This is a genomic window from Sphingobium sp. SA916 (assembly GCF_002894065.1).
GTDB lineage: Bacteria > Pseudomonadota > Alphaproteobacteria > Sphingomonadales > Sphingomonadaceae > Sphingobium > Sphingobium fuliginis.
On the sequence record NZ_LXYF01000033.1, the window covers coordinates 1 to 55,607 of the forward strand.

The 55,607-nt window shown below is 65.3% G+C and carries 57 protein-coding genes, 1 tRNA gene and 1 riboswitch (1 of these 59 running past the window's edge); of the genes, 30 read left to right on the plus strand and 28 right to left on the minus strand.

From position 1 onward, the window contains the following. Positions 1-230: 230 nt before the first annotated feature. On the minus strand, positions 231-1,400 hold the full coding sequence (locus A8G00_RS09595) for a pyridoxal phosphate-dependent aminotransferase (RefSeq protein ID WP_044660047.1): 1,170 nt from the start codon (positions 1,398-1,400) through the stop codon (positions 231-233). 123 nt (positions 1,401-1,523) lie between these two features. Beyond that, positions 1,524-2,681, minus strand: a complete 1,158-nt coding sequence (locus A8G00_RS09600; RefSeq protein ID WP_025549721.1) for a pyridoxal phosphate-dependent aminotransferase — start codon at positions 2,679-2,681, stop codon at positions 1,524-1,526. A gap of 151 nt (positions 2,682-2,832) precedes the next feature. On the opposite strand from A8G00_RS09600, the gene ptsP reads away from it, so the two are divergent. From ptsP to ftsH, 6 genes are all read left to right on the plus strand, one after another. Further along, entirely contained in the window at positions 2,833-5,109 is a 2,277-nt protein-coding gene (ptsP, locus tag A8G00_RS09605; protein ID WP_025549722.1) for a phosphoenolpyruvate--protein phosphotransferase, read from the plus strand. A 102-nt stretch (positions 5,110-5,211) separates the two neighbouring features. After that, positions 5,212-6,120, plus strand: a complete 909-nt coding sequence (locus tag A8G00_RS09610) for a helix-turn-helix domain-containing protein (RefSeq protein WP_103000511.1) — start codon at positions 5,212-5,214, stop codon at positions 6,118-6,120. A 99-nt stretch (positions 6,121-6,219) separates the two neighbouring features. Continuing rightward, positions 6,220-7,131: a tetratricopeptide repeat protein gene (locus A8G00_RS09615; RefSeq protein WP_099186028.1), complete on the plus strand. Its 912-nt coding sequence runs from the start codon at positions 6,220-6,222 to the stop codon at positions 7,129-7,131. 7 nt (positions 7,132-7,138) lie between these two features. Further along, a complete protein-coding gene (tilS, locus tag A8G00_RS09620; protein ID WP_103000513.1) occupies positions 7,139-8,083 on the plus strand; it encodes a tRNA lysidine(34) synthetase TilS in 945 nt (314 codons plus the stop codon). A gap of 128 nt (positions 8,084-8,211) precedes the next feature. Next, positions 8,212-8,403, plus strand: a complete 192-nt coding sequence (locus A8G00_RS09625) for a hypothetical protein (protein WP_025549725.1) — start codon at positions 8,212-8,214, stop codon at positions 8,401-8,403. A gap of 67 nt (positions 8,404-8,470) precedes the next feature. Beyond that, positions 8,471-10,420 carry an ATP-dependent zinc metalloprotease FtsH gene (ftsH, locus tag A8G00_RS09630; RefSeq protein ID WP_103000514.1) on the plus strand — a complete coding sequence of 650 codons (1,950 nt, stop codon included), beginning with the start codon at positions 8,471-8,473 and terminating at the stop codon, positions 10,418-10,420. 238 nt (positions 10,421-10,658) lie between these two features. Here ftsH and A8G00_RS09635 read toward each other — a convergent pair whose 3' ends face one another. The 4 genes from A8G00_RS09635 to A8G00_RS09650 all read right to left on the minus strand — a co-directional run bounded on the left by A8G00_RS09635 (position 10,659) and on the right by A8G00_RS09650 (position 14,846). Next, a complete protein-coding gene (locus A8G00_RS09635; protein ID WP_103000515.1) occupies positions 10,659-12,020 on the minus strand; it encodes an amidohydrolase in 1,362 nt (453 codons plus the stop codon). A gap of 142 nt (positions 12,021-12,162) precedes the next feature. Next, a complete protein-coding gene (locus A8G00_RS09640) occupies positions 12,163-12,717 on the minus strand; it encodes a hypothetical protein (RefSeq protein ID WP_025549728.1) in 555 nt (184 codons plus the stop codon). 159 nt (positions 12,718-12,876) lie between these two features. Further along, on the minus strand, positions 12,877-13,671 hold the full coding sequence (locus A8G00_RS09645; protein WP_025549729.1) for a 3-hydroxybutyrate dehydrogenase: 795 nt from the start codon (positions 13,669-13,671) through the stop codon (positions 12,877-12,879). Beyond that, positions 13,668-14,846, minus strand: coding sequence for a patatin-like phospholipase family protein (locus A8G00_RS09650; RefSeq protein WP_044662741.1), 1,179 nt, complete (start codon positions 14,844-14,846; stop codon positions 13,668-13,670). The genes A8G00_RS09645 and A8G00_RS09650 overlap by 4 nt, the downstream gene beginning before the upstream one ends. Before the next feature lie 158 nt (positions 14,847-15,004). Here A8G00_RS09650 and A8G00_RS09655 point away from each other — a divergent pair, with 158 nt between their 5' ends. Then, complete coding sequence (locus A8G00_RS09655) at positions 15,005-15,874, plus strand: neutral zinc metallopeptidase (protein ID WP_103000516.1); 870 nt, start codon at positions 15,005-15,007, stop codon at positions 15,872-15,874. 9 nt (positions 15,875-15,883) lie between these two features. On the opposite strand, the gene A8G00_RS09660 is transcribed toward A8G00_RS09655, so the two are convergent. Both A8G00_RS09660 and A8G00_RS09665 read right to left on the minus strand, forming a co-directional pair. Next, positions 15,884-16,216, minus strand: coding sequence for a hypothetical protein (locus tag A8G00_RS09660; RefSeq protein ID WP_103000517.1), 333 nt, complete (start codon positions 16,214-16,216; stop codon positions 15,884-15,886). 155 nt (positions 16,217-16,371) lie between these two features. Next, entirely contained in the window at positions 16,372-16,563 is a 192-nt protein-coding gene (locus A8G00_RS09665) for a hypothetical protein (RefSeq protein WP_025549732.1), read from the minus strand. Positions 16,564-16,645: 82 nt separating this feature from the next. On the opposite strand from A8G00_RS09665, the gene A8G00_RS09670 reads away from it, so the two are divergent. From A8G00_RS09670 to A8G00_RS09700, 7 genes are all read left to right on the plus strand, one after another. Further along, entirely contained in the window at positions 16,646-19,333 is a 2,688-nt protein-coding gene (locus A8G00_RS09670) for a bifunctional [glutamine synthetase] adenylyltransferase/[glutamine synthetase]-adenylyl-L-tyrosine phosphorylase (protein ID WP_103000518.1), read from the plus strand. A 2-nt stretch (positions 19,334-19,335) separates the two neighbouring features. Continuing rightward, positions 19,336-19,797, plus strand: a complete 462-nt coding sequence (bcp, locus tag A8G00_RS09675; RefSeq protein WP_103000519.1) for a thioredoxin-dependent thiol peroxidase — start codon at positions 19,336-19,338, stop codon at positions 19,795-19,797. Next, the gene (locus tag A8G00_RS09680) at positions 19,794-20,603 is read left to right on the plus strand and encodes a ferritin-like domain-containing protein (protein ID WP_103000520.1); all 810 of its coding nucleotides are present in this window, start codon (positions 19,794-19,796) and stop codon (positions 20,601-20,603) included. The genes bcp and A8G00_RS09680 overlap by 4 nt, the downstream gene beginning before the upstream one ends. 109 nt (positions 20,604-20,712) lie before the next feature. Beyond that, complete coding sequence (locus A8G00_RS09685; RefSeq protein ID WP_025549735.1) at positions 20,713-21,435, plus strand: peptidoglycan DD-metalloendopeptidase family protein; 723 nt, start codon at positions 20,713-20,715, stop codon at positions 21,433-21,435. A 77-nt stretch (positions 21,436-21,512) separates the two neighbouring features. Beyond that, positions 21,513-21,839 (plus strand): iron-sulfur cluster insertion protein ErpA, encoded by a 327-nt coding sequence (gene erpA, locus A8G00_RS09690; RefSeq protein WP_103000521.1) that lies wholly within the window; start codon positions 21,513-21,515, stop codon positions 21,837-21,839. 109 nt (positions 21,840-21,948) lie between these two features. After that, positions 21,949-22,722 carry an exodeoxyribonuclease III gene (gene xth / locus A8G00_RS09695; protein ID WP_044660035.1) on the plus strand — a complete coding sequence of 258 codons (774 nt, stop codon included), beginning with the start codon at positions 21,949-21,951 and terminating at the stop codon, positions 22,720-22,722. Between the two features lie 67 nt (positions 22,723-22,789). Then, a complete protein-coding gene (locus A8G00_RS09700) occupies positions 22,790-23,323 on the plus strand; it encodes a DUF2239 family protein (protein WP_103000522.1) in 534 nt (177 codons plus the stop codon). An 89-nt stretch (positions 23,324-23,412) separates the two neighbouring features. Here the strand turns inward: A8G00_RS09700 and A8G00_RS09705 are convergent, their stop codons facing one another. Then, a complete protein-coding gene (locus A8G00_RS09705; protein WP_103000523.1) occupies positions 23,413-24,294 on the minus strand; it encodes a metallophosphoesterase in 882 nt (293 codons plus the stop codon). 66 nt (positions 24,295-24,360) lie between these two features. On the opposite strand from A8G00_RS09705, the gene A8G00_RS09710 reads away from it, so the two are divergent. Then, a complete protein-coding gene (locus A8G00_RS09710; protein WP_025549739.1) occupies positions 24,361-25,263 on the plus strand; it encodes a diacylglycerol kinase family protein in 903 nt (300 codons plus the stop codon). A 117-nt stretch (positions 25,264-25,380) separates the two neighbouring features. Here A8G00_RS09710 and A8G00_RS09715 read toward each other — a convergent pair whose 3' ends face one another. Then, positions 25,381-26,538 (minus strand): hypothetical protein, encoded by a 1,158-nt coding sequence (locus A8G00_RS09715; protein WP_044660032.1) that lies wholly within the window; start codon positions 26,536-26,538, stop codon positions 25,381-25,383. A gap of 153 nt (positions 26,539-26,691) precedes the next feature. On the opposite strand from A8G00_RS09715, the gene A8G00_RS09720 reads away from it, so the two are divergent. After that, positions 26,692-27,759 (plus strand): fatty acid desaturase, encoded by a 1,068-nt coding sequence (locus A8G00_RS09720; protein ID WP_103000524.1) that lies wholly within the window; start codon positions 26,692-26,694, stop codon positions 27,757-27,759. A gap of 61 nt (positions 27,760-27,820) precedes the next feature. On the opposite strand, the gene lptG is transcribed toward A8G00_RS09720, so the two are convergent. Next, positions 27,821-28,924, minus strand: coding sequence for an LPS export ABC transporter permease LptG (gene lptG / locus A8G00_RS09725; RefSeq protein WP_025549741.1), 1,104 nt, complete (start codon positions 28,922-28,924; stop codon positions 27,821-27,823). A 3-nt stretch (positions 28,925-28,927) separates the two neighbouring features. Further along, entirely contained in the window at positions 28,928-30,148 is a 1,221-nt protein-coding gene (gene lptF, locus A8G00_RS09730; protein ID WP_025549742.1) for an LPS export ABC transporter permease LptF, read from the minus strand. A 130-nt stretch (positions 30,149-30,278) separates the two neighbouring features. On the opposite strand from lptF, the gene A8G00_RS09735 reads away from it, so the two are divergent. The 3 genes from A8G00_RS09735 to metA all read left to right on the plus strand — a co-directional run bounded on the left by A8G00_RS09735 (position 30,279) and on the right by metA (position 32,964). Then, positions 30,279-30,773 carry a DUF2141 domain-containing protein gene (locus A8G00_RS09735; protein WP_025549743.1) on the plus strand — a complete coding sequence of 165 codons (495 nt, stop codon included), beginning with the start codon at positions 30,279-30,281 and terminating at the stop codon, positions 30,771-30,773. 9 nt (positions 30,774-30,782) lie between these two features. After that, positions 30,783-31,751: a diacylglycerol kinase family protein gene (locus tag A8G00_RS09740; protein ID WP_025549744.1), complete on the plus strand. Its 969-nt coding sequence runs from the start codon at positions 30,783-30,785 to the stop codon at positions 31,749-31,751. A gap of 136 nt (positions 31,752-31,887) precedes the next feature. Beyond that, positions 31,888-31,994, plus strand: a riboswitch (SAM-I-IV-variant riboswitch). A gap of 43 nt (positions 31,995-32,037) precedes the next feature. After that, positions 32,038-32,964: a homoserine O-succinyltransferase gene (gene metA / locus A8G00_RS09745; protein WP_103000525.1), complete on the plus strand. Its 927-nt coding sequence runs from the start codon at positions 32,038-32,040 to the stop codon at positions 32,962-32,964. Positions 32,965-33,260: 296 nt separating this feature from the next. Here metA and A8G00_RS09750 read toward each other — a convergent pair whose 3' ends face one another. Further along, positions 33,261-33,680: a hypothetical protein gene (locus A8G00_RS09750; RefSeq protein WP_048578695.1), complete on the minus strand. Its 420-nt coding sequence runs from the start codon at positions 33,678-33,680 to the stop codon at positions 33,261-33,263. A gap of 107 nt (positions 33,681-33,787) precedes the next feature. Between A8G00_RS09750 and A8G00_RS09755 the strand changes: the two genes are divergently transcribed. Further along, a complete protein-coding gene (locus tag A8G00_RS09755) occupies positions 33,788-34,291 on the plus strand; it encodes a 2'-5' RNA ligase family protein (RefSeq protein WP_172451820.1) in 504 nt (167 codons plus the stop codon). Positions 34,292-34,306: 15 nt separating this feature from the next. Here A8G00_RS09755 and A8G00_RS09760 read toward each other — a convergent pair whose 3' ends face one another. From A8G00_RS09760 to A8G00_RS09780, 6 genes are all read right to left on the minus strand, one after another. Next, positions 34,307-35,545, minus strand: a complete 1,239-nt coding sequence (locus A8G00_RS09760; protein WP_103000526.1) for an NAD(P)/FAD-dependent oxidoreductase — start codon at positions 35,543-35,545, stop codon at positions 34,307-34,309. 129 nt (positions 35,546-35,674) lie between these two features. Next, complete coding sequence (gene htpG / locus A8G00_RS09765) at positions 35,675-37,570, minus strand: molecular chaperone HtpG (RefSeq protein ID WP_048578693.1); 1,896 nt, start codon at positions 37,568-37,570, stop codon at positions 35,675-35,677. 122 nt (positions 37,571-37,692) lie between these two features. Further along, positions 37,693-37,857, minus strand: a complete 165-nt coding sequence (locus tag A8G00_RS25110) for a hypothetical protein (protein ID WP_165363302.1) — start codon at positions 37,855-37,857, stop codon at positions 37,693-37,695. Positions 37,858-38,024: 167 nt separating this feature from the next. Then, positions 38,025-38,537 carry a hemerythrin domain-containing protein gene (locus A8G00_RS09770; RefSeq protein ID WP_103000527.1) on the minus strand — a complete coding sequence of 171 codons (513 nt, stop codon included), beginning with the start codon at positions 38,535-38,537 and terminating at the stop codon, positions 38,025-38,027. Between the two features lie 110 nt (positions 38,538-38,647). Then, complete coding sequence (locus A8G00_RS09775; protein ID WP_103000528.1) at positions 38,648-38,935, minus strand: hypothetical protein; 288 nt, start codon at positions 38,933-38,935, stop codon at positions 38,648-38,650. Between the two features lie 27 nt (positions 38,936-38,962). Continuing rightward, a complete protein-coding gene (locus tag A8G00_RS09780; protein WP_103000529.1) occupies positions 38,963-39,511 on the minus strand; it encodes a hemerythrin domain-containing protein in 549 nt (182 codons plus the stop codon). Between the two features lie 178 nt (positions 39,512-39,689). Between A8G00_RS09780 and A8G00_RS09785 the strand changes: the two genes are divergently transcribed. The 4 genes from A8G00_RS09785 to A8G00_RS09800 are packed head-to-tail and all read left to right on the plus strand — an operon-like array spanning position 39,690 to position 42,464. Further along, a complete protein-coding gene (locus A8G00_RS09785) occupies positions 39,690-40,259 on the plus strand; it encodes an SRPBCC family protein (protein WP_103000530.1) in 570 nt (189 codons plus the stop codon). Further along, the gene (locus A8G00_RS09790) at positions 40,259-41,452 is read left to right on the plus strand and encodes a zinc-dependent alcohol dehydrogenase (protein WP_025547753.1); all 1,194 of its coding nucleotides are present in this window, start codon (positions 40,259-40,261) and stop codon (positions 41,450-41,452) included. Before A8G00_RS09785 ends, A8G00_RS09790 begins: the two co-directional genes overlap by 1 nt. Positions 41,453-41,464: 12 nt before the next feature. Then, a complete protein-coding gene (locus A8G00_RS09795) occupies positions 41,465-42,274 on the plus strand; it encodes an SDR family oxidoreductase (protein WP_061937335.1) in 810 nt (269 codons plus the stop codon). Next, positions 42,261-42,464: a hypothetical protein gene (locus A8G00_RS09800; protein ID WP_025547750.1), complete on the plus strand. Its 204-nt coding sequence runs from the start codon at positions 42,261-42,263 to the stop codon at positions 42,462-42,464. The genes A8G00_RS09795 and A8G00_RS09800 overlap by 14 nt, the downstream gene beginning before the upstream one ends. A gap of 7 nt (positions 42,465-42,471) precedes the next feature. On the opposite strand, the gene A8G00_RS09805 is transcribed toward A8G00_RS09800, so the two are convergent. The 7 genes from A8G00_RS09805 to A8G00_RS09835 all read right to left on the minus strand — a co-directional run bounded on the left by A8G00_RS09805 (position 42,472) and on the right by A8G00_RS09835 (position 51,670). Further along, positions 42,472-44,331: an ABC transporter ATP-binding protein gene (locus A8G00_RS09805; RefSeq protein WP_103000531.1), complete on the minus strand. Its 1,860-nt coding sequence runs from the start codon at positions 44,329-44,331 to the stop codon at positions 42,472-42,474. 5 nt (positions 44,332-44,336) lie between these two features. Beyond that, positions 44,337-46,118 carry an ABC transporter ATP-binding protein gene (locus A8G00_RS09810; RefSeq protein ID WP_103000532.1) on the minus strand — a complete coding sequence of 594 codons (1,782 nt, stop codon included), beginning with the start codon at positions 46,116-46,118 and terminating at the stop codon, positions 44,337-44,339. A gap of 8 nt (positions 46,119-46,126) precedes the next feature. Further along, positions 46,127-47,185: an ABC transporter substrate-binding protein gene (locus tag A8G00_RS09815; RefSeq protein WP_103000533.1), complete on the minus strand. Its 1,059-nt coding sequence runs from the start codon at positions 47,183-47,185 to the stop codon at positions 46,127-46,129. Positions 47,186-47,244: 59 nt separating this feature from the next. Then, on the minus strand, positions 47,245-48,603 hold the full coding sequence (locus A8G00_RS09820) for an LLM class flavin-dependent oxidoreductase (protein WP_048578325.1): 1,359 nt from the start codon (positions 48,601-48,603) through the stop codon (positions 47,245-47,247). Positions 48,604-48,803: 200 nt separating this feature from the next. Next, entirely contained in the window at positions 48,804-49,547 is a 744-nt protein-coding gene (locus tag A8G00_RS09825) for a class II aldolase/adducin family protein (RefSeq protein WP_048578324.1), read from the minus strand. A 12-nt stretch (positions 49,548-49,559) separates the two neighbouring features. Further along, entirely contained in the window at positions 49,560-50,675 is a 1,116-nt protein-coding gene (locus A8G00_RS09830) for an ABC transporter substrate-binding protein (protein ID WP_044660016.1), read from the minus strand. A 146-nt stretch (positions 50,676-50,821) separates the two neighbouring features. Then, positions 50,822-51,670: a class I SAM-dependent methyltransferase gene (locus tag A8G00_RS09835; RefSeq protein WP_103000556.1), complete on the minus strand. Its 849-nt coding sequence runs from the start codon at positions 51,668-51,670 to the stop codon at positions 50,822-50,824. Positions 51,671-51,710: 40 nt separating this feature from the next. Between A8G00_RS09835 and A8G00_RS09840 the strand changes: the two genes are divergently transcribed. The 6 genes from A8G00_RS09840 (at position 51,711) to A8G00_RS09865 (ending at position 54,660) form a co-directional block, all read left to right on the plus strand. Further along, entirely contained in the window at positions 51,711-52,469 is a 759-nt protein-coding gene (locus A8G00_RS09840; RefSeq protein WP_103000534.1) for a ComF family protein, read from the plus strand. Positions 52,470-52,513: 44 nt separating this feature from the next. Beyond that, entirely contained in the window at positions 52,514-52,771 is a 258-nt protein-coding gene (gene grxC, locus A8G00_RS09845) for a glutaredoxin 3 (protein ID WP_025547737.1), read from the plus strand. 5 nt (positions 52,772-52,776) lie between these two features. After that, on the plus strand, positions 52,777-53,607 hold the full coding sequence (locus A8G00_RS09850) for a carbon-nitrogen hydrolase family protein (protein WP_103000535.1): 831 nt from the start codon (positions 52,777-52,779) through the stop codon (positions 53,605-53,607). Beyond that, on the plus strand, positions 53,604-54,086 hold the full coding sequence (locus A8G00_RS09855; RefSeq protein WP_103000536.1) for a DUF1178 family protein: 483 nt from the start codon (positions 53,604-53,606) through the stop codon (positions 54,084-54,086). Before A8G00_RS09850 ends, A8G00_RS09855 begins: the two co-directional genes overlap by 4 nt. A 34-nt stretch (positions 54,087-54,120) precedes the next feature. Further along, positions 54,121-54,197: transfer RNA gene (locus A8G00_RS09860), tRNA-Arg, on the plus strand. Positions 54,198-54,441: 244 nt separating this feature from the next. After that, on the plus strand, positions 54,442-54,660 hold the full coding sequence (locus A8G00_RS09865) for a hypothetical protein (protein ID WP_146032581.1): 219 nt from the start codon (positions 54,442-54,444) through the stop codon (positions 54,658-54,660). Positions 54,661-54,740: 80 nt separating this feature from the next. Here A8G00_RS09865 and A8G00_RS25605 read toward each other — a convergent pair whose 3' ends face one another. Beyond that, positions 54,741-55,565, minus strand: a complete 825-nt coding sequence (locus tag A8G00_RS25605) for a recombinase family protein (protein ID WP_253257954.1) — start codon at positions 55,563-55,565, stop codon at positions 54,741-54,743. After that, on the minus strand, positions 55,562-55,607 hold the 3' end of the coding sequence (locus A8G00_RS09875; protein ID WP_253257955.1) for a DUF2924 domain-containing protein. It continues 320 nt past the right edge of the window; the window shows 46 of its 366 coding nt (coding positions 321-366); its start codon lies off the right edge, out of view; it ends in the stop codon at positions 55,562-55,564. The genes A8G00_RS25605 and A8G00_RS09875 overlap by 4 nt, the downstream gene beginning before the upstream one ends.

Below are 55,607 nucleotides of genomic sequence, written 5' to 3' on the forward strand. Positions count from 1 at the left end.
GCTTTTCCGTGCTTCCGGTGCTCACCTACTTTGAGTAGGCTGCGCTCCGGGTCACGGAAAAACACCATTTTCGGCTCGTCATCTTCTGAATGTCGATTGGCTCTAGGTCGGGCCGCAGAGCGGACATCGCCCTCCCGGCCACGGGAGGAAAATGCTTTGGATTGCCCCAGGATGGAAAGAAGGGTGCCCGGATATACCGGACGCCCTTTGTGCGACCCGGGGGAAGGAAATCAGGCCTTGTACACCTTGTCTACGGCGGCGCGGAACTTCGCCATGTCGTCGGCCGAACCCACTGTCACGCGCGAGACGGTGGGCCAGATCGGCCAGTTGCGCCCGATCTGCACCTTTTCCGGCGTGGCGATCAGGGCGGCCTGCATTTCCTTGGCCGGCTTGGTCTTCCAGTCGACCATGAACATATTGGCCTCGCTGCCGGGGTGCACCTCTATGCCCTTCTTGGTGAGCCAGGCGATGGTTTCCTCGCGGTTCGCGATCATTTCCGCGCGGCGTGCCTTGATGAGGCCGGCTTCGGGATAGACCGCATTGCCGCAGGCCATGGCGGTGATCGACAGACCGCCCGCCGTCGGGCCGAACAGGCTGATGCGCTTCTGCACTTCGGGGTCCGCGAAGGTCAGGCCGAGGCGCACGCCCGCCATGCCGAACAGCTTGGAGAAGGTGCGCATGACGATCAGGTCCTTGCGACCCGCCACCAGCTTCGCGGCGTTCGGGCCGTCGAACCAGTGGATATAGGCTTCGTCGACCAGCAGGAACGAATCCTTGGGCTTGTTCGCCAGCAGCCATTCGATGTCGGCCAGCGGCGTGATGGTGCCGGTCGGATTGTTGGGCGTGCAGATATAATAGAGCCCGGCATTGGGATTGGCGGCCAGCATCGCCTTGACATCGTGCCCCTTGCCGATGGCCTGGGGGGCCTTGGCGATGGGGGCCTTCAGATAATCGGCGGTGCGCCAGGCGGATTCGAAGGTCGGATCGGCGGTGACGAGGCCCTTGGTGGGCGAGCAGAAGGCCGCGACCGTGCTGACCAGCGGCCCGCCCGAACCCGGCCACAGCATGATGTGCGATTCCGGAATCCCCTCCACCTTGGCGATGGTGGCGATCAGGTCGCCCTTGTAATTGTCGGGATCGTACCAGTTGCCGACGGCGGCGGCCCTGGCCGCGGCCTGAACGCCCGGTTCGAACGGACCGGTCCAGCATTCGTTGGCGCCGATGCGCACCGCGCCCTTCACCCCGCGCGCCGCCTGCTGCTGCGCGAGGGCGGGCTGGATCAACAGGTTGCCGGCAGCCGCCCCGGCCGCCATCAGAGCGGAAATCTTGCCGATCGTGCGGCGGGAATAGCCCCGGTCGAGCAGGTCTTCGCGGGCGTCCTTTTCCAACATCATGGTCATGTCGTCTGTTCCCCTAGTTGTTCCATCAACTGCGCATATTCCACCGGGGGAAACGAAGGAGGCGGCGCATTTCCACAATGCGCCGCCTCCGGATTCCTGAAATTTATGAGCCGTTAACCTGGATCAGGCTTTCCAAACCTTGTCGATGGCATCGCAGAAGGCCTTCATCTCATCGGCCGAGCCGACGGAGACGCGCGACACGTTGGGCCAGATCGGCCAGTTGCGCCCGATCTGCACCTTTTCGGCAAGGATAGCGGCCTGCATGGCCTTGGCCGGCTTTCCCCAGTCGACCATGAACATATTGGCCTGGCTGCCGGGGATGACCTTGATCCCCTTCTTCCTGAGGTGGGCGATGGCCATTTCACGATTGGCGACCATTTCCGCGCGGCGGGCCTTGATGAGGTCGGCCTGCGCCACCGACACGGTCCCGCAGGCGACGGCGGTCATCGGCAGCATCGCCGTCACCTGCCCGCCGTCATAGCGCATCATTTTTTCCATGATCGCGGGGCTGGCGAAAGTGAGGCCCAGCCGCATGCCCGCCATGCCGAACAGCTTGGAGAAGGTGCGCAGGATCAGCACGTCGTCGCGGCTGGCCGCCATCTTCGCGGCGTTCGGACCATCGAACCAGTGGATATAGGCTTCGTCGACGACCAGGATCGCGTCCTTCGGCTTGTTGTCGGCCAGCCACTGGATGTCGGCCAGCGGGGTCATCGTGCCGGTCGGATTGTTGGGCGAACAGATATAATAGACGCCCGCATTGGGATCGGCCGCCAGCATCGCCTTCACGTCATGGGCATAATCCTTGGTGAGCGGCACCTTCGTCACCTTCGCGCCCAGCCAGTCGCCGGTGCGCCAGATCGCCTCATAGGCAGGGTTGCCGGTGACGATGCCGCGCGTGGGCGATGCATAGGCGACGGCGACGCGGCTCAGCGGATCGCTGGAGCCCGGCCAGGCGGTGATGCGGTCGGCCGGGATGCCCTCCACGGCGGCGACGGCGGCGAACAGCTTCGCATGTTCGTCATTCGGTTCGTAGCGATTGCCTTCCTGCACCAGCTTGAACGCGGCTTCGGCGGCGACGGGGAAGGGGCCGGTCCAGCATTCATTGGCGCCGATGCGCACCGCGCCTTCCACCGGCTTCGCCGCCTGCTGCGCCATAGCGCCGGTGACGCGCAGGGCGGCCGCGCCCGCGCCCAGCAAGGCCGCGACCTTGCCCATCTGGCGGCGGGAATAGCCGCGGTCGATCAGATCCTGTTCGAAGGCTTTAGTATCGATTTCTGCCATATGCTCGTCTCCCTGACTCGCTGACTTTCGAGATTTTAAGGCTGTAAACGAAAGCCTCGTCCATTTCCGCCATATCCATAGACGGAAAATCCGCTGGAACCGCGCATATTCGCCTTGGAAAGCGGACGCGCGATCTGTTAGCGCTTGGCACATGCCCAGCACGCCCGCCGCCGCCGCCCGCCAGATCCTCATCCGCCTGCAGGAAGTCATGGCCGCGCGCACCAGCGCGCAGGCGAAGCTGAACAAGGTGGTGGAGATCATCGGGGAATCGCTGTCGAGCGAGGTCTGCTCCATCTATCTGGTGCGCGAAGGGCTGCTGGAACTGTTCGCGACGCGGGGCTTGAAGCAGGAGGCCGTCCACGTCACCCGCATGGCGATGGGCGAGGGTCTGGTCGGCATGATCGCCACCAATGTCGAGACGCTCAACCTGGACGAGGCGGCCTCGCACCCCGATTACAGCTATCGCCCGGAAACGGGGGAGGAACTGTTCCACAGCTTCGCCGGCGTGCCGATCGTGCGGCGGGAGCGCGCCATCGGCGTGCTCTGCGTCCAGCATGTCGAGCCGCGCCGTTATGAGGAGGTGGAGATCGAGGCGCTCCAGACCGTGGCGATGGTGTTGTCCGAACTGATCGCCAATGCCGAACTGGCCGACGATGGCCCGACGGACTCGCGCGTGCAGGATACGGGCACGTCGGTCCTGCACGGGTTGCAGCTTGTCATGGGCATGGCGCGCGGCCATGCGGTGTTCCACCAGCCGCGCGTGCATATCGAACATACCGTCGCGGAGGATACGGAGGCCGAGCGTCAGCGCGTGATTTCCGCCTTCACCAAGATGCGCGAGCAGATCGACCGGATGACCGGCACGGCCGAGTTCGGCACGGAGGGCGAGCATCAGGAGGTGCTCGAAACCTACAAGATGTTCGCCTATGACGAGGGTTGGATCAGGCGGATCAACGAGGCGATCGACAGTGGCCTTACCGCGGAGGCCGCCATCGAGCGCGTGCAGCAGCGCACCCGGATGCGCATGCGCCAGATCGACGACCCGCTGCTTCAGGACCGGATGCACGATCTGGAGGATATGGCGAACCGGCTGCTGCGCATCGTGTCGGGGCAGTTGGGAACGGCGGCGCAACTGGGATTGCGGCAGGACGCCATATTGATCGCGCGCAACCTGGGACCGGCGGAACTGCTGGAATATGACCGGCGGCGCCTGAAGGGCGTGATCCTGGAGGAAGGGTCGCTGACCGCCCATGTCACCATCGTGGCCCGGGCCATGGGCGTGCCGGTGCTGGGCCGCGTGCGCGACATCCGCCATCAGGTGAACGAGGGCGACCTGATCCTGATGGATGTGGGCGCCAACGCCCTGCTGATCCGGCCGACGCCCGACATGGACGAGGCGTTCGAGAATAAGCTGCATGTGACGCAGAAGCGCCGGGCCGAATTCGCGGCGATGCGCGACCTGCCCTCCGTCACCGTCGACGGCCAGCGGATCGAACTGATGGTCAATGCCGGGCTGCGTGAGGATGCGCAGGCGCTGGACATCGTGGGGGCGGACGGCATCGGGCTCTTCCGCACCGAATTCCAGTTCCTCGTCTCCGCCACTTTGCCGCAGCGGGAAAAGCAGCAGCGGCTTTATCGAGACGTCCTCGATGCTGCGGGCGACCGGCCGGTGATCTTCCGCACTGTCGACATCGGCGGCGACAAGGCGTTGCCCTACATGTCCCGCGACGATGAGGAGGAGCTGGAGGACAATCCGGCCATGGGCTGGCGCGCCTTGCGGCTGGCGCTGGACCGCGACGGCCTGATGAAGGCGCAGGCCCGCGCGCTGCTGGAGGCGGCGGCGGGCAAGGTGCTGCACGTCATGTTCCCGATGGTGTCGGAGCCCTGGGAATATGAGCAGGCGAAGGCGCTCGTCGAACATCAGCGCGAATGGCTGGTGGCGCAGAAGAAGAAGCTGCCGGTCGCGGTGCGCTATGGCGCGATGCTGGAGGTGCCCGCGCTGGCGGAGGTGCTGGACCTCCTGCTGCCCAGGCTCGATTTCCTTTCCATCGGCACCAACGACCTGACGCAGTTCCTGTTCGCCGCCGACCGCGCGCATCCGCGCCTGGCGGAGCGCTACGATTGGCTGAGCATCGCGATATTGCGCTTCCTGGACCGCGTGGTGCGCGCCTGTGAAACCTATGAGGTGCCGGTCGGCGTCTGCGGCGAAATGGGCGGGCGCACGCTGGAGGCGATGGCGCTGATCGGCCTTGGCGTGCGGCGCCTGTCGATCACCCCGGCATCGGTCGGCCCGGTGAAGGCGATGATCCGGACCATCGATGCTGCGGAACTGCGCCGGTTCATGCGCGATCTGCTGGACAAGGGCGTGACGGATATTCGTTCGGCGCTGGTCGACTGGGCCGGCGAACATGCTATTGAATTGAATTAATGGGGATCGCGGCGATGCATCCCGCCTTTCCGGGGCGGCGCAGCGTTGACAATCCCCGTCCCGCAATGAGACAAGGCCAGCCTTCAAAAGTCGCGGAGCAGCATGGCAGAAGAACCTGAACTGGAACCCGGCGTCGCGGCGCCGGAACGGCAGCCCAATACTCCGGGGGCGCGCCTGCGCGCCGCGCGGGAGGCGCAAGGACTGTCGATACAGGATGTCGCCACGCGGACGCGCATCGCCCAGCGGCAGTTGGAGGCGATAGAGCGCGACGATTATGCCGCCCTGCCCGGCATTCCCTATGCGGTGGGCTTTGCCCGCGCCTATGCCCGCGCCATCGATGTGGACGAGGTGGCGATCGCCGCCGACGTGCGCAACGCGGTGCATAATTCCGACCTTGGCAGCAACCGCTATGAGGCGTTCGAACCGGCCGATCCGGCGCGGGTTCCCTCGCGGGCCCTGGCCTGGACGGCGGCCGCCATCGTCGTGATCCTGGTCGCCGGCTTCGCCGTCTGGCGCACGCAGGTGATGACGCCGCCGACAGGCGAGGAGATCGCCGCGCAGCAAAGTGCCCCCGCGCCCGCGACCGCGAAGCCGGCAGCAGGCGCGCGCCCGGCGGCTCCGGTGGTGCAGACCGTGCTGTTCACCGCCAATGACGATGTCTGGCTGCGCATTTATGACGAGGCGGGAGAGAGGCTGAAGGACGGGCTTATGAAGAAGGGGGAAAGCTTCACCCTTCCCGCCAATGCCCGCAATCCGATGATCCTGACAGGCCGGCCGCAGGCGCTGACCGTGACGGTCGGCGGCAAGCCGATTGCGCCGCTGGGGCCGCCGGACCGGACCATTGCCGATGTGCCGGTCAATGCGGAGGCGCTGCTGGCGCGGGCTGCGCCTGCCGCGGCGCAGGGTCAGGGCCAGGGTCAGGGTCAGGCGGCTCCGGCCTCCACGGCCCCGGTTCCCACGGGTCCGGCCGCCCCGGTGCCCGCCGCACCTGCACCCGCTGCGGCCGACTGATCCGTTCAGGGGCGATTCAGCGGAATTTGGCGCAAAGTCGCGCTTTACCGGGCGGATTATCGCCCTATGGTTAAGACCGGATATAAGTCGGGGATCATCATGCGTAACGCTTTTTTCGCGACGGCTGCACTGGCGCTCATTGCGCTCGCGCCGCCGCTCGCGGCCCAGAATGTCAGCGTCGATGTTCGGGTCGACCGTCTGGAAAAGGAAATGCGCGCGGTCCAGCGCAAGGTGTTCCCGGCCGGCGCGCCGCTGGAGGCGGAGATCACGCGTCCCGCCGCGCCGGCCGTGGTGCCGGGATCGCCTGCCTCCACACCGGTGGCGGATCTGACGGCGCGGGTGAATGCGCTGGAATCGCAACTGGCCTCGATCACCGGGCAGGTGGAGGAAAACAGCTTCAAGCTGAAGCAGTTGGAAGAGGCGTTCAACCGCTACAAGGCGGAACAGGAAAGCCGTGCCGCGCCCGCGGTCGTGCCGCCGGCGGTCGGCCCCTCCGCCTCGGCAGCTCCGGCCTCCACCGCCGCATCGGCGCGGCCAGGTGCGCCGCGCCCGGCCGCCAATGGTGCGAGCGAGGAACGAAAGACCGCCGTCGCCGCGATCGAGCGGCCCTCGACGGGTAATGAGGCCGACGACGCCTACACCTATGGCTTCCGTCTGTGGGACGCGAAATTCTATCCGGAGGCGCAGGCGCAGCTGAAGGCGACCGTGGATAAATATGGCGCCAGTCCCGTCGCCAGCAAGGCGGCGAACCTGCTGGGCCGCGCCTATCTGGACGACGGCAAGCCGGCGCTGGCGTCGGTCGCTTTCTATGAAAATTACCAGAAGCGGCCCAAGGGCGACCGCGCGGCCGACAGCCTGGCCTATCTGGGCGAGGCGCTGATCCAGCTCAAGAAGCCCGCCGACGCCTGCAAGGTCTATGCGGAGCTGGAGCAGGTCTACGGCGCCAGCCTGTCGAACGGCCTGCGCGGCATGATGGACAAGGGCCGGACCAGGGCCAAGTGCACCGCCTGAAGTCCCCATGGCCGAGGGCGATCCCGTCGCGGAACTGAGCCGGGCGATGATGGCGCTGGTCGGGGATGCCGCCGGCGCTCGTTTCGGCGTGGCGGTTTCCGGCGGGCCTGACAGCATGGCGCTGCTCGACCTCGCCGCGCGCGCCTTTCCGGGGCGTGTCGAGGCGGCCACGGTCGATCATGGCTTGCGCGAGGCTTCGGCAGCGGAGGCGGCGATGGTGGCGGACTGGTGCGCAGGCGCCGGGATCGCGCATGCCACCCTGCATCCCACCGGCGCGGTTCGCGGCAATGTTCAGAGCTGGGCGAGAGCGCAACGGTACAGGCTGCTGGAAGGCTGGCGGGCAGCGCGGGGGCTGGATTGGCTGCTGACGGCGCATCATGGGGACGACCAGTTGGAAACGCTGCTGATGCGGCTCAACCGGGGCGCGGGCGTGGGCGGGCTGGCCGGCGTGCGGGCGCGGCAGGGCGTGGTGCTGCGCCCGCTGCTGGGCGTGTGCAAGGCCGACTTGCTCGCCTATGCGCTGGAACGCGGCCTGCCCCATGTCGACGATCCGTCGAACAGCGATGCGCGCTTCGACCGGGCTGCCCTGCGCATGGCGCTGGCCGGTGTCGACTGGATCGACGCCGCGGCGGCGGGACGCAGCGCGGCGGCTCTGGCCGAGGCGGAGGAGGCGCTGGACTGGACGGTCGACGATCTGGAAGCGCGCCATGTGCACGCGGGTGGAGGCGGGCTGACGCTGGACCGGACCGACCTGCCCCGCGAATTGTTGCGCCGCCTGATCCTCCGCATGATCGCGCGATTGCAGCCGGATGCCGCCCCGCCACGCGGGGAAACGGTGGACAGGCTGGTCGCGGCGGCGCGCCGGGGCGAGAAGATGAGCATCGGCCGCCTCATCCTGAAGGGCGGGGCCTGCTGGACTCTGACGCTGGCACCCCAGCGACGCTGGCAATGATCGTTACGGAAAGGTTCCACGGCTTGGCGCATCCGTCGAACAATCCGTCGATTTGATCGGGCGCAATGACCTTTCCTTAACGCCTATGTTGGTTAATGAAGCCAGTTGAGCGTGGGAATTTTCGATTCATGTTTGAATTTGCGGCGGTGACCTATGGCCTGCTGGCCAGCGTCATTCTTTCGGCGGCGCAGCGTAATCACCGGATGGAGCGACCCCATCCGCCTATGCTGCTCTATACCGGCTATATGCTTTGCGGTCTGTCGGCAGGGGTCGCGGTAATCCTGGCCTATATCGCCCTGTCGCAATTTATCGGCGGCTGACCTTAGCAGGCGCGCGCTTGCGATTTTGCTGCGGCATCCTATCTTGCCGGGTGAAAGAGAGTGGTGAATGAACGACGAGAAGGACCCGCAGGGTAATCCCTGGATCAAGAGCGCGATGATATGGGCGGGGGTGATTGTCGCCCTGCTGCTGTTCGTCTCCATGTTCGACAGCCGCACGGCGTCGACCACCGGGACCGGCATCGCCTATTCCGAATTCCGCGCCAAGGTGCAGGAAGGCCAGGTCAAGGATGTCGCCATCGCCACCGACCGGATTTCCGGCACGCTGAGCAGTGGGCAGAAATTCAGCACTGTCCCGGTGAACGACCCCGGCCTGACCGGCCTGCTGGACGACTATAACGTCAAATATTCCGGCCAGGCGGAGGAGCAGCCGAGCTTCTGGATGATCCTGATCTACCAGTCGTTGCCGTTCCTGCTGATCCTGGGCATCGCCTTCTTCGTGCTGCGCCAGATGCAGAAGGGCGGCGGCGCGGGCGGGGCCATGGGCTTCGGCAAGTCGAAGGCCAAGCTGCTGACCGAAAAGCACGGCAAGGTGACGTTCGATGACGTCGCCGGCATCGACGAAGCGCGTGAGGAATTGCAGGAAATCGTCGAGTTCCTGAAGGACCCGAGCAAGTTCGCGCGGCTGGGCGGCAAGATTCCCAAGGGCGCCTTGCTGGTCGGCTCGCCGGGTACAGGCAAGACGCTGCTCGCCCGCGCCATCGCGGGTGAGGCGGGCGTGCCTTTCTTCACCATTTCGGGTTCGGATTTCGTCGAGATGTTCGTCGGCGTGGGCGCGAGTCGCGTCCGCGACATGTTCGAGCAGGCGAAGAAGAATGCGCCCTGCATCGTCTTCATCGACGAAATCGATGCGGTCGGCCGTCATCGCGGCGCGGGCCTCGGCAACGGCAATGACGAGCGCGAGCAGACGCTGAACCAGCTTCTGGTGGAGATGGACGGTTTCGAGGCGAATGAGGGCATCATCATCGTCGCGGCGACCAACCGTCCCGACGTGCTGGACCCCGCGCTGCTGCGTCCGGGCCGTTTCGACCGGCAGGTCGTGGTGCCGCGTCCCGACATCGAGGGGCGCGAGAAGATTCTGGCCGTGCACATGAAGAAGGTGCCGCTGGCGCCGGACGTCAATCCGCGCACGATCGCGCGGGGCACGCCGGGCTTCTCCGGCGCCGATCTGGCGAACCTCGTCAACGAAGCGGCTTTGATGGCTGCCCGCCGCGGCAAGCGTCTGGTCGCCATGGACGAGTTCGAGGCGGCCAAGGACAAGGTCATGATGGGCAGCGAGCGCCGCTCCATGGTGATGACCGACGATGAGAAGAAGATGACCGCCTATCATGAGGCGGGCCATGCCATCGTCGCTGTCCATGAACCGGCCTCGGACCCCATTCACAAGGCGACGATCATTCCGCGCGGCCGCGCGCTGGGCATGGTGATGCGCCTGCCGGAGCGGGACAGCTACAGCTATCACCGCGACAAGATGCACGCGAACATGGCCGTCGCCATGGGTGGCCGCGTGGCCGAGGAGATCATCTTCGGCTATGACAAGGTGTCGTCGGGCGCTTCGGGCGACATTCAATATGCCACCAAGCTCGCGCGCGACATGGTTACGCAATGGGGCATGTCCGACAAGCTCGGCCCCCTGCAATATGAAGAGCAGCAGGGCGAGACATTCCTCGGTTATTCGCAAAGCCAGCGCGTCCATATGTCGGACGAGACGGCCAAGCTGATCGACAAGGAAATCCGCGGGCTGGTCGAGCAGGGCTATGCCCGGGCGCAGGAAATCCTGAAGGGTCATGAGGACCAGCTTCACCTGCTCGCCAATGCGATGCTCGAGTATGAGACGCTGAGCGGCGAGGAGATCAAGACGCTGCTCGACAAGGGCGAGATCACCCGTGACGACGGCACGACGATCAAGCCGTCCGCGATCCCGGCGGCCGGGTCTTCGATCCCGAAGACGCGCCGGCGCAAGGGGCCGTTCGGTGATCCGTCGCCTGCGGGCGCCTGACCGGGTTTATGGATTGAGAAAGGGCGCTGCCGGGAGGTGGCGCCCTTTTTCATGGATTGCGGGGCGGGGTGGCTTTTGGCCAGGCCAAGACATTCCCCCTCCCGCAGGCGGGATGGGTTAGGGGTGGCTGGCGCGACATCTGCGTCGTTTTGCAACCGCTAACCTGGAAGCTCGCTTCGCTCGCGCCCACCCCCTAGGCCCCTCCCGCCTGCGGGAGGGGGAATGAGGGGCTTCAGCCTCAATCCCGCTTCAATATGTGCATCGCCAGCACCGTCATGGCTTCGCTGGCGGTGGCGATCACCTGGTCGGCCTGGGGCGCCCAGAAGGGGCTGTGCAGCGACGGCAGGCTGGCCTCACCGGCCTTCGCCTTCGCCATCTGGTCGGCCGGCACGCCGCCGACCCAGAAGATGAAGCTTTCGATGCTCTTGTCGGCGCGGTAATAGCGGCCGAAATCCTCTCCCGCCATGGAGGGTCTGGTTTCGCTGACGGTGCCCTCGGGGAAATGGGCCTTCAGCACGTCCGCCATCCGGTTGGCGAAGGCGGGCGGATTGTAGGTGGAGGGCGTGAATTCGTCCTTTACGGAGATCACCGGCATCCTGTCGTCCGGCACGCCCGCCGCAATGGCTTCCCCGCGGGCGACGCGTTCTATGCCCCGGATCAGCTTTTCCCGCGTTTCATCGGAATAGCTGCGCACGGTGAGCAGCATCTTCGCGTCGTCGGGAATGACATTATGCTTGGCGCCGCCCATGAAGCTGCCGACGGTGACGACGGCCGGGTCGAACGGGTCCTGTTCCCGGCTGACCAGCGTTTGCAGCGAGGTCACGATCCGCGCGCCGATCACGATCGGGTCGCGCGTCGTCTGCGGATAGGCGCCATGGCCGCCCATGCCCCGCACCAAAAGGTCGACGCTGTCCACATTGGCGAGCGCGAAGCCCGGCGTATAGCCGATTTTCCCCGCCTCCAGATTGGCGGCGTCGTGGAAGGCGATGGCATGGGTCGGGCGCGGAAAGCGGGTGTAGAGCCCATCCTCCAGCATCAGCCGCGCGCCACGGCCCACTTCCTCGGCCGGCTGAAGGATCATTACCAGCGTGCCTTTCCATTCCTCCTTCATCGTGGAGAGCAGCCGCGCGGTTTCGATGAAGGCGGTCATGTGCGTGTCATGGCCGCAGGCGTGCATCACGCCGGTTTCGGCGCCGTCGGCGGTCTTGGCCTTCACCCTGGAGGCGAATTCCAGCCCCGTCTGCTCGGTTACGGGCAGTCCGTCCATGTCCGCGCGGATCAGCAGCACCGGGCCGGAGCCGTTCTTCAGTACCGCGACCACGCCCGTTCCACCGACCTTTTCGGTGACGGTGAATTTCATCGCCTTCAACCGCCGGGCGAGCTTGGCGGCGGTGGCGCTTTCCTGTTCGGACAGTTCGGGATTGGCATGCAGGTCGCGATAGAGGGTCATCAGCCCATCCATGTCCTTCGCGATGGTCGCTGCGATGGCATTGGGCGGCGTCGCGGGCGTCGCCCCATTCACAGGCGCGCCAGGGGACTGGGCATGGGCAATGGAGATAAGGCTGGCGGCGGCCATGACGGCCGTCAACGCATGACGCATCGATGGGTCTCCCTGATGGAAGAAGCAACCATAAGCGGATTTGCCGCGCCTTTTAAGGGGCTTCGGCATGTCCAGCCCGTTTCCCCAAAGCAAAAGCGCCCGCCGTTGCCGACGGGCGCTCCTGCCGATGCCATGGGAGGGATCAGAAGTGGAAGATCACGCCAGCCGTGGGCCGGAAGCTGTCGAAATCATAGGTTTCGGTCTGGAAGCGCAGGCGGATGCCGCTATTGCCCGTGACGCCGCCCAGGCCGATGTCCTTCGGGCCGACCTCGACGCCCAGGCCGTACATCCAGTCCTTGCGGTCCGGCCAGCCGCCCTTGCCGTTGACCCACTGATAGCCGGCCGACGCGAAGATCATGCCGCTTTCACCGGCCCGCGCGCCGAAGCGGCCCTTCACCCCATATTCCCAGTCGATGTCGCTGAAACCCTTGGTCGCATTGCCCTCGACACCCACGAAGACGGGGCCGAGCGGCACGTTGACGCCCGCGACGCCGCTGATGATCGCGCCGTTCATGATCGTCTCGCCGGGCACGCTGCCGAATTCGGTGCCACGGTCAAAGGTGTGATAGCCGCCCAATATGCCGACATAGGGTTCGACGCCGAAGGCCTGGGTGCCGTCGGGCGCCGTTTCCTCCTGCGCGGACGCGACGGAAGGCAGCGCCGCAACAAGTGCGGCCGCAACGAGATATTTCTTCATGAGGAGTCCCTTTTCCAATTTCGCCGCATGGCGTGTCGGAGGGGATAACCTGCGCTGGTCGCATCAGGTTTCCTCAATGAAAACAAATCCTTCCTGCTGTCCCCAATATGACACAATCCATGTTAAGGAATTGCGCGCCGATGACCGGGATGGATATGGCTATTGCGCGGTCCAGCCGCCGTCGATGCTCATATTGGCGCCGGTGATGTTCGCGGCGGCATCGCTGCACAGATAAAGCGCCATGGACGCCACCTGATCGACCGTGACGAACTGTTTGGTCGGCTGCCCCGCCAGCAGCACGTCGTTCATCACCTGCTCCCGCGTCATGCCGCGCGCCTTCATCGTGTCGGGAATCTGGTTCTCCACCAGCGGCGTCCACACATAGCCGGGCGAAATGCAGTTCGCCGTGATGCCGAAGGTCGCCAGCTCCAGCGCCAGCGTCTTGGTGAAACCGGCCAGGCCATGCTTGGCCGTCACATAGGCGCTCTTATAGGGAGAGGCCGTCAGCGAATGCGCCGAAGCCGTCTGGATGATCCGTCCCCATTTCTTCTCCTTCATGAAGGGAATGGCGAGACGGGACGTGTGGAAGGCGCTGTTGAGGTTGAGCGCGATGATGAGGTTCCATTTGTCGACCGGGAAATCCTCGACCGGCGCGACATGCTGCACCCCTGCATTGTTGATGAGGATGTCGACGCCGCCGAATGCGTCGGCCGCCTCCTTCATCATCGCCTCGATCTGCTCGGTTCTGGTGAGGTCATGGCCGCTATAGAGCGCCTTTGCCCCGCTCAACGCCTCCAGCCCGGCGCGTTCCTTCTCGATCGCGTCCGCATCTCCGAAGCCGTTGATGACGACATTCGCGCCTTCCCCGGCCAGCGCCTTGGCATAGGCAAGGCCGATGCCGGAGGTCGATCCGGTGATGAGGGCGGTCTTGCCGGACAGGAATTGGCTGCTCATGCCTGCTTCTCCTTGAGATGGTCGGGGGCGTCGAGGTCGAAGGTGGAGCTTTTCCCGTTGACGATGTTGCGGGCGATGAGGTCGCCCTTGTGCATCACTTCCTCCACCGCGTCGCGGCCCTGCGCCCAGTGGTCGAGCATGGTGGAGCGGGAAAATTCGAAGTCGCGCGCTCCGCTTTCCCACGCGCGGCTGCGGTAGATGAGGTGGACGATGTTGACCGAACCCACGTCCAGCAACTGGCGCAGCCGCTGTGCGTCCGCGTCCTCCTGCAATTCGGGCGGCAGTTTGTCGAGCAGGGCGCGGATCGCCTTATGCTCCTTGCGCAGCCGCAGATACTGGTCCGTCACCTGGCGGGTGCGGCTGGAATATTGAATGTCCTTGGTCCGGGAATAGACATCGGTCATCTGCCGGGGCATCGGCCCTTCGGCGGGGAACAGGTCGACCTGGAACACCAGCATATCCTCGCTCTGATGGTCCAGCACATGGGCGAGCGGGGTGTTGGACACGATGCCGCCGTCCCAATACCAGCGCCCGTCGATCTCGATGGGCGGCAGGCCCGGTGGCAGAGCGCCCGACGCCATGATGTGGCGCGCGTCGATCCGGGTGTTGCCGCCCCGGCCGCGCGTATCCCAATAGGCGAAATTGCCGCTTTCCACATCCACCGCGCCCACCGACAGCCGCACCGGCCCGTCATTCAGCAGATCCCAGTCGATGCAGGCGTCCAGCGTGTCCTTCAGCGGCGCACTGTCGTAGAAGCTGATCGCGCCGGCCGTCCCTTCCGGCATCAGCGGCGCGGGCCAGAGGCGCGGGCGGAACATGCCCGGCACGCCGAAGGTTGCGACCGTGCCCGCCGCCATCAGATGAGCGGCCTCCCGGATATGGTCGATTTCCGGCAGGACGACATTGGGCATGCCGCCGGAGACGGTCAGCCAGAATTTCTTGAGCCGGCTGAGGCGCTTGTGCGGCGGATTGCCGGCGATGATGGCGGCGTTGACCGCGCCGATCGAAATGCCCGCGACCCAACTGACGTCGATTCCCAACTCGTCCAGCCGCTGATAGACGCCCGCCTGGAAGGAGCCGAGCGCTCCGCCGCCCTGCAGCAACAGGGCGACTTCGCGGGGGAGGGGAAGCGGCATATTGGCGCGCCTGCGCGGCTGGGATTCGGTGTCGGCCATGTCGCAGCGCAATATAGAATAGTCTTCCGGCATTCCAACTGAATGTCTCGTTACATTCTCTTCATGGGACGGTGGGCTCGCCGCAACCCGCATTGCATCGGGGACGTTTCCACCGGCGACGGAATGGAATAGGCAGGGCAAGGAAAGAGAGGGACGAGATGCGGCTCGACGACGAACGGGAAAGCACCAATTTCGAGATTCAGGAGGGTCGCGGCGGCTTCGGCGGCGGAATGGGCGGCGGTCTGGGCCTGCTGCTGCCGCTGATCGGCAGCCGTTTCGGCTGCGGCGGGATCGTCGTGGTGCTGATCATTCTGGCGGTCATGGGCGTCAATCCCCTGAGCCTGATGGGGGGTGGCGGCCAGATGCCGCAGGGGAGCGAGGTCAGCCGCGACACGTCCAAACTCAGCGATATACAGCATTGGTCCCTGAAGGTGCTGGGATCGACCGAGCGCGTCTGGGGGCCGCTCTTCCAGCAGGCCGGCCGGCAATATCAGCCGACGGTCCTTTCCTTCTATTCCCAGAGCGGCGTGTCCGGCTGCGGCGCGGCGCAGAGCGCCATGGGACCCTTTTATTGCCCCAATGACCGCAAAGTGTATCTCGACACCGACTTCTTCACCGAACTGCGCCAGCGCTTCGGCGCCCCTGGCGATTTCGCCCAAGCCTATGTGATCGCGCATGAAGTCGGCCATCATGTGCAGGATCTGGAGGGGACTTTGGGCGAGGTGAACCAGCGGCAGCGCGCCGTCAGCGAGGAACAGGGCAATGCGCTGCAGGTGCGGGTCGAATTGCAGGCGGACTGTTATGCGGGCGTCTGGGCCAAGCGCACCGGCCTCATGGAATCGGGCGATCTGGAGGAGGGGATGAAGGCGGCGCAAGCCATAGGCGACGATACGCTGCAAAAGGCGGCCGGCCGCCGTCCCGTGCCGGAAAGCTTCACCCACGGCACCAGCGAACAGCGTATGACCTGGCTGCGCAAGGGACTCGACAGCGGCGATCCCGCGCAATGCGACACCTTCAAGGAAATATGAGGTCCGGCCTTATTCGGGCACCTCGTCGGACGGCTGCACGCCTTCGACCGGCGTCGGGTTCGATACGGGCGCAGCGGGCAGCCCTGCGCCTGGGGCGAGGAAGGGTCTGCCGGCTTCGGGCATGGGCTGGCCGAAGTCCGCAGCGCCCGAATCTTGGGCGCCGCTGTCTTGGGGCGGCGTTGGGGACGGCGCGGCCTGGGCGGGCATCACCACGGGCGCTGAAGCCGGAACAATCGCCGCGGACGGCACGGCCTGACTGGATTGGGGCACGAAGCTTTCCACCGTCAATACGATGATCGGAGCCGCGATCAGGGTCACGGCGGCAAAGGCCTTGTAGATCATGGGGCGCGTCCATTCATGATCGCGTCATCATAGGCGCGGATCGTAAATAAAATGCTGTCGCCCCTTGTGGACGTGGCTAGCCTAGATTGCGGCGGTCCCCCCGACGCCCCACTCCTCCGCAGGAGCGCGGTGGGTCTGGGCCGATCCGACGGAAACTAATGCCGGTCGAGTTTCTCCAGCAGGTCGAGCATGTCGTCCGGAACAGCGCCGCTACCCGCACGGAAGGTCGAACGCAACGCATTGCCGATGCCCTCATAGGGCTGCGGAACGCCGATATTCAGGACGCGGCGGATCGCGCCATCCTGAATCCGGGCCGACCGGCTGAGGGGTTTTCGTTGCATTTCCATGGTAAGATAACTGCCAAGCGGCGCAAAAGTTTCTGGTGTTCGTCGCAATGGCACGCAATATCCGCTCCATTATGGGAGATTCATGGTGACGGACCGTTTGGCGGTCGCGGCAAGGATCAGGGCGCATTCGCCTTTCCTGGCCCGGCAATTGGATCGCTTTCCGGATGTTGCCGATCTGGTGGAGAGCGGAGATTTCGAGGGGGCCTGTGCCGCCGCGCAGCAGGTGGCGGCGCCCGATGACGGCATTGCCCGGTCGCTGAGGCGCAGGCGTGGCGCGGTGGCCCTGGTGACCGCAGCCGCCGATCTGGCGGGCGTCTGGGGACTGGACCGGGTCACGCGCACCCTGTCGGACTTTGCCGACCAGGCGCTGGAGGAGGCGCTGGCCGCCGCCATGGCGGAGCGTTATCCGGACGCGGAGAAGCGGGGTTTCGTGGTGCTGGCGCTCGGCAAGCATGGCAGCCGGGAACTGAACTATTCGTCGGACATCGATCCGATCCTGCTCTACGACCCGAAGACGCTGCCCCATGGCGAGCGGGAAGACCCGGCGGACGCGGCCGTGCGCATCGGCCGGCGGGTCAGCGAACTGCTGAATGCCCGGGACGGCGACGGCTATGTGTTCCGCGTCGACCTTCGCCTGCGCCCCTCTCCGGAGGCGACGCCCATCGCCCTGCCGGTGGAGGCGGCGATCGGCTATTATGAATCGACCGCGCTCGGCTGGGAGCAGGCGGCGTTCATCCGGGCCCGACCGGCGGCGGGCGACCTGCCGCTGGGCGATTATTTCATGCAGGCGATCCGCCCCTTCGTCTGGCGCCGCAGTCTGGATTTCGGGGCCATCGATGCGATCACGGACATCTCCCGCCGAATCCGCGACCATTATTCGCAGGGTCAGGCGTTCGGGCCGGGCTATGACCTCAAGCGCGGGCGCGGCGGGATAAGGGAAGTCGAATTCTTCGCGCAGGTGCACCAGCTCATCCATGGCGGGCGCGATCCTTCCCTGCGGTCGGGCAATACGCGGGAAGCCTTGCGTGCCTTGGCGGCCGCCGGCGTGTTCGAAGCGGAGGTCGCCGCCAGGCTGGACGAGGCCTATGTCCTCTTCCGCACCGTCGAGCACCGGTTGCAGATGGTGGAGGATCGCCAGACCCATGAATTGCCCAAGTCGGCCGAGGCGCTGGATAATGTCGCGCGCCTGCACGGGCTGGAGGATGGCGGAGCGCTGCTCGACCTGCTGCGTCCGCATGTGCAGTGGGTGGGCGGCAATTACGACCGGCTGACCCCAGCGACGCCCGACGAATCCCTGTCGCTGGACGAGGAGAGGCTGAAGGCGCAGCTTGCCGAACTGGGTTTTGCCGATCCGGAAACGCCGCTGGCGCGGATCGCGCGCTGGCGATCGGGCGCGGTCCGCGCATTGCGCAGCGGCGCGTCGCGGGAGGCGCTGGAGCAATTGCTGCCGGGCCTGATGCGGACGCTGGCAGCGGCGCCCGATCCCGCGCGGGCGCTCAACCGGCTGGACGATCTGGTCGGCCGCCTGCCGAGCGCGATCAACTTCTTCAAGCTGCTGGCGGCGCGACCCGGCCTTGTGGAACTGCTGGCCGAACTGCTGAGCCATGCGCCGACGCTGGCCGACGCGCTGGGGCGGCGGGCGGAACTGCTCGACGGGCTGATCGACACCTCCGCCTTCGATCCGCCGCCCCCTGTGGAGATATTGGCCGACCAGTTCGCCCGGCTGGAGGAGGGGGAGGATTATCAGGCGCTGCTCGACCGGGTGCGCCAACGGGTGAACGACCGCCGCTTCGCCCTGGGCGCGCAGATCATTCGCGGCGGCGATCCGCTGGAGGCAGGCCGGGGCTATTCCCGCGTGGCCGAAGCCGCCATCGAGGCGTTGGGCGCCGCCACCGTCGCGGAGTTCGAGCGCGCCCATGGAAAAGTGCCCGGCGGCGAGATGGTGATCCTGGCGCTGGGCCGGCTGGGCGGCGGAGTGCTGACCCATGCGTCCGACCTCGACCTCGTCTATCTCTTCACCGGCAGCTTCGAAACCGAATCCGACGGCGCGAAGCCGCTGGGCGCGACGCAATATTTCAACCGCCTTGGCCAGCGCATCACCAATGCCCTGTCGGTGCACACCGCGGCAGGCCCGTTATATGAGGTGGACACGCGCCTTCGCCCCTCCGGCGCGCAAGGGCTGCTGGCGGTCAGCCTGGACAGCTTCGCCCGCTATCAGCGGGAGGAGGCGTGGACCTGGGAGCATCTCGCGCTCACGCGCGCCCGCCCGGTCTTCGGCTCCGATGCCGCGCGCGCGGCGCTGGGCGCGATCCTGACGGAAACGCTTGAGCGGCAGCGCGATTTCGACGAACTGGCGCGCCACGCGGTGAAGATGCGGGGCGACATCGCGAGGCACAAACCGCCCGCGAGCAATCTGGACGTGAAGCTGGTGCCGGGCGGGCTGGTCGACCTGGAATTCCTGATCCACGTCACCCAGTTCCGCCACAATATGGCGTTCGACCCCGATCTGCGCGCCGCGCTGGAGCAGCTTGCGGCGGCCGGCCACCTGCCGGGCGAATTGATCCCGGCCCATGATCTCATCACCCGCTTTCTCGTCGTTTCCCGCCTCGTTTCGCCGAAATCGACCGAACCTCCGCAAGCCACCCGGCCTCTCGTCGCGCGGGCCTGCGGCGTCGAAAGCTGGGACGCGCTGCTTGAAAGCTACGGTAAGGCCCGGCAAAGGGTCGGTGACGCATGGGCGGCGCTGGCCGCGCCCTTCAAGGAGGAATGACGATGCTGGATGTGGGCGATGCCGTGCCTGAAGTGACGCTGAAGGATGCGGATGGGGTGGATTTCACCCTGGCGCGCTACAGGGGCAAGCCCCTGGTCGTCTATTTCTATCCCAAGGCGGACACGCCCGGCTGCACCAGCGAAGCCAAGGATTTCACCGCGCTCGCCGCCGATTTCGCGGCATTGGGCGTGCCGGTGGTCGGCATATCCAAGGACAAGCCCGCCAAGCTCAAGAAATTCGCCGAAAAATACGGGCTGACCGTCACGCTCGCCTCCGACGAGCCGGGCGAGATGTGCGAGGCTTTCGGCACCTGGGTCGAGAAGTCGCTTTACGGCCGCAAATATATGGGGATCGAGCGGGCGACCTTTTTGGTGGGGGCTGACGGGAAGATCCTGCACGTCTGGCCCAAGGTGAAGGTCAAGGGCCATGCCGCCGAGGTGCTGGAGGCCGGACAAGGCCTTTGACGCTTCCTGTTTCCATCGACAGCGTCGGCGCGGCCTGCGCCCATGTGCTGCTGACCCCCGATCCGTTGGCCAAGCTGATGGCGGCCCGGGCGGTCGCAAGGAACTGGCGGCTTGGGCGGCTGGCGCATCGCTTCGACGCTGCCATGCCGGATCGCCCGGCGCGCCCGGGAAAGCCCGAACTTTTGCCGCCCAACCAGATGCCCAAGCGCGGCAGGATCGGTTCGGAACGGGCGCGGATCGCGATGCTCCATGCGCTTGCCCATATCGAATTCGTGGCCATCGATCTCGCCTTCGACCTGATCGGGCGGTTCGGGGCGGAATTCCCGCCGGAATTCACCGGGGAATGGATGCGGGTGGGCGCCGACGAAGCCATGCATTTCGCGCTGCTCGACCGGCGTCTGCGGCAGTTCGGCAGCTTTTATGGCGCTTTGCCGGCGCATGACGGGCTATGGCAGGCCGCGAGCGAGACGGCGCATGATGCGCTCGCCCGCCTTGCCATCGTGCCGATGGTGCTGGAAGCGCGCGCCCTGGACATCACCCCGGCCACCATCGTCCGCTTCCGGGGAGCGGGCGATGAAATGTCGGCGCGCATGTTGCAGAGGATCATGACAGATGAGATTCGCCACGTCTCCGCCGGGACGACATGGTTCGGCCATGCGACGAAACGACTGGGCGTGAACCCCGCAAAACATTACCAAATCCTTGTGAAACGCCACTTTCGGAGTGCGTTGAAACCTCCGTTCAACGACTCGGCGCGCCGACAAGCCGGTTTAACGCGGGAATTTTACACGCCGCTTGCACAATAAGGCGGGACATGTCCTCTTTGTTCCAGCGGGTGGCGGCATCAGCCGCATTTTGGAAACGTGGGGATTAGGCCGAGAGGCGCAAAGCCTCCGGTCGAGAGTCGGGGTCGGCATGTTGGTTCTTCATTCTGATAATGCGCGCGCTGCGCGATGGTTCCGTTCTGCACTTAAAATCGCTGGAGCGATGGGTATGGCGGGAGCGCTCTGCGCCGCAGTCCCGGCTCAGGCCAAGGCAGATGAAGACGATCCCTATGGCGATGCGTCGGAAATCAACACCAGCACGCTCGGCCCGGCCGATGTCGGCTTCTCCAATCTCTTCTCCAGCCTTCAGCGGCTCGACGGGCAGGCCAAGTCGAGCAACTACATCCCCTCCGGGCGTCCGGTCGAGAAACTCTCCCTGACCTCCAATTTCGGTGTCCGCTCCGACCCGTTCAATGGCGGCGCCCGCATGCACAAGGGCATCGACATCCCCGGCCCGACCGGCACCAAGATCTACGCGACCGCCGACGGCATCGTCAGCCGCGCCGGCTGGGCCAGCGGTTACGGCAATCTGGTCCAGATTTCTCACGGCGGCGGCATGGAAACGCGCTACGGCCACATGTCGAAGCTGCTGGTCGCCGCCAACAGCTATGTCCATCGCGGCCAGTTGATCGGCCTGATGGGTTCGACCGGCCGTTCCACCGGCAGCCATCTGCATTATGAGGTGCGCGTCGACGGCCAGGCGATCAACCCGATCCCCTTCGTGGCCGGACCCGATTATCTGGTGGCGATGAACACCAAGCCGCCGATCGCCATGGGTGGCCCGACGAAGGCCCAGGAAAAGGCTGCGGACTGAGCCGAACTTTTTTCTCTTTCCCAAGGCCCGGCACGCGAAAGCTTGTCGGGCCTTTTGCTTGATCCTATTTAAACGTCATGACCGACATCGATCTTACGCCCTCTGCCGCTGCCCGCGTGGCCGCCATTGCCGCCAAGCAGGGCAAGCCTCCCATCTTGCGTCTGGCAGTGGAGGGCGGGGGCTGTTCCGGCTTCCAATATCGCTTCGGTCTGGCCGAGGCGGTGGAGCCCGACGACATCATGGTCGAGCGCGACGGCGTGACGCTGGTGGTGGATGACGTCAGCATCGATCTGGTGCGCGGTTCGGCGGTCGATTTCGTGTCCGATCTGGGGGGCAAGGCCTTCAAGGTGACGAACCCCAACGCCACCGCCGGCTGCGGTTGCGGCACCAGCTTCTCGGTCTGATAGCGCTCTCTCCCTGTTCGGGCTGAGCTTGTCGAAGCCCTTCATTTCCTTAAAAGGGCACGCGCCGGTTTGATGCGATTCAGGCCGACTGAAAGAAAGACAGGCCCTTATGCGCATCGCCACCTTCAACATCAACGGAATCAAGGCGCGCCTGCCGCGCTTGCTGGAGTGGCTGGACGAGACCCGCCCCGACATCGCCTGTCTTCAGGAAATCAAGACCTCCGACGACACTTTCCCGGTCAAGGACATCGAAGATGTCGGCTATGGCGCGATATGGCACGGGCAGAAGGGGTTCAACGGCGTCGCCATCCTTGCGCGCGGCGAGACGCCGGTGGAGGTCCGCCGCGGCCTGGAAGGGGAGCCGGAGGACGAGCATAGCCGCTATCTGGAAGCCGATGTAAAGGGGCTGCGCGTCGCCAGCATCTACCTGCCCAACGGTAATCCGCAGCCGGGACCGAAATTCGATTACAAGCTGCGCTGGATGAAGCGTCTGCGCCTTCGCGCTGCGGAAATCTGGGCGGAGGAAGTGCCGGCGATCCTGGCGGGCGATTATAATGTCATCCCGCGTGACAGGGACGTCTATTCGGTCAAGGCGATGGCCGACGACGCGCTGATGCAGCCGGAAAGCCGTGCCGCCTATCGTCGCCTGCTGGGGGACGGCTGGACGGATGCCATCGCTTCCCGGCACCCGGCGGGCGGGATATGGACCTATTGGGATTATCAGATGAACGCTTGGCCACGCGACGCGGGGTTCCGGATCGATCATCTGCTGCTCAGTCCCGCCGCCGCCGACCGCCTGATCGACGCGCAGGTCGACAAGGATTTTCGTGGGCGGGAAAAGGCCAGCGATCATGCCCCTGTCTGGGCGGAACTGACCGAATAATTTTACCCGGACGTTATTGACTCTATTTTACCCGGATAATAAATGTTGTGCCGAAGGAGATTTCGGCATGGCGCGCACTTTGACCGCCTTTGCGGGCGACCTCTGGATCGCGACGGGTGATGAGGAAGAGTTGCGGGCAACGCTTCATGCCATGGGGACGGAGGCGCAGTCTCTGCTGCTGTTCGACGACAGCACCGGGCGGCAGGTGGATATCGATCTGCGCAGTCCAGTGCAGGAGATTTCCCGCGGCCGGGGGCGGCCCCGGCTGGGCGTTCAGGCGCGTGAAGTGACTCTGCTCCCCCGGCATTGGGACTGGCTGGCGGCGCAGCCCGGCGGTGCTTCCGTGACGCTGCGGCGCTTGGTCGAGGCGGCGCGCAAGGACGCGGACACAAAGCCATCGCCTCGCGCGGCGATGGACGCGGCTTATCATTTCCTGACGGTGATGGCGGGCGACCGGCCCGGTTATGAGGACGCCATCCGCGCGCTCTATGCAAGGGACAAGGCGGGGTTCGACCTTGCTGCTGCCGACTGGCCCAGCGCCATCCGGGATCACGGCGCGGCCCTTGGCCAGGGAGCATTCGACCAGAGCGCGCCGCGTTAAATCGGACGCTGGGCGTGCGTTCTAATTTTGCGTTGTCGCATCCTTTTCAGCAGACATCGGTTCCCACATCCCCACACAGCCTGCCAGCCTCAGCTTCTCGCCTTTTCCGCTACCTGAATTCCCGGCAGGGCCGCCGGATCGGCCATGTCCTGCCCGATCCACGCGCCGCCCTGTTTGAAATAGCCGATATGGTGGCCTCGTTGGAAACTGGCGCCGTCCCATACCACCACCTGCACTTCTATCTCGTCATGGCGGTGAACGTGCAGCCAGTTGAAGCTTTGCGGCTCGGCATTGCGCAGGCGGGTGGAGGTCGCCGTTCCCGCCTGGATCACCAGCGCGCCGCCCGAATGCGCCACCATCTTCTCCGCCGCCTCCGCATAGGTGCGATGGAAATGGCCGGCCAGCGCGATATGGATGCCTGCTTCCGCCGCCGCGCGTACGGCATCCTCATGCCTTCCGACAGCTTCGCTCAACTCGCCGCCCTTGCCGATCGGCATGGCGAAGAGCGGGTGATGGGTGACGAGGATGCGCGTCTTCTCCGGCGCGACCCGCGCGAATCTTTCGCGAAGCATGTCCATCTGGTCATGGTTGATCCGCCCATCCTTGATCGTTAGCGATCGCGCGGTGTTGAGCCCCAATATCGCGACCGCATCATCCTCGTAAAAAGGGCACAGATCATTGCTGATATAATGTTTGTAGCGGCGCAGCGGCGCCCCGAAGCGGCGCGCCAGATCGTAGAGCGGAATGTCATGATTGCCCGGAACCACCAGCAGCTTCATGCCCGCCGACCGCAGCCGGTTGAGCCAGGCGGCGGCCTGCCGGAACTGTTCGCGCCTCGCGCGCTGGGTGAAATCGCCGCTGATGACCACCAGGTCCGGCTGATGCTGTTGCAGCCAGGCCTCGGTGGCGGTGACGATGCGGGGATCATGGGCGCCGAAATGAATATCCGACAGATGAGCGATGCGGGCCATGAACCATGAACGGGCAAGGCCTTTTATGGTTTCGGACCTTGGAGCGCAGTTGCGTGTTGTCGAGGCATGGAAACGACATCCCCGCCCGTCAGGAACCTGCCGCATGAGGCGGCGCTGATCGTCAATGTGCATTCCCGCCGGGGAGAAGCCCTGTTCAAGGATGCCAAGGCCAGGCTGGAGGAAGCGGGCCTGCGCCTGATCGCAGCCCATGCGGTGAAGGAGCCGGAGCGATTGCAGGAAACGGTGCGCAGGGCCATCGCGGACGGCGCGCCGATGGTGATCGTCGGCGGCGGCGATGGATCGCTGTCCGGCACTGTGGATGAGCTGGTGGGCAAGGACTGCGTCTTCGGCGTGCTGCCGCTGGGCACCGCGAACAGTTTTGCGCGGACGCTGGGCATTCCGCTCGATCTGGAAGGGGCGGTGGCGGTCATATCCGGCGGCCGGCGGCGGCGAATCGACCTGGGCATGATCGACCGGGACTATTTCGTGAATGCGGCCTCGCTGGGGTTGTCCCCCCGGATCGGGGAGACGGTGCCGCACAAGTTGAAGCGTTATCTGGGACGGATCGGCTATCTGCTCTGGGCGGTCAAATGCTCCATAGGCTTTCGCGCCTTCCGGTTGATGCTGGACGATGGGATCAGGCAGCGCAGCATGTGGGCGACGGAAGTACGCATCCTCAACGGCCCCTATCATGGCGGGGTGGAACTGTCCGATCAGGCCGATGTGGACACCGGGGAGATCGTGATCCAGGCGGTGGTGGGGCGCAGCCACGCCCGGCTGGCCTGGGACTGGTACGCCAAATTCTTCAAGCTGCGCGACCGGGACGCGCAGACGGAGGAGTTTCGCGGCAAAGCGTTCCGGATCGAAACGGCGCCGCCGCAGAGCATTTCCATCGACGGCGAAGTGCTGGCGAAGACGCCGGCCATGGTGAAGATCGCGGCCGGCGCGGTGGATGTGGCGGTGCCTTAACCATTCTCCTTGGGCGGGCTTTCAGGCTGAATTCAGCATGGGCGCCAAAGCAGAAGCGTGCTTCTGCTCGCGTCCCTTCATCCCCTCCAACGGGAAGCCTATGGATGCAGGCAGCGCCTAAAGGGGCTTTTCGTACACCTGATAGACCTTGTTCACCTTGCTCTCAATGGCGTCGGCAATGGCGTTCATGCCCTGATTGTCGTCCAGCACCCAGCCGATCTCGCCGCGCGTCGCGCCATAATGCGCGGTCGCGCTGCGGCGGATATATTCGATCATCATGAAGGCAAGCTGGCTCGCCATGCGGGAAGATTGCAACCGCTGCACCACGCCCATCAGCGGCACGCGCATGGTCCGCACCTTCGGCTTCCTCAGCCACCAGAGCAGTTTCGCCCAGCCGAAGGGAAAGAGCGAGCCGTTGAGCGGCGCTATCGCTTCGTTGAGATCGGGCAGCGTCATCATGAAGGCGACAGGCTCACCCTCCAGCTCCGCGATCATGATGAGGTCGTTGAACACAATGGGCTTCAACTGCTTGCCGAAATGGGCGACCTCCTCGTCGGTGATCGGCACAAAGCCCCAATTATTGCCCCAGGCGTCGTTCAGGATGCTGAGGATGATCGCCGCTTCGCTGTCGAATTTCGACTTGTCGACCTTGCGGATGCGGATGCGTTCGTTCTTCTCGCCCGACTGGACGATGCGCTGGATCAGCGGCGGGAATGGCCGGGTGATGTCCAGTTCATAGGTCTTGAGCTGCTTGACCGGCCGATAGCCCGCATCCTCCACCATGGCGCGATATTCCGGCTTCGCATGGCCCATCATCACCGTCGGCCTGTGGTCGAAGCCTTCGATCAGCAGCCCCGGCTCCTCCCAGATCGACAGTGAGATCGGCCCCAGCACGCGGGTCATGCCCTTGGCCCGCAGCCACCCCTCCGCCGTCGCGATCAAGGCTGCGCCAGTTTCGGCATCCTCCGCCTCGAACAGACCGAAATTGCCGGTGCCCGGCCCCATGCCCTGCTCGGCGGGCTGGGCCAGCGCCAGATGATCGAGATGCGCCGACACCCGTCCGACGACCCTGTCGCCGCGGCGGGCCAGGAAATATTGCGCCTCGGCATGGCCGAAAAAGGGGTTCTTGCCCGGCGTGATCAGGCTGTAGACCTCATCCTTCAGCGGCGGCACCCAGTTGGGATCGCCGGCATAGAGCCGCCAGGGCAGATCGACGAAAGCCTTGCGGTCGGCCTTGGAAGTTACGGGGGTAATCACCAGTTCTTGATTGGCCACGGCGCAGGACGCTTTCGCTGGAGAGGTTTGGGCAGAGCAGTTCGGCGCTTGTTCCGGGAATGTCAATCGGGACATGAGCGGATGGGATCATCATGACCAAATCGTCATGTTGCTGCCCCAATTGCAGCGCATTTACCCTTTAGGAACCACGGCATGACTGTGCACGATCCCCTTATTGCAGCCGCGTCGCGGACGAAAAGCGCGATCCCCGACGATGCGGCGATGCTGCGCGCGGCGGCCGACCTGACCCGCGAACTGTCGACGGCCCGGCCCGCCATCTATTGGCCCGACATGCTGGCATCGGCTTTTGTCGGCTATGCCGCGCTGGCCGGGGCGATCCTGACCGGCGATGCCGCTCTCATGCTGGCGTTCGGCCTGGCGGCGATGCTGGCGCTTTATCGCGCGGCCAGTTTTATCCATGAGCTGACCCACATCCGCAAGGGCGCGCTGCCGGGTTTCCGTCTTGGCTGGAACCTGATCGTCGGCATCCCCCTGATGATCCCGTCATTCATGTATGAAGAGGTGCATACGCAGCATCATGCCCGCACCCGCTATGGCACGGCGAATGATCCGGAATATCTGCCGCTGGCGCTGATGAAGCCCTGGTCGCTGCCGCTGTTCATCCTGGTGGCGGCGCTGGCGCCGTTGGGCCTCATCCTGCGTTTCGCCGTGCTGACGCCGCTCAGCCTGATGGTCCCGCCGCTGCGGCGAAGGGTGGTGGCGGAATTTTCCGCGCTCTCGATCAACCCCGCCTATCGCCGCCGCGCGCCGGAGGGAGACTTTGCCCGCCAGTGGACGTGGCAGGAGGCGGGCGCGTGTCTCTTCGCGCTGGCGCTGGTCGGCAGCATCTTCGCCTTCGGATGGAAGCCGCTGCTCACCTATATGGCGGTGCATTCCGGCATGACCGTCATCAACCAGCTCCGCACGCTGGTCGCGCATCTGTGGGAAAATGAGGGCGAGGCGATGACCGTCACCGCGCAATATCTGGACTCGGTGAATGTGCCGCCGCCGTCGCCCTTCGCCGCGATCTGGGCGCCGGTGGGGCTGCGCTACCATGCGCTGCATCATCTGCTGCCGAGCGTGCCCTATCACGCGCTGGGGGAGGCCCATAAGCGGTTGGTGGCGACGCTGGCGAGCGATTCGCCCTATCACAAGGGCAACTATCCCGGCATGTGGCCGCTGATGGGGAAGATCGCGCGCTCGACGATGGGGAAGCGTTAACTCCACCGCCCCCGCTGGTGCTCCCGAGAGGGCAGGAGCATGTCATCTCCGGGGGCGAGGATTATTCCTCCGTCCGGAACAGTACCGTCTCGCCCACCAGCAGGAACAGCAGAAACGGCGCCCAGGCTGCCAGAAAGGGCGGATAGGCCCCGAGGTTCCCCATGGCGAGCGAGAAATTGTCCGCCACGAAATAGGCGAAGCCGAGCGCCATCCCCATCACCGCGCGCACGAACAACTGTCCCGATCGAGCCAGCCCGAAAGCGGCCACGGAACCCAGAATCGGCATCAGCAGCGCCGACAAAGGTCCCGACAGCTTGTGCCAGAGGCTGCCCTCCAGCTCCGCCGTCGGCCGCCCCGCATCATGCAGGTCGCTGATCGCCGCCTGCAACTGGCCGAAGGTCAGCGCATCCGGGTCGACCTTCGCCAAGGTGAACTGATCGGGCCGTATGTCGTGGCCAAAGCGCACCGTGCCGATCTGCCGCTCCGTCCCACGCGCGACGTCGAACTGGCGCGCGTCCTCCAGCACCCAGCTTCTGGCCGAAGCGTCATAATGGCCCCTGGGCGCCTGGACGATGGTGGTCAGCGTGTTGTTGATCCGGTTGAATATCTCCACCTTGCGGAGCTGGACCGCCGTGCCCCGTCCGGCGACGATGGCGGCCGTGACCAGATTGTTGCCGTCGCGCACCCATGGGCTGGTCTTGACCCCGCTGTCGGGGGGCAGGGGGCCATAGTCGACGGCCTGCCAGGCGGAAAGGCGGGCGGTGGACCGCGCCACGATCCGCTCGTTGAAGGCATAGCTGATGAGCGCCACGCCCAGCGCCGCGGCCAGCAGCGGCGCCAATATCTGGTGCGCCGACAGCCCCGCCGCCTTCATCGAGATGATCTCGCTGTTCTGGTTGAGGCTGGCGAGCATGATCAGCGTGCCGAGCAGCACCGAAAAGGGCAGGAAGCGGGCGACGATCTGCGGCGCCCGCAGCGCCACATAATGCCATAATTGCGCATCGCCATTGCCGGCATAGGCAAGGATGTCGCCCGATTCGCCCAGCAGGTCGAGCGTCTGGAGCACCGCGACCAGCATCGCCAGCACCGCGAAGGTCCGGGTCAGGAACAGCCGCGCCATGTACCAGCTAAGCTGGCGCGACGGAAAGAAGTTGAGCTGATGCATGGGTCAGGCGGCTCCTTCCGCCGGGGTTTCCGCCCTTGGCCGCCGCCGGACGAGGCCGATCAGCCGCAGGAACTGCTTGGCGATCTTGGCGAAGGCATATTCCAGCGCGGCGATCGGCTGGCCGCCGGGCCGGTGCGCGATCACATGGTACATCCACAGGATCAGGCCCGCGAACAGCAGGAACGGCCCCCACAGCGCGATGATCGGGTCGATCCTGCCCAGCGATCCCACGCCCTGCCCATATTCGTTGACCTTGTGATAGGTCACAATGAACACGATGGAGAGGAACACGCCGAGCGCCGATGTGGACCGTTTCGGCGGAATCGCGAAGGCGAGCGCGGCCAGCGGCAACAGCAGCATCATCGCCACTTCCACCATGCGGAAATGGAAATTGGCGCGGATCTCGTTGCGCAGCTTGTCGGGCGTGCCGGGATCATGGCCGATCACCACCAGTTCGGGGATGGTCTTCTCCCGGTCGACGTCGCGGCCGCGGAACTTCTCGATCTGCGGCAGGTCGATGGGCAGGTCGTGGCTGGAGAAGGACAGGATTCGCGGCGACTTGTATTTGGGCGCGTCGTTCACCAGCACGCCATCGCGCAGGCGGAAGATGATGGTGTCGGGATCGTCGGTGGCGAGGAAACTGCCCTGCGCCGCCGTCACCGCCACGGTCTGGCCGTCCTTGCCGACGGCGCGCACGAAAATCCCTTGCAGGTTGCGGCCCTCGTCCAGGCTGCGTTCGATCCGCAGGGTCATGCGCTTGCCCAGATTGGTGAATTCGCCCACCTTGATCGACGCCCCCAGCGCGCCCGACCGCAGTTCGAAGCGCAGCGCCTCATAGGCATGGCGGGACAGCGGCTGGACGAAGCCGACAATGCCGAAATTCAGCAGCGCCAGCGCGATCGCAAACATATAGGGCACGCGCAGCAGCCGGCCGTAGGACAGGCCGACGGCCCGCATCACGTCCAGTTCCGACGACAGGGCCAGCTTCCGGAAGGCGAGCAGGATGCCCAGCATCAGGCCGATGGGAATGCCCAGCGACAGATATTCGGGCATCATGTTCGCCAGCATCCGCCACACGACGCTGACCGGCCCGCCCTCCGCCGCGACGAAGTCGAACAGGCTCAGCATCTTGTCGAGCACCAGCAGCATGGCCGAGATCACCAGCGTCCCCAGCATGGGCAGGGCGATCAGGCGGGCGAGGTATCTGTCGGTGGCGGTCAGCATTTCTCTATGTGGTCGTCCCATCACCATGATTTGGCCGCAAACCCCCCCCATATGCGAGTCAGGTAAGTTGCGGGGCGAACAGGGGCTCGCCGTCCGGTGTCACTGGGCGGCTATAGCTTCACGGAGTTGGATGGTCATGTTCAAAGTTGCAGTGGGTCTGATGTCGGTAGGGGCATTGTTCGCCGCCGCCCCGGCCATCGCCCATGGTATGGAGATCGGCAACGACCTGGAACGCTGCTCCACGGACGCCAAGGGCCCGGCGGTTCTGGTCGACGTGCGCGGCTTCGCTGCCTCGACCGGCAAGGTGCGCGTGCAATCCTATCCCGCGACGAAGGCGGCCTGGCTCGCCAAGGGCGAATGGCTGGGCCGTATCGACGTTCCGGTGAAGGCCAGCAACGGCGCAATGCGTTTCTGCATGCCTGTGCCGCAACCCGGCAAATATGGCATCGCCGTGCGCCATGACCGCGACGGCAACGGCAAGACGGACATTTCGCGCGACGGCGGCGGATTTTCGAACAATCCGTCGATCAGCATCTTCAACCTGGGCAAGCCGGGGGTCGAAAAGGCCGCCTTCTATGCAGGGCCGGGCGTGACGAAGATCACCATCAACCTCAAATATATGTGATCCCCGACCATGGTCCGCGTCGCCCTTTTGTCCAACCCCAAATCCACGGGCAACCGGCAGACGCTTCCGCGCGTGCGCAGCTATTGCGCCAGCAATCCAGACATCTTCCATTATGAGGTGGAGCATGTCGACCAGATCGGCCGGGCGCTCCAGACCATCGCCCGCGTCGATCCCGTCGTCATCGTCATCAACGGCGGCGACGGCACGGTGCAGGCGGCGTTGACGGAACTGTATCAGGGCGAGCATTTCAAGGGCCGCGTGCCGCCCATCGCGGTGTTGCCCAACGGCAAGACCAATCTGATCGCGCTGGACCTCGGCATCCATGGCGATCCGATCAAGGCGCTGGAACGGATCGTCCAGATCGCCAAGGCGGGCGTCGACGACCATGTCGTGGCGCGCGAGCTGATCGCCCTGTCGGACGGGCAGGCGGAAAGCCGGCCGGTGCTGGGCATGTTCCTGGGCGGAGCGGGGCTGGCCGACTACATGCTCTATTGCCGCAACCAGATCTATCCGCTGGGCCTGTCCAACGGCCTCAGCCATTTTCTGACCGTGATCGCGGTGCTGGTGTCGCTGATCTTCGGCATCCGCGCCCGATTCCTGCCGCAATCCAGCCGCCCGGTGCGGATTTCCCTGATCCGCGACGGGCAATTGGCGGGGCGTTTCGCCGTGCTGATCGTGACGACATTGGAACGATTGCTGCTTGGCGTGCAGCCGGGGGACAGCCGGCGCGGCAATATGAAGCTGATGGCGGTGGACCAGAGCCTGTCCGCCCTGCTGCGCCTGTTCTGGGCGAGCATCACCAGACGGGTCGGCAAATCGCAGATGCAGGGCATCCATCTGGAACAGGGCGATGTCATCCGCATCGAGGGCGACCATAGCAGCGTCATTCTGGACGGCGAACTGTTCGAGGCGTCGGAAGGCAAGCCCATCGTCCTGCGCTCGACAGAGCCGGTGCCTTTCTTGAGATTGGCGGCCTAGAAGCGGCGTGAAGGCTGGTTGGCCGTCATGGCGCGTCGGGAAGGATTTCCCGCCGAAATTGAACGGCACGCCTCAAAGTTTTCCTTTTCTTCCCGAAAGCAGCGATTGCCAAACGCCTGTCGTCCGCCTATTGAGCGCACAGCATCAAGAGTTGGGACGACGCCCAACGCCAACCTGCCGATCCGGGCAAGGTGGCACTCCGTGAAGGAGGATGTGGCCGATCCGGCAACCAAGCGGACCCAAGCCACATCGTGAAGCGTCGCTCCGGAACAAGGAATGACGTGAAGTGCCGATCAAGATAGCCGACGACCTGCCCGCCCGCCGCACATTGGAGGCCGAGGGCGTGGTCGTCATGCGTGAAGCCGACGCCGTCCGGCAGGACATTCGCCCGCTTCGCATCGCGCTGCTCAACCTCATGCCCGACAAGATCAGCACGGAGACGCAGCTTGCCCGGCTGCTCGGCGCGACGCCGTTGCAGGTCGAACTGACGCTGGTGCGGATCAGCGACCATGTGTCGCGCAACACCTCCGCCGACCATATGGCATCCTTCTACCGCCCATGGAGCGATGTGCGGGACGAGCGGTTCGACGGCTTCATCATCACCGGAGCGCCCGTGGAGCAGCTCCCTTTCGAAGCGGTGAGCTATTGGGACGAATTGCGCGCCATATTCGACTGGACGCAGACCCATGTGCATCGCTCGCTCAGCATCTGCTGGGCGGCGCAGGCGGCGCTGCATCATTTCCATGGCGTGGAGAAACATGGGCTGGAGCGCAAGGCGTTCGGTGTGTTCCGCCATCATGTTCATGTGCCGTCATCGCCCTGGATGCGGGGTTTTTCGGACGATTTCCGCGTTCCCGTGTCGCGCTGGTCGGAGGTGCGGCGGGAGGATATTCCGGAGGGGCGGGGATTGCAGATATTGGCCGAGAGCGACGAATCGGGGCTTTGCCTGATCGGCGATTCGGGGCGCGGCTTCCTGCATATGTTCAACCATCTCGAATATGACACGATGACGCTGGCGGAGGAATATGCGCGCGATGGGGCAAGGCAGTTGCCCGCCCATTATTTCCCTGACGACGATCCCACGCAGGCGCCGCAAAATCACTGGCGCAGCCACGCGCATCTGCTGTTCGGCAACTGGATCGACGAAATGTACCAGACCGTGCCCTTCGATCTGAATGCTGTCGGGCAGGCGCCGGTGTTGTCGGCGGCTTAAGGCGCTCTTCGCGCGAATGGAGCCCGGAGAGGGCGGACCGATACCGCGAGCAGGCTGAACGCTCCACATGCGAGAGCGCGCTGCGTTACATCGGCGCGGGCCGCGCTCTCCAAGTTTCCGTAGGCTCAGGACAGGCTTTTCTGCACGCTACTCTAGGGTGTGTGGGGATTCAGTTCAGGGTGGAGCGAAAATGGTGGATTTCGAGAACCGGCGCGGAGCGTACTCAAAGTACGTGAGCACTGGAAGCGCAGAAAGCCGCCATTTGCAGCCCGCCATGGGCTGAATCCCCATACACCCTAGCGGAGAACGGCCTTTGCAATCAGGTTGCGGGCATAGCGCCATTGGAAGAGGGCGATGATCAGGATTATGGCCGGAAAGATCGCGGCCGTGGGGCCCTTCACCGCCAGCAGGTCGGTGTGGATGAAGCTGTAGCCGAACTGCACGACCACGGCGAGGATCGAGAGCAGGAACAAGGGCGCGGCGGCGGCTTTGCGGAGCAGCAGCAGGATCGCGCCAAGCGTGCCCGCGCCGACCGCGACTGCATAAGCGGTCCAGGCCCAGCCGGGCATGGAGGCGAAGATCCTGGCGCTATAGGGATCGGTCTTCGCCAGTTGGCCGAGGTCCGCGCCATATTGCATGATGAAGGCGGCTACCCCCATCAGGTTCCAGAGCAGCAACAGGATTCCGATGGCTCGAAAGGATCGTGGCGCTGTCATGGCGGTTCCCCCTATATCGGCGGTCTCCCTGTCGGGACCGCCGGGATGGATCATAGCGGCTGACGGGATTTTGCGAAAGGAGATGCCGGATTTTGGCGGATGAGTCCCTGGCGGCGCCGATCGTCGTGACGGCTTTGATGGGCGCGGCGGATTTCGCCTGGGCGGACGGTTTGCGCCGCGCGCATTTCCCGGCGGAACGCAATCTGGTGCCCGCGCATATCACGCTGTTCCATCATCTGCCGCCCTCCGCCCTGGCGGAAGTGGCGCTGCGGCTGAAGCGGCTCTGCGCGGGTCCGCCGCCGGGCGCGAGGCTGACGGAGGTCATGCTGCTGGGGCGGGGGGTCGCCTATAGGGTGGAAAGTCCGGAGCTGCTGGCGATGCGGGAGGAACTGGCGGAAGCCTTCGCAGGATTGTTGTCGTCGCAGGATCGGGGGCGGCCGCGCTTCCACGTCACGGTGCAGAACAAGGCCGAACCGGCCGAGGCAAAGGCGCTGGCCACCGAATTGCGGCGGGGCTTCCACCCAAGGCCGCTTGCCATCGTCGGCCTTGCTGCCTGGCATTATCGCGGCGGACCCTGGGAACTGGCGATGAAGGCCAGCTTTCGGGGCTGACCTTCATCCTTCCGGTCAGGCGAGGCCGACTTCCTTGAGCGGCACGTTGGCATCGGCAAGCTGCGCCTGGTCCAGCACCGCGCCCGAAATGACATGGGCGCGGCCCTGCACATAATCCTTGACCGCATTGACGCAGTCGAGCGCTATCAGCTTGCCGCCCTTCAGATACAGGACGGAGAAGCTGCGGGTCGCCGGATCGCCGCGCAGGATCGTCTGGTCGTGCCCGATCGACAGGCCCACGGTCTGAAGCTTCAGATCATATTGGTTCGACCAGAACCAGGGCACGGCGTGATAGGGTTCTTCCTTGCCCATGATGTGGCTGACCGCCGTCTTCGCCTGATCATTGGCGTTCTGAACCGATTCGAGCCGGATTTGCGCGCCGCGTGCAAAGCCGTTGGCATGGGCGGCGCAATCGCCCACCGCATAGATGTCGGGCAGGCTGGTGCGGCAATATTCGTCCACATCCACGCCATTCCCCCCGACCGCGCCCGCCGCGATCAGCGGGCCCGTTTCGGGGACGATGCCGATGCCGACGATCACCATGTCGGTTTCGATCCGCTCGCCATCCTCCATCAGCACGGCGGTCGCCCGAGGACCATCCTCTGCGTCGGTGACTTCGATGCAGTCCATCCGCGCCCCGGTGCGCAGGTCGACGCCATGGGCGCGATGCTCCGCCTCGTAGAAGCGCGACAATTCCTCTCCCGCCACGCGCGCCAGCACGCGGTCCAGTGCTTCGAGCAGCACCACCTTCTTGCCGAACTTGCTGAGCACGGCCGCTGCTTCCAGCCCGATATAGCCGCCGCCGATCACGGTCACATGATCGGTCCGGTCGAGCTTCGCCATCATCGCGTCGACATCGTCGCGGCGGCGCACGGCATGGACATTGGGCGCGTCGGCCCCGTTGCAGGTCAGCATGCGCGGGGAGCCGCCGGTGCACCAGATCAGCTTGCCATAGCCGATTTCGCGGTCGCCCGCCGTCACGAACTTGCCCGCCGGATCGACAGCCTTCACGCGCAGGCCGAGCAGCATGTCGATCTTGCGTTCTTCCCAGAAGCTGGCCGGGCGGATCAGGATGCGGTCGAAGCTCTTGTCGCCGGCGAAATATTCCTTGGAGAGGGGCGGACGCTCATAGGGCGGGTCCTTTTCATCGCCTATCATCGCGATGGACCCTTCGAAGCCGAGCTGGCGCAGCGAAATGCCCGCCTGCGCCCCGGCATGGCCGGCACCTACGATCAGAACGTCATAATAGCTCATCGACGCGCTATCCCCTCATTTTCCTGTTGCCGCGTGCTTGGCGCGCTTTCGCGGGGCTGGCAAGCGGATTGTCGTTCGATGCCGCCCCGATATGGGGGTGGCCGGGCGCGGTCCCGGCCACCCGTCATCCTATTCGATCGCGCCGCCGATCATGCGGGCGAGGCGGGCGGAAAAGGCGCGCGGATCGGCCGGCAATTCGCCATCCGCGATCCGCGCCTCGTCAAGCAGCAGCCATGCGGCGTCCGCGCGCAGATCGCTGCCGTCGGGCAGCGTGCCGAGTTTGACGATGAGGTCATGGCGGGGATTGATCTCCAGCACCGGCCTGGCCGCATTGTCGATCCGTCCGGCCCCCGCCAGCAGCTTTTCAAGCTGGCGGTCCATCGCATTGTCCGGCGCGACCAGGCAGACGGCGCTTTCCGTCAGCCGTTCCGATGCGCGGACGTCGGAGACCGCCTCGCCCAGCACGTCCCTGGCATAGGCGATGAAGCCGTCCACCTCCGCCGATGCCTCTGCGGCGGGCGTCTCGCCCTCCGCCAGCGGGATCAGGCTGAGGTCGGCCAGGCCCTGCGTCACGGACTTGAACGGCTTGCCCTGATAGTCGACGCCGGCCGTGACCCAGAAGCTGTCGACCTGGTCGGTGAGCAGCAGCACCTCGATCCCGCGGGCGCGGAAGCCTTCGAGCTGGGGAGAGGAGGCGAGCCGGTCGAGATCGGCGCCGGTGGCATAGTAGATCGCGGTCTGATTGTCCTTGATCGCCTCGACATAGTCCTTGAGCGAGCGCCAGCCTTCCCCCGACGCCGTGCTTTTGAAACGGGCGAGGCCGAGCAGCGCCTCCCGCCGGGCGAAATCCTCGTACAGCCCTTCCTTCAGCACCGCGCCGAAATTGTCCCAGAATTTGAGATAGGCTTCACCATCCTTCTGGGCCAGCTTGTCCAGTTCGGAAAGGATGCGGTTCGCGACGCCCTTCTGGACCGCGGCGAGGACCGGGCTTTCCTGGATCATCTCGCGCGAGACGTTGAGCGGCAGGTCGTTGCTGTCGACCAGCCCGCGCACGAAGCGCAGGTAGCGCGGCAATATCTGCGCCTCGTCGGTGATGAAGACCCGGCGGACATAGAGCTTCATCCGCCCGGCGCGGTCCGGATCGAACAGGTCGAAGGGGCGCATGGAGGGGAGAAAGGCGAGAACCGAATATTCGTGCAGCCCCTCCGCGCGATAATGGAGCGTCAGCGCGGGCTCATCGAACTGTCCGGCGGTGCTGCGGTAGAAGTCGGTATATTCCTCCGCCGTGATGTCGGACCTGGGGCGGGTCCAGAGCGCCGCGCCGTCCGCGATCTGCTTTTCCTCCGCATCCGGCTTTTCCTTGAGGAAGATGGGGACGGGGACATGGCCCGACTGCGCGGTGACGATGCGCTGGGTGGTGAATGGCTCGGTATAGCTGGCGGCGTCTTCCTTCAGATGGAGGACGATGCGGGTGCCGCGAGCGGGCGCGTCAGCGATGTCGACAAGCTGGATGGTGTAGCTGCCAAGGCCGTCCGACGCCCAATGCGCGGCGACATCGGCCCCGGCGCGGCGGGAAAAGACATCCACCCTGTCCGCGACCATGAAGGCGGAATAGAAGCCGACGCCGAACTGCCCGATCAGTTGCGCGCCTTCCCCTTCCTTGGCGCCTTCCCTGACCGCCGCGACGCGCTCCATGAAGGCGCGCGTGCCGGATCGGGCGATGGTGCCGAGCGCTTCGGCCAGCTCCACCTCGCTCATGCCGATGCCATTATCCTCGACGATGAGCTGCCGCGCTTCGGGATCGAGCGTGACGGTGATGCGCGGCTGGCCGTCGTCCCCGGCAAGCGCGGGATCGCTCAGCAGTTCGTAGCGCAGCTTTTCGCAGGCGTCGGCCGCGTTCGAGATCAACTCGCGCAGGAAGACGTCCTTGTCCGAATAGACCGAGTGCACCATCATGTGCAGCAGGCGGGCGACGTCGGCCTCGAAGGAACGGGTTTCGGGTGCGGTGCCGGTCGTGGTGGTCATGGCAGTATCGAAATCTCTCCCCAGTGGAATCCGAACCGCCAGATGGCGGGACAGGGGACAGCTTTCAAGGCCTGGCGCCCTGCCTTCCCTATATGCGGGGAAAGCAGGATCGGGGAAATGGATCAGTGGCGTTGCAATTGCAGGGCCTTGGCCTGGTACCGCACGGCCAGTTCGGCATGGACGGCGATCATCACGCCCTTGTCGCCGCGCTGCTTGGCTTCGCTCGCCTTGCGGATTTCTTCTCTGGCCCGGGCTTCGAAATAGGACGCATCATCATGGCGGGACACGGGCTCTCTCCTTGTCATTGCCAGGCGATCATAGCTGGAGCGGGCGGGGCCGCCCATCACTCAGGTTAATCGGAATCGGCGTTTCGAAGCTGGCATGCGCCGTGGACAGGCGCTGCCGGAAACAGGCCGGCCGAAGGGGAGAGGCTTCGGCCGGCGGTCCGCAGCCGTCAGGCCCGCACGGGTTGGATGACGCGCGGCTTGGCCGGCGGAAGGCCGCCATTCCCCGCCTCCTTCAACAATTCTTCCTTGCGCGCCAGCATCGCGTCGCGGAGCTGGATCAGGTCCACATCGGTTTTCCGGCATTGGGCGAACATGCCCTCGCCACGCATTTCCTCCTCATGCACATGATGCTTGATCTCTTCGGACAGCACCTTGACCTTGGCGTCGAAGAAATCGTCGGAAGGATCGCCTTCCTCTATGTCGTTGACGAGCAGCTTGGCTCCGTCATGCTCGACATAGGCCTCGTCCAGCGTATCGTCCTCTATCTTGCCGCGGAAGGCGGGGTAGAAGATTTCCTCCTCGATCAGCGTGTGGATCTTGAGTTCCAGGCAGATCTGCCGCGCCAGCGTCTTCTTGCGCGCGGGCGATCCGGCCTTTTCGAACTGCTCGAACAGATCCTCCACCTTGCGGTGGTCGGCTTTCAGAAGGGCGATCGCGTCGGTGAACTGCTGATTGGCCATGGTCTTCCTCCTCCGTGGGCGTTGCTTCCGGTGGAAGTCGCCAGCCATGCGTCGGTTCCAAGCGAACCGTTCGCAAGAGCGGAATCTGCCCGTCCGGATCGCGAAAAGGGTCAGTCGGAACGTCTGTCGGCCGGTGATCCGCTGCCTTCCTCCCGCCGGCTTTTCGCGCCGGCGTCCTCCCGCCCGGCGCGGCTGTCCTCTTCCTCGCCCCGCCGCGTCATGGTGCGCGGGTCGTAATTGGATGGTATGGCGCCGCCGCTCAGCGGATCGCGATCCGGCTCCCGGTCCAACGTGTCGCTGGGCCGGCGGGCTGCGCCTTCGGGCTGGTTCTCCGTAGAGATGTTCGGATCGCGCGTATGTTCGGTGGGCAGGGAACGCGTCTTTCGGGGCTCGTCCATGATGCTCTCCTTTTCAGGCCAGTTTCCTCAGGCCAGTTTCAGCCCCTCCTGGTTCATCCGCCGGGTCAGGCGGCTCACGGCTTGCGGATCGAGCGCCTGTTTCAGCCGGGGGAAAAGCTCATCCTCCTCCTTGCGCATATGGTCCTGTATGTCGGCGCGGAACGCCGCCAGCTTGCTCCGGAACCCCGCATCATCCTGTACCAGATCGCTCAGGTCGTAGAGATATTGCTTCACATAGCCATGGTCGCCGTTCAGCGCGTCGGCCTCTTCCTTAAGGCCCGCCGCGCGCATGGCGGGATAGACGGCGTTCTCCTCCTCCAGCGCATGCTTGCCGAGCGCATGCTTGAGCTGCATCAACAGCATCCTGCGCTTGCCGCCCGGCTGTGTCTCGCCCAGCTTGTCGAACAGCACGAGCGTCATGGCATGTTCCGCCGCCAGCGCCCGGTCCCAATCGCCGGCCAGCGCTGTCGGAGCCTGAACCGCCAGCTTTCGTCCGACGATGCCGAGCAGCGCCAGGCTGGCGCCGATGCCGGCCCCGATCAATGTCCCGCCGCTTCTGAAATGCGCCTGCTTCATGATCTTCTCCTCCGGGTCTCCTGCCCGTGACAACGAGGGGCCGTCAGCCCCTGTTCCCCGGCCTGCGGCAGGACTTACCCATGTTAGCAAACCGGCGTTTTGCCGCTTTTCGGCTGGGTCGGGCGGAACGGCGGAGCGGATGAACTGGTTGCTGTCTGACCTTTCAAGGAGGGTCAGCATGAGTGATGACGCACCGCTCACCACGGCGAAACAGGATGATGCGGCGGCGCAGGCCGCCGACAGCCTGGTGGAAGCGAAGGGCGACGATCTGATCGGCAAGACGGTGACGATCGACCGGCCGCGGGAGGAGCTATATGCCTTCTGGCGCGACGTCGGCAATCTTCCGCTGTTTCTGGAAAATGTCGTTGCTGTCGAACCTCTGGACGATTGCCGTTCCCGCTGGGTGGTGAAGGCGCCCGCCGGAAGCACCGTCGAATGGGTATCCGCCATTACGGAGGATCGCCCGGGCGAAACCATCGCCTGGGCTTCCGAGGAGGGCGCGGACGTGCCCAATAGCGGCCGCGTGGATTTTCGCGACGCGCCGGGCGGCCGGGGATGCTGGGTGACGGCGACGATCCTCTATGATCCGCCCGGCGGCTTCATCGGCAAGGCCATCGCCAAGATGTTCCAGCGCGAACCGGCCATCCAGGCGCGCCGTGACCTGCGGCGCTTCAAGCAACTGATGGAAACCGGCGAGATCGCGACCAGCGCGCGCAACCGCCGTGAATATGAAGAGGAAGGCACCTGATGCGCGCGCTCACATGGCATGGCAAGCATGACGTCCGGGTCGAAACCGTGGACGATCCCGAAATCGTCAATCCCCGCGACGCGATCATCCGCATCACCTCCACCGCGATCTGCGGATCGGACCTGCATCTCTATGACGGCTATATCCCGACGATGAAGGCGGGGGACATATTGGGCCACGAATTCATGGGCGAAGTGGTGGAGACAGGGCCGGGTTCGACGCTGAAGAAGGGGCAACGGGTGGTCGTGCCCTTCACCATATCCTGCGGAAGCTGCTTCCATTGCGGCAAGCATCAATATTCGGCCTGCGACAACGGCCTGCCCGCCGACAATCAGGACATCGCCCAGGCGATCTACGGACAGCCGATGGCGGGCCTGTTCGGATACAGCCACATGACGGGCGGCTATGCGGGGGGACAGGCGGAATATGTTCGCGTCCCCTTTTCCGATGTCGGTCCCATCGTCGTCCCGGATGGGGTGGACGACGACAAGGTGCTGTTCCTGTCCGACATCTTGCCGACCGGCTGGATGGCCGCCGAAAATGCGCAGATCGAGCCGGGTGACACCGTCGCCGTCTGGGGCTGCGGCCCCGTCGGCCTGTTCGCGGTGCAGTCCGCCTTCCTCATGGGGGCGGAGCGGGTGATCGCCATCGACCATTTCCCCCACCGGCTGGAACTCGCCCGCCGCTTCGGCGCGGAGACGATCAATTATGAGGAAAGCAAGACCTATGAAGCGCTGATGGAGATGACCGGCGGCATCGGCCCCGACGCCTGCATCGATGCCGTCGGGCTGGAGGCGCATGGCTTCTTCGCGGACAATGTCTGGGACCAGATCAAGGTGGCGACCTTCATGGGAACCGACCGCGCCCATTCGATCCGGCAGGCGATCCTCGCCTGCCGCAAGGGCGGGCGGGTTTCCATGCCGGCGGTCTATGGCGGCTTCGTCGACAAATTTCCGCTGGGCGCCTTCATGGAGAAGGGGCTGACGCTGAAGACCGGCCAGACCCATGTGCAGCATTATATGCCGGGCCTGCTGAACGCGATCATGGAGGACAAGATCGATACGACCTTCCTGATCAGCCACCGCCTGCCGCTGGAGCAGGCGGCGGAGGGCTATCGCATGTTCCACGACAGGCAGAACGAAGTGACCAAGATCGTCCTGAAGCCGGGCATGCAGCCCGCCCGGGACGCCTGAAAGGAGAAGCATATGGCTTCGCAGAAATTCGCGATCGTGACCGGTGCGTCGACCGGCATCGGCTTCGAACTTGCGCATCTCGCCGCGCAGGACGGCTATGACCTGCTGGTGGTGGCCGACGAACCGCTGATCCATGCGGCGGCGGACGACTTTCGGCGTCATGGCGTCGACGTGCAGGCGGTGGAGTCCGACCTTTCCACCATGGAAGGGGTGGACCGCCTGATCACCTGTACCGGCGGGCGGCGGGTCGACCTGCTTTGCGCCAATGCGGGGCGGGGTTTGGGCCATGCCTTTCTGGAGCAGGACGTGGCCGACTGGCGCCGGGTGATCGACACCAACATCACGGGCACCGTTTACCTGCTCCAGCAGATATTGCGGCCGATGGTCGCCCGGAATGCGGGCAAGGTGCTGGTCACCGGATCGATCGCCGGCTTCATGCCCGGCTCCTTCCAGGCGGTCTATAATGGCACAAAGGCCTTCATCGACAGTTTCGCCGATGCGGTCCGGAACGAGATCAAGGATGCCGATGGCGTCACCATCACCAACCTGATGCCCGGCCCGACGGAGACCGAGTTCTTCGACCGCGCCGAGATGCTGGACACCAAGGTCGGCGCGGACGAGAAGGACGATCCGGCCAAGGTCGCCAGGGACGGCTGGGACGCGCTGATGGACGGGAAGGCGCATATCGTATCCGGCTGGAAGAACAAGCTGCAGGCCGCCGCCGCGCATGTCACGCCGGCGGGCGTACTGGCGGAGCGGCATCGCAAGATGGCCGAGCCGGGCACTGCCGAAAAAGTGGAGGCGAGCGATGGATCGGAATGACCGCGATCATGCGCCCGAAAAGGCGCGGACGCCCAAGGGACCGCTGGGCGACGCCCTGCCCGGGCGCGAAGAGGAAGACCCCCGGACGACCGGTGGGCAGGATCAGGAACGGGTAGAGGATCGTCCGGTGGTGGGGCAGGTGAAGCCGGAGGATTATCCGGAAAAGGACAGGCGCGATTCCACGCCCTGATCGTGCATCAGGGCAGGGCAGCCGCCATTGGCTGCTCCATCAAGACCGCTGTTTCCTCATGCGCCCGATAGATGGCGGCGTAACGCCCGCCGCTTTCCAGCAGCGAGCGGTGCGATCCGATTTCCCGCACCCCGCCATTTTCGATGACGGCGATGCGGTGCGCCGACCGGATGGTTTCCAGGCGATGGGCGATGACGATGGAGGTTCGCCCCTCGCACAGCACCCGCAAGGCGCGCTGGATGCGCCTTTCGGTGCTGACGTCGATGGCGGAGGTCGCCTCATCCAGGATCAGCACTGATGGATCGGCGAGATAGGCGCGTACAAGGCAAACCAGTTGCCGCTGTCCCTGACTGAGCTGGCTGCCGAGCGGACCGACATGGGTCGCATAGCCGTGGGGCAAAGCATCGAGCACTTCGTCCGCGCCTATGCGCTTCGATGCCGCGATCAGTTCTTCGTCGCTGGCCTCGGGCCTCGCGAGGCGGAGATTTTCCAGCACCGTTCCGCCGAAAAGGACATTGTCCTGAAGCACGACGCCGATATGGCGGCGCAGGCTGCGTTCGGAAACGGCGCGAATATCCTGCCCGTCCAGGAGGATCGACCCTTCGTCCACATCGTAGAAACGGGTCAGTAACTGGACCAGCGTGCTTTTGCCATGGCCGGTCGGACCGACGATCGCCAATAGCTCGCCCGCTTCTATATCCAGGCTGAGGTCGCGAATGACCGGCTGGCCGGGGCGATAGCCGAAACGGACATTGCGGAACTCGATCCGGCCCTCCACCGCGTCGAGGACGGCGGCATCGGTCCGATCCACGATGTCGGGTTGCGTATCGAGCAGCAGGAAGACGCGCTGGGCGCAGGCGGTGCCGTTGGCGAAACGTTCGAAAAGGTCGCTGAATTCCTGCAGGGGCGCAAGGAAGAGGAAAACGTAGAACAGGCTTTGCGTCAGTTCGCCCAGTGTGAGCGTGCCGAGCGCGATGCCGCGTCCGCCAACGATCAGCGTCAGCGCCAGGCCCGCCGTGGTGAGCAGGCCGGTAAAGGGCGCGAACCAGCCCGAGCGGACGGAGCCGTAGATCAGGGAGGAATTGAAGTCCTCCAGCAGCCTTTGATATTTAGCCAGATTTTCCTGCTCGCGGCCCGATTGCTTGATCAGACGGACGGCAGCCACGGTCTCGACCAGATGGGCGGTGAAGCGGCTGCGGTTTTCGGCCACCTTGGCCCAACTGCGCTGCGCCACGCGCTTGAAGAGGAAGGTGGCGGCGATCAGGACAGGCACCACCGCCACCAGCCCCGCGAGCAGCACCGGCGCGATCAGCCACAGCAGGAAGCCGGACAGGCACAGCCGCAACAGGGCGGAGAGGAATTCCGGCGGCCCCTGGATCAGCAGCGGTTCCAGCGTGTCGACGTCGCGGTCTGCGCGGGCGATGATGCGGCCCGCCTTGGTGCGGTCGAAATAGCCGACGCTGAGCGTCTGGACATGGGCGAAGACGCGGGTGCGCAGGTCGTTGAGCAGGCGGATCGCCGCGATCCCGGCGCAATATTGCGACAGGCCGCCCAGCGCGAAACGCACGGCCCAGCTTGCCGCCAGCCCGGCGCAGGCCCAGGCGATCAGCGGCGCGTCGACGCCGCCTCCGGCCTTGGTCTCGGCATGGCGCAGCCCCTGGTCGATGACGAGGCCGATCAGCAGCGGCCGGGCGAAGATCGCCAGCACCTGCACCATCTCTATGCCGATGACGGCCGCGATGGGCCGCCAGATCGGCGCGAGCAGCGGGATCAGCCGTTCGACCACGCTCTGGTTCAGGCTGCGCTGGGAGAATTTCTCCTCCAGCTCGATGTCGGACAGGGCGCTGTCGCCTCTGAATGCGTTCATCTGTCTTACAGTCCCATCAGGTCGCGATAGGCCGCGCTGTCCTGCGACAATTGCTTATGTGTGCCCTCCGCGACGATCCGGCCGCCGCTCAGCACCGCCACCCGGTCGGCGGCGAGCGCGGTCGACAGGCGGCTGGCGACGATCAGCAGAGTGACCGGGCGCTCGGCGCGGAGCTTGCGGATATTGTCGATGGCCCGCCTTTCGGTCTGCGCGTCGAGGGCGCTGGTGGCGTCGTCCAGGACCAATATGTCTGCATCCGCCAGCAATGCGCGGGCCAGGCACACACGCTGGCGCTGGCCGCCCGAAAGGGTCGCGCCCCGGTCGCCCACCCGCGTTTCCAGCCCGTCCTCAAGGCGGGCCAGCAATTCGCCAGCCGCCGCCTTGTCCAGCGCCGCGCGCAACTCGTCGTCGGTCGCATCGGGCGCGCAGAGGCGCAGATTGGCGGCCAGCGTGTCGGAAAAGAGGAAGCTTTCCTGCGGCAGCACATGGACGCGGCGGCGCAACGCATGCAGGTCGCTCGTCCGCACGTCCCGCCAGCCGGCTTCCGCCGACCCCAGTTCGACGCGGCCCTCGTCCACCTCCACCAGCCGGGGGAGCAGGGCGGTGAGAATGCTCTTGCCCGATCCTGTCGCGCCGACCAGCGCCACCACCTCGCCCGGCCGCACGGCAAGGCTGAGGTCGCGCAGCACGGTCGCCCCGTCGCCCAAGGGCGAGGCGGCGACATGCGACAGGCGGAAACCGATGGGGCCTTCGGGCAGCGGCGCATTGCCCGAATTGATGACCGGCTCCGCATCCAGCACTTCCCAGATGCGCGCCGCCGAAGCGCGGGCGTCCGCGATCACCTGCAGCAGGCGGCCGATGCTCTCGATCCGCAGGACCAGCGTGTTGACGACCAGCATCGCCGCCACCAGCGCGCCCAGGCCAAGCGCGCCATGCGCCACCATCCAGGCGCCCAGGCCCAGCACCCAGGCATGGGACAGGGCGATGATCGTCTGGGGCAGGGGAATGCGGCGGCAGGCATGGCGGATCGCCGCCCGCGCCTCCACCCGGAACAGGTCGACATGGCGGCGGAAGCGCTCGGCCCGCGCTTCGCCCAGGGAGAAGGCCTTGATGACGCGGACGCCGTTGACGCCTTCCGACAGGTCCTGCGTCACCGCGTCATAGGCATCCCCGATCCGCCGGTCGAGCGCCACCAGCGTGTCGGCTTCCGACCAGAGCAGGCCGATGCCGATCGCCAGCAGGACCAGCGGCCCCAGAGCGAGCCAGGGCGAATAGAGCGCCAGCAGGCCTAGCGAGATGGTCACAATCAGCCCGGTTTCGAATATCTGCCGCCAGAAATTGATCAGCGCGTCGCGCACCTTGTCGGCGTCGCGGGTCATGCGCGTCACCATCTCGCCCACGCCATGGCGCCAGTGATAGGCAAGGTCGAGGCGCTGTATCTGCGTCAATATCCGCCCGCGCAGGATGGTCAGCAGCCGCTGGCCGATGGAGAGGGAGAGGAGGCCCGCGCCATATTGCACCGCCGCCCGCGCCAGCGAGAGGCCGATCAGCAGCGCGACCCAGAACCAGGCGCGGTCATAATGCAGCACCCCGTCCGGACCGGCAGCGACCAGCCTGCCATGCTGCGCTTCCTGCACGGCATGGCCGACCATCACCTGCTGACCGACCAGCGCGACGTTGACGGCGGCCAGCAGCACCGCGGTCAGCGCAAACCGGCCCGGCATCTCGCCATAGATGGCAAGGCAGCGCAGCAACGGGCTGCGTTGCGGAAATTCTCTCTCCCCCATGGTTCCGTTCAGCTTGCGAGCGCGAGCGACTGCGCCGCTTCCAGCGGACGGGCGTCGATCCAGTCGCGCACGTCGAAGCTTTGCGGAATGAAGTTCCAGCGGTGCAGGAAGTCGGTGAAGTCCTGGATTGCCGTGACCGACTGTTCGGCAAGGTCGGTCTTCAGCTTCGTCTGCGCGTCCTCGCCATAGGCGATGCTGACCCAATATTCGCTGCTGTTGGTTTCGCGGGCGAGATAACGGCGGACGTCGGACGGGTGGGACTGCGCCCAACGTTCGGCGCGCAGCACCTGCTCGACGATGGTGACGGCGGCGTCGAAATGATGGTCGATCAGATGCCCGTCCACCGCCAGCGTGCGCGGCGTGCCATTGTTGGAGCGCACCAGCGGATCGGGATGGATGCCGGTATCGATCACCGTCTTGAGCCCGAATTGATGCGCGATCTGGGCGCCGCTCGCGCCCTTCAGGAAGATCGCGTCGACCTCGCCGCGCAGCAGGGCGATGAGTTCGAGATTATTCGCCCGCGCCCGGCTGGTGCTGCGCCCGTTCCAGGCAAGCGTGCCGCCGACCGTCTGCGCCTGCCCGTCGCTATAATGAGTCTCGATGTCCTGATCGACGATCTCGACGTCAGAGACTTCCAGTCCCTCCAGCCGCAGCGCATTTTCAAGGCCGCGAATGGCCTGGGCGCGGGTGAAGTCGATCTCGACATTCTTCCAGTTGGGCAGGCCGAAGCGGCGGCCCTTCAGGTCGCGCACCGTCTCTATGCCGGACTCCGGGCTGGCCAGGATCAACTGCGTCTCGTCCGCCCAGGACAGGCCGATGACCCGCGTGTCGCGGCCCCGCGCCTTCGCGCTGATCGCCGGGATATTGCCGCCATGGCGCACGCTGTTCTGGACGGTGTGCGAGAAATGCGACTCCCGCTTGGAAAAATCGCTGGATTCGAGCAGCGAGGACAGGCTGGTGCCCTGCGCGCGGAAGGCTTCCTCCAGCCAGCCCTGCTGGATGGCGATGCCAAGGCCGGTCGGCACCGGGCAGCGCGTGTACCAGAGCGTGTCGAGTGTGTTGCTCATTCGGCAATCCTTTCGATGTTGGTAGGATATGCTCCTGCGCCGGCAGGAGCAGGACAGTCCTAGGCGGCGGACTCCAGAACGGCTTCGGCGGGAGCGTGCCGCTCATTCGGATTCTCCGGACGCGGCAGGTTCAGATGCTCGCGCAGCGTCGTGCCCTCATATTCCGTCCGGAACAGTCCGCGCCGCTGGAGTTCCGGCACCACAAGGTCCACGAAATCCTCCAATGAACTCGGCAACAGCGGCGGGATCAGGTTGAAACCGTCGGCGGCGTCGCGCTCGAACCAGTCCTGTATCTGGTCGGCAATGTCGACTGGCGTGCCCAGCACCACCCGATGCCCGCGCACCGCGTTGAAGCGCAGGAAAAGCTGGCGGATGGTGAGATTCTCGCGCCGCGCCAGCGCGGTGAGCTGCCGCCAGCGGCCCTTGCCATTCTCCGGTTCCGGCAGGTCGGGCAGCGGGCCGTCGAGCGGATAGGCGCTGACGTCATGTCCCATCAAATTGAGGTCGCCTGAAAAATCGACCTTCTCCTCCAGCGCGCCGAACTTGTCCTGCGCCTCCTGAAGACTGGAGCCGATGGTGAAGGACAGGCCCGGCATCACCTTCAGCGTATCGGGATCGCGCCCGTAACCGGCGACCCGCGTCTTCACATCCTTGTAGAAGGCCTGCGCATCCTCGATGAACTGGGCGGCGGCATAGATCATCTCGGCATGGCGGGCGGCGAAATCGCGGCCGACCTCCGAATTGCCGGCCTGTGCGAAGACCGGATAGCCCTGGATCGGGCGCGGCATGTCGAGCACGCTGTCGATGCCGTAATAGGGCCCGCGATAATGGACCGGGTGCACGGCGTCGGCATTGAGGTAGATGCCGCTGTCCTTGTCCGCGCCCTCGAAGGCGTCGTCTTCCCAACTGTCCCACAGCGCCTTGGCCAGCTCCACAAAGTCATGGGCGCGGGCATAGCGTTCGGCGTGGCTGGCGGGCTGGTCGATGCCGAAGCTCTTCGCCGCGCCGTCCGCCAGCGAGGACACGATGTTCCAGCCGATCCGCCCGCCGCTGATATGGTCGAGCGAGGCGAAGCGCCGCGCCAGCGCATAGGGCTGTTCGAAATTGGTGTTCACCGTCGCCACCAGCCCGATATGGCTGGTGATGCTGGCCAGCGCCGCCGTTGCGGTCAGCGGTTCGAAATCGAGGAAAGCGTGCCGCCGGGCGATCCCCTTGGTGCTGTCGCCGCTCTGCCCCACGAAATCCGCGAAGAAGGCGGCGTCCAGCTTGCCGCGCTCGGCGGTGCGGACGAGGCCGGCCCAATAGCGGAAATCGGGCTTGCCGGTATCGGCGGTGCCCGGTTGGCGCCAGGCGCCGGGATGATGGCCGTGGCGGGTCAGGAAAACGGCGAGCGCAAGCTGGCGCTTCTTCTGGGACATGGGATCGCTCCGGAAAGCGACGCCGCTGCTGGAGCATGGCGCGGTTGACCGGAACCACCTCACCTCCGTTCGGGCTGAGCTTGTCGAAGCCCTTCACTTCTTCAGGAGAGGAAGGTCCTTCGACAGGTTCAGGGCGAACGGGAGGGGTCTGGTCCGATTAACCGCGCAAATGCGTCAGCAACGGCGCCGGACTGCAAACATCATTCGGCGGCTTGCGCGGTTTCAGGCAGATGGATCGTGCCGTCATCATCGACGCGGGCGTCGGGCGGCACCAGCTTGCCCATCTTCCACTGCTGCTCCAGCACGCCGGGGCCGAAGGGCTTTGACCCGCCGAGCGCCTGCCCCAATATCTGGAACTGCGCGCCTTCCTCCAGCAGCACGATGGTGTTGGTGAGGTCGCGAAGCCCCTTCCAGCTCCAGATGGTCGCGCCGCCATTGGCCTCCACGATGCCGGGGACTTCGCGATCCTGCTCGATCGCTTCCAGGATGAAGTCCGGCTCAGGCTGGCGGCGGTTGATATAGACCGGAAGCTGCGCGGTGAAGCGGAAGCGGCGGTTGGGCACGTACAGCAGCGGCAGTTCCGAATGCGCCTGCGAATAGGCGCCCAGATGCGGCGTGTGGACATGGCTGATCGCCTGGAAGTCCGGATATTTCTTGAAGATCTTGAGGTAGCGCGCCGCCCCGCCCGGCGCATTGCCCCAATGGAGTGTGCCGTCGAAGCCGATGACGCTGGTGACGGCCTGATCGGGATCGTCTTCCCACAGACCGGCATAGTTCAGCGTGATGATCTTGTCTTCGCCGGGGATGCGGACCGCGAAGAACAGGGTGCCGCTGGCCGAGATGGTATGGGTCTCGCGCAGGACGCGGAAGGCGCGGCGGGCGTCCTTCTCCGTCTGCAGCACGAAGCCGATCGTTTCCCTTGAAAGTCCGTTGGTGTCAGACATGCTTATTTCCTTTCAGGCTGGAATGGCGACAGGTTGGGGACGCTGGGCGTTGAGGGCGCGGGCGGCCTCCAGCGGCCGGGGATCGACCCAGTCGGACAGGGCGAAATCCGCATCGAGGAAGCCGTGGGTGAACAGGAACTTCTTCTGAAGGTCGAACAGGGCGAGCCGTTCGTCGTCCAATGTCGGGTGCAGCCCTTCGTGCAGCCGGGCATAGGCCTGGTCGACGGCCTGCGCGCTGCCCTCCGTTTCATATTCGAGGATGTCGCGCAGCCGGTCGGGCTGCTCCGCGACCCAATCGGCTGCGCGCAGGGTGACGGCCAGGAAGCGGACCAGCAGGTCGAAATGATCGTCGATCAGGCTCTGATGGACCGTGATCGGTCGCGGCGTGCCGTTGTTCACGCGAAAGCGTGGGTCGGGCAGGGCGTCGAGATCGATGGCGACGACCAGACCGTTCTCCCGCGCCTGATCCAGCGCAGCGGCGCCCTTCACATAGATGGCGTCGACTTTGCCCTCGACCAGCGCCTCGATCGGCCAGAGGCGGCCTACGCCGCTGCGCTGGCCCGACCCGCGTGGTTGCAGGTCGCGCCCGCTGCCGCCGATATTGCGCAGCCGGTCGGGCGTCTCGATCAGCTCTACATCGTCGAAGCTCAGCCCCGCCGACGCCAGGGCGCCCTTATACCCCGCGAGCGACATGCCGCGCGCGATGCTGGTGCCGCGCACATGGCTGGGGATGTCGTTGTGGCTCCAGCCGGGCAGGGCTAGCCGCTTGCCCTTGAGATCGGCAGCGGAGCGGATGCCGGAATCCGGCCGCGCTAGGATGAGCTGGCTCTCCTCGATCCAGGTGAGGCCGATCAGCTTCGTCGGCTCGCCCTGGGCGCGGGCGGCGATGGCCAGCATGTTGCCGCCCTCGCGGATCAGCGTGGGCAGGCGGTGGTCATAATGATGGCGGCCGAGTTCCGATCCCGACTCCTGCAAGGTGCGCAGCGCAATGCCGTCGCCCTCGAAGCTCTCGGTCAGCCAGCCCAGCTTGTAGGCGATGCCGGTGGCAGTCGGAACGGGGCAGCGGGTGAACCAGATCTCATCGGGCTGCTTGGCCTTTGTGGGGGCGCTGTCGGATAGGGTCGGCACGGCTGGCAAGTCTCCGGTTGTTGCCCGGGGAAAATCGCAAGACGTGTGCCAATCGGTAAAATGGCGGAATTATGGGGGATTTCGGAAAGGGAAGCGGGCATGGGTGCGGCATATTGAACAGTCCCCTTGCTGCATTTTCACCGCCGTCAATGCTTCGGCTTCAGCGCCTCCGCCAGGGAAACGGTCGCGCTGCCCCGTCGCGCGGGCTGCGCCTGGCTGGGATCGGCCTTCCATCCGCTAAGATAGATGACGGCCATCTGCTCCGCCGTCCGCCCATCGACGTCGGCCGCCGCCGCGAAATGCTCCGTGGCCCCGATCAGAACGTCCCGCCGCAACGCGGGCGGCCGCGAAGCCAGCACATTGCCGGCCCCCATGCCCCGCAAGTCGCGCATCAGCCGCAATATATCGCCGTAGCGCACCGTCAGCACTTCGCCGTCCGCGACCGGCATGGTAAAGCCTGCCCGCGCCAGCAGATCACCCGCCGAGCGAACGTCGACCTGCGGATGGATATGCTGCCCCGCCCGGTCCCCTTCGCCCGTCATTAGCGCGGCGCGGAGTAGCGGCAGCGAGCCTGCGCCCGCGAAAGCAGCCAGCATCAGCCCGTCGGGGCGCAATATCCGCCGCATCAGGATCAGCGCGCCGGGCAGGTCGTTGACGCTGTCCAGCGTGCCGCAGGCGATCACCAGGTCGAAACTTTCATCGGCAAAGGGCAGGGCGTCTTCATCGGCCTGCACGCCGCCCTGCGCCTTCGCCGCCGCAAAGCCGGGGTCGGCGCAGACGACGCTCTTGCCCATCGCCTCCAGCGCGGCCCGGGCGCTGCCGTCGGGGCAGCCGATCACCAGCACTTCCTTCAGCTCGCGCTGCACGTCGCCCAGCCGGTCCAGCAGTTCGTCCAGCATCATGCGATAGAGGAAGTCATGCTCGGCAAAGCGCGCCATCATCCGGTCGCGCCTTTTGGCGCGCAGGGCTCGGTCGAAGATGTCGGGATTGGTCATCGGGGCCTTGTGCATGGGCGAAGGAGCGGGAACAAGGGAGATGATGTCCCTTGCCCTGCTTCACAAGAGCGTCCCGCTCCTCAAAACCGCGCTCGGCCCGCTGGTCGATTATGCCCTGCCGCCACGCTGCCCCGGCTGCGGCGAGATCGTGGCTGCGGATGATGCCTTCTGCCTCGCCTGCTGGAGCGGGATGCGGTTCCTGGGCGCGCCCTGCTGCGCCCGCTGCGGGCTTCCCTTCGACTATGACCGCGGGGATGGCGCGGAATGCGGAGCCTGTCTGGCCGATCCGCCGCCCTATGACAGCGCGCGGGCGGTGCTGGCCTATGGCGATGTCGCCCGCACCGTGGCGCTGCGGCTGAAATATGGGCGGCGCATCGGTCTTGCGCGGCTGATTGCGAGGCAGATGGCGCGGCAGGTTCCGGCGGCGCGCGATGCCGTCATCGTGCCGGTGCCGCTGCACCGCTGGCGCTTGTGGTGGCGGGGCTTCAACCAGTCGGCGCTGATCGCCCGCCATCTGGCGCGGCTGACCGGCTTGCCGGTCGACAATCATGCGCTGCTCCGCACCCGCCGGACCCGGCCCCTGCGCGGCATGAGTCCGAAGACGCGGGCGAAGGCGGTGCACGGCGCCTTCGCCCTGGCCCCGGGTCATATGCTCGAGGGACGCGCCGTTCTGCTGATCGACGACGTGCAGACCAGCGGCGCAACGGCGGCCGCCTGCGCCCGGGCGCTGAAACGCGGCGGAGCGGCAAGCGTTCATCTGCTGTGCTGGGCGCGGGTGCTGCCGGACGGCGCCGATTGACAAACAGCCGCCGAACCACAATTTCGACGATCAAGGAGTAAGACATGGCGAAGGTCGAAATCTATACCAAGGCCTGGTGCGGCTATTGCGCCCGGGCGAAGGCGCTGCTGAACGGAAAGGGCGTGGCGTTCGAGGAATATGACATCACCATGGGCGGGCCCAGGCAGCAGGAAATGCTGGACCGCGCCAATGGCGGGACGACCGTGCCCCAGATTTTCATCGACGGCCGGCATATCGGCGGCAGCGACGACATGGCGATGCTTGAGCGGCAGGGCAAGCTCGACGCCCTGCTGGGGGCATAGGCCGGATGCGCGCCGCCATCTTCCAGATGACCAGCGGGATCGATCCCGCCGCCAATGCCACCGCCATCGCGGACATGGCTGCGCGTGCCAAGGGGGAGGGGGCGGATATTCTCTTCACACCCGAAATGGCGGGCTATCTGGACCGCGACCGGCAAAGGGCGGCGGCGACCCTGCATTCGGAGGCGGACGACCCTGTCCTCGCCGCAGTGCGTAATGCGGCGGCGAAGCAGGGGCTGTGGGTGCATCTGGGCTCGACCCCGCTGAAGGATGAGCGGAGCGACGGACGCTGGGCCAATCGCAGCTTCATGATCGACGATAGCGGTGCGATCCGGGCCCGCTACGACAAGATCCATCTGTTCGACGTCGATCTGGCGACGGGCGAAAGCTGGCGCGAATCGTCGGTCTATGGGCCGGGCGAACGGGTCGTGGCGGTCGACACCCCCTGGGCCCGCATGGGATTGTCGGTCTGTTACGACATGCGCTTTCCCGATCTCTACCGGGCGCTCACCAACGCAGGCGCGACGGTGCTGCTGATGCCGGCTGCCTTCACCGTGCCGACGGGGAGGGCGCACTGGCACATATTGCTGCGGGCGCGCGCCATAGAGGCGGGATGCTTCGTCATCGCCGCCGCGCAGACGGGCCATCATGCGGATGGCCGCGACACCTACGGGCATAGCCTGATCGTCGACCCATGGGGGGACATGGTGCTCGACATGGGCGAGCAGGCGGGCCTTGCTCTTGCGGAGATCGATCTGTCGCGCATAGAGGACGTGCGCGGGCGGGTGCCCGCGCTCGCCAACCGGCGATCCCTGCCCATGGATGTGACGCTATCGTGATCGTTTTCGACCTCAAATGCGAATCCCAAGGCCATGTGTTCGAGGCGTGGTTCGGTTCCAGCGCCGATTATGAGGATCAGAAGGCGCGTGGGCTGCTCGCCTGCCCGCTTTGCGGCGACTGGCATGTCGGCAAGGCGGTGATGGCTCCCGCCGTCGCTGCCAAGGGGAACAGCCGGCCGGAAACCATGCCGCAGATCGCTTCTTCGGGCGATGCTTCGATCACCATGGGTGCGGGCGAGGAAGCGAAAATGCGCGAACTGGTGCTTGCGCTGGCGAAGGCGCAGCAGAAGGCGCTGGAGGATTCGACCTGGGTCGGGCGCGACTTCGCGGAAAAGGCGCGCGCCATGCATTATGGCGAGCAGGATCGCACCAGCATCCATGGCGAAGTGGCCCTGAGCGAGGCCCGAGCCTTGATCGCGGAGGGCGTGGAGGTTGCGCCGCTGCCTTTTCCGGTCATTCCCCCCGACGCGAAGAATTGACCGCGCCGCTCTCTCGCAATAGAGCCGTCACCGGGCACCCGTAGCTCAGCAGGATAGAGCATCAGATTCCTAATCTGAGGGCCGTGGGTTCGAATCCCGCCGGGTGCACCACGCATTCTCGTATTACGAGGCCTTTTAGGCAGTGCCTGTGCCGGGCCTCGAAAATGGCGCAGTTCCGCGCCATTCTGTCGAGGTGCCGCAGAACCGAGTGCCGCAGAGACGTGCTTTTGGGCCTCAGAGCCACAGAAAAGGCCCCGCGTCTCACGGGACCTCTCCGGGTGGCACACGGTTTTGCCAAGGCGCACTGGAAGCCGAGCGCCTCGCGCTGCGCTTTCCAGTCCAGCGGAATGGCAGCATGCTTCATGAGTCGCCGGGACGTGAGTGTCGCCGGTTGCCGGCCTTCGAGAATGGCGGTGATGATGTCTGGCGCGAGGAAAGCCAGTCGCGCGACCCGCTCGGCTGTGCGATCGTTCGTCGCGGAAGTTTGCGTGAAGAGCTGCTGCCGAGCCACTTCCGCTTTGCGGATCAGAGCGATCAGCTCCAGATCGACGTTGGGCTTCTGCTCTTCGCCTGATCGCAGCACCAGCTTGAGATTGCGCCCATGCCGATCCGGCGCGGTTTCGATGTGGAGCGGCAGGCGGTGGCCGTCGTCTTTCACGATTGGCGCCGTGCCATCCAGCAACGCAACAAGACGGCGGCGGCTGATCGAGGCGTCGATCCTGTCGGCGTGGACCATAATAGCAAGATCGAGAGCTTGCAGCGTTCTACGAACCTCGCTCTTCCGTTTGCCGCGCATCGCTGATCCAAGTGCCTGGCCCGCATCGATCCGGCGCCTGGTCGTTTGGGCGTCAACCTGCGGCAGCACCATGATGTTTGCGGATCGGCCAGGAGTGCAGCGGCTGCATCGACCGCGGCTTGCTCCAGCTCGGTAGCTGGCAACCGCAGGGCAGGGGCCCTGATCGCTGCCTCGTTCGTGGCGGATGCGATGCTGGACACATAATAACGATAGCGGCCCTTCTGCTTCACGGCATGGATGCGCTCGGCGATCACCTCGCGCTCGAACTGTGCGAAGCTCAGCAGAACATTGAGCGTCAGTCGCCCCATGCTTGTCGTCGTGTTGAACTGCTGCGTGACCGATACGAAGGAGGCGCCGGCCGCATCGAACACATCAACGATACGGGCAAAGTCGTTGAGGCTGCGGGTCAACCGGTCAACTTTATAGACGATGACGATGTCGACCTTACCGTCGCGAACATCGGCCATCAGGCGGGCGAGGGCGGGGCGCTCCATGCTGCCGCCCGAGACGCCGCCATCATCATAGAGCGTGGGGACGAGCGTCCAGCCCTCGCTCTTCTGGCTCTGGACATAGGCGGCGCAGGCCTCGCGTTGTGCATCCAAACTATTGAAGGCCTGATCCAGCCCCTCTTCGGTCGACTTGCGCGTATAGACCGCGCAGCGCAGCCGCTTCTTCTGGGTCATGGCTTCACCCCGAAGAAGCGCGAGCCCGACCAGTGCGCGCCC

Coding starts and splice junctions, on each gene's coding strand:
- A8G00_RS09815 (WP_103000533.1), bottom strand. CDS start 47,185: ATGAGCAACACACTCGACACGCTCTGGTACACGCGCTGCCCGGTGCCG.
- A8G00_RS25605 (WP_253257954.1), bottom strand. CDS start 55,565: ATGACCCAGAAGAAGCGGCTGCGCTGCGCGGTCTATACGCGCAAGTCG.
- A8G00_RS09770 (WP_103000527.1), bottom strand. CDS start 38,537: ATGGCCAATCAGCAGTTCACCGACGCGATCGCCCTTCTGAAAGCCGAC.
- A8G00_RS09720 (WP_103000524.1), top strand. CDS start 26,692: ATGACTGTGCACGATCCCCTTATTGCAGCCGCGTCGCGGACGAAAAGC.
- A8G00_RS09785 (WP_103000530.1), top strand. CDS start 39,690: ATGAGTGATGACGCACCGCTCACCACGGCGAAACAGGATGATGCGGCG.
- A8G00_RS09835 (WP_103000556.1), bottom strand. CDS start 51,670: ATGACCAATCCCGACATCTTCGACCGAGCCCTGCGCGCCAAAAGGCGC.
- A8G00_RS09705 (WP_103000523.1), bottom strand. CDS start 24,294: ATGGCCCGCATCGCTCATCTGTCGGATATTCATTTCGGCGCCCATGAT.
- A8G00_RS09700 (WP_103000522.1), top strand. CDS start 22,790: ATGGCGCGCACTTTGACCGCCTTTGCGGGCGACCTCTGGATCGCGACG.
- A8G00_RS09665 (WP_025549732.1), bottom strand. CDS start 16,563: ATGGAAATGCAACGAAAACCCCTCAGCCGGTCGGCCCGGATTCAGGAT.
- A8G00_RS09645 (WP_025549729.1), bottom strand. CDS start 13,671: ATGAGCAGCCAATTCCTGTCCGGCAAGACCGCCCTCATCACCGGATCG.
- A8G00_RS09670 (WP_103000518.1), top strand. CDS start 16,646: ATGGTGACGGACCGTTTGGCGGTCGCGGCAAGGATCAGGGCGCATTCG.
- A8G00_RS09805 (WP_103000531.1), bottom strand. CDS start 44,331: ATGAACGCATTCAGAGGCGACAGCGCCCTGTCCGACATCGAGCTGGAG.
- A8G00_RS09640 (WP_025549728.1), bottom strand. CDS start 12,717: ATGAAGAAATATCTCGTTGCGGCCGCACTTGTTGCGGCGCTGCCTTCC.
- A8G00_RS09615 (WP_099186028.1), top strand. CDS start 6,220: ATGCGTAACGCTTTTTTCGCGACGGCTGCACTGGCGCTCATTGCGCTC.
- A8G00_RS09655 (WP_103000516.1), top strand. CDS start 15,005: ATGCGGCTCGACGACGAACGGGAAAGCACCAATTTCGAGATTCAGGAG.
- A8G00_RS09795 (WP_061937335.1), top strand. CDS start 41,465: ATGGCTTCGCAGAAATTCGCGATCGTGACCGGTGCGTCGACCGGCATC.
- A8G00_RS09865 (WP_146032581.1), top strand. CDS start 54,442: ATGCTTCATGAGTCGCCGGGACGTGAGTGTCGCCGGTTGCCGGCCTTC.
- A8G00_RS09660 (WP_103000517.1), bottom strand. CDS start 16,216: ATGATCTACAAGGCCTTTGCCGCCGTGACCCTGATCGCGGCTCCGATC.
- A8G00_RS09800 (WP_025547750.1), top strand. CDS start 42,261: ATGGATCGGAATGACCGCGATCATGCGCCCGAAAAGGCGCGGACGCCC.
- grxC (WP_025547737.1), top strand. CDS start 52,514: ATGGCGAAGGTCGAAATCTATACCAAGGCCTGGTGCGGCTATTGCGCC.
- A8G00_RS09735 (WP_025549743.1), top strand. CDS start 30,279: ATGGTCATGTTCAAAGTTGCAGTGGGTCTGATGTCGGTAGGGGCATTG.
- A8G00_RS09685 (WP_025549735.1), top strand. CDS start 20,713: ATGTTGGTTCTTCATTCTGATAATGCGCGCGCTGCGCGATGGTTCCGT.
- htpG (WP_048578693.1), bottom strand. CDS start 37,570: ATGACCACCACGACCGGCACCGCACCCGAAACCCGTTCCTTCGAGGCC.
- A8G00_RS09775 (WP_103000528.1), bottom strand. CDS start 38,935: ATGGACGAGCCCCGAAAGACGCGTTCCCTGCCCACCGAACATACGCGC.
- A8G00_RS09610 (WP_103000511.1), top strand. CDS start 5,212: ATGGCAGAAGAACCTGAACTGGAACCCGGCGTCGCGGCGCCGGAACGG.
- bcp (WP_103000519.1), top strand. CDS start 19,336: ATGCTGGATGTGGGCGATGCCGTGCCTGAAGTGACGCTGAAGGATGCG.
- A8G00_RS09780 (WP_103000529.1), bottom strand. CDS start 39,511: ATGAAGCAGGCGCATTTCAGAAGCGGCGGGACATTGATCGGGGCCGGC.
- A8G00_RS09810 (WP_103000532.1), bottom strand. CDS start 46,118: ATGGGGGAGAGAGAATTTCCGCAACGCAGCCCGTTGCTGCGCTGCCTT.
- A8G00_RS09595 (WP_044660047.1), bottom strand. CDS start 1,400: ATGACCATGATGTTGGAAAAGGACGCCCGCGAAGACCTGCTCGACCGG.
- erpA (WP_103000521.1), top strand. CDS start 21,513: ATGACCGACATCGATCTTACGCCCTCTGCCGCTGCCCGCGTGGCCGCC.
- ftsH (WP_103000514.1), top strand. CDS start 8,471: ATGAACGACGAGAAGGACCCGCAGGGTAATCCCTGGATCAAGAGCGCG.
- A8G00_RS09750 (WP_048578695.1), bottom strand. CDS start 33,680: ATGACAGCGCCACGATCCTTTCGAGCCATCGGAATCCTGTTGCTGCTC.
- lptF (WP_025549742.1), bottom strand. CDS start 30,148: ATGCTGACCGCCACCGACAGATACCTCGCCCGCCTGATCGCCCTGCCC.
- A8G00_RS09760 (WP_103000526.1), bottom strand. CDS start 35,545: ATGAGCTATTATGACGTTCTGATCGTAGGTGCCGGCCATGCCGGGGCG.
- A8G00_RS09820 (WP_048578325.1), bottom strand. CDS start 48,603: ATGTCCCAGAAGAAGCGCCAGCTTGCGCTCGCCGTTTTCCTGACCCGC.
- A8G00_RS09840 (WP_103000534.1), top strand. CDS start 51,711: ATGATGTCCCTTGCCCTGCTTCACAAGAGCGTCCCGCTCCTCAAAACC.
- A8G00_RS09790 (WP_025547753.1), top strand. CDS start 40,259: ATGCGCGCGCTCACATGGCATGGCAAGCATGACGTCCGGGTCGAAACC.
- lptG (WP_025549741.1), bottom strand. CDS start 28,924: ATGCATCAGCTCAACTTCTTTCCGTCGCGCCAGCTTAGCTGGTACATG.
- A8G00_RS09635 (WP_103000515.1), bottom strand. CDS start 12,020: ATGCGTCATGCGTTGACGGCCGTCATGGCCGCCGCCAGCCTTATCTCC.
- xth (WP_044660035.1), top strand. CDS start 21,949: ATGCGCATCGCCACCTTCAACATCAACGGAATCAAGGCGCGCCTGCCG.
- ptsP (WP_025549722.1), top strand. CDS start 2,833: ATGCCCAGCACGCCCGCCGCCGCCGCCCGCCAGATCCTCATCCGCCTG.
- A8G00_RS09600 (WP_025549721.1), bottom strand. CDS start 2,681: ATGGCAGAAATCGATACTAAAGCCTTCGAACAGGATCTGATCGACCGC.
- A8G00_RS09710 (WP_025549739.1), top strand. CDS start 24,361: ATGGAAACGACATCCCCGCCCGTCAGGAACCTGCCGCATGAGGCGGCG.
- A8G00_RS09740 (WP_025549744.1), top strand. CDS start 30,783: ATGGTCCGCGTCGCCCTTTTGTCCAACCCCAAATCCACGGGCAACCGG.
- A8G00_RS09850 (WP_103000535.1), top strand. CDS start 52,777: ATGCGCGCCGCCATCTTCCAGATGACCAGCGGGATCGATCCCGCCGCC.
- A8G00_RS09625 (WP_025549725.1), top strand. CDS start 8,212: ATGTTTGAATTTGCGGCGGTGACCTATGGCCTGCTGGCCAGCGTCATT.
- A8G00_RS09650 (WP_044662741.1), bottom strand. CDS start 14,846: ATGGCCGACACCGAATCCCAGCCGCGCAGGCGCGCCAATATGCCGCTT.
- tilS (WP_103000513.1), top strand. CDS start 7,139: ATGGCCGAGGGCGATCCCGTCGCGGAACTGAGCCGGGCGATGATGGCG.
- A8G00_RS09825 (WP_048578324.1), bottom strand. CDS start 49,547: ATGTCTGACACCAACGGACTTTCAAGGGAAACGATCGGCTTCGTGCTG.